The organism is Streptomyces sp. NPDC026092, assembly GCF_040638605.1.
Taxonomy (GTDB): domain Bacteria; phylum Actinomycetota; class Actinomycetes; order Streptomycetales; family Streptomycetaceae; genus Streptomyces.
In genome coordinates this window covers 55,379-112,514 of the sequence record NZ_JBEZYN010000024.1, presented here as the reverse complement: position 1 = coordinate 112,514, position 57,136 = coordinate 55,379, and the positions used below count along the sequence as shown (strand labels likewise).

45 protein-coding genes, 8 tRNA genes and 1 riboswitch (2 of these 54 cut by a window edge) are annotated in these 57,136 nt (G+C 72.0%); of the genes, 23 read left to right on the top strand and 30 right to left on the bottom strand.

Going from position 1 to position 57,136, the window contains the following annotated elements; translation table 11 throughout:
• Positions 1-4, top strand: partial view of a helix-turn-helix domain-containing protein gene (locus AB0F56_RS30955; protein WP_362015605.1) — the 3' end only. It extends 854 nt beyond the left edge of the window; the window shows 4 of its 858 coding nt (coding positions 855-858); its start codon lies beyond the left edge, outside the window; the stop codon is at positions 2-4.
• 252 nt (positions 5-256) lie between these two features.
• Positions 257-2,254: a sigma-70 family RNA polymerase sigma factor gene (locus AB0F56_RS30950; protein WP_362015603.1), complete on the top strand. Its 1,998-nt coding sequence runs from the start codon at positions 257-259 to the stop codon at positions 2,252-2,254.
• Positions 2,255-2,346: 92 nt separating this feature from the next.
• Here the strand turns inward: AB0F56_RS30950 and AB0F56_RS30945 are convergent, their stop codons facing one another.
• The 3 genes from AB0F56_RS30945 to AB0F56_RS30935 form a co-directional block, all read right to left on the bottom strand.
• A complete protein-coding gene (locus tag AB0F56_RS30945) occupies positions 2,347-5,604 on the bottom strand; it encodes a BTAD domain-containing putative transcriptional regulator (RefSeq protein ID WP_362015600.1) in 3,258 nt (1,085 codons plus the stop codon).
• Between the two features lie 157 nt (positions 5,605-5,761).
• The gene (locus tag AB0F56_RS30940; RefSeq protein WP_362015597.1) at positions 5,762-6,034 is read right to left on the bottom strand and encodes a Uma2 family endonuclease; all 273 of its coding nucleotides are present in this window, start codon (positions 6,032-6,034) and stop codon (positions 5,762-5,764) included.
• Positions 6,035-6,052: 18 nt separating this feature from the next.
• Positions 6,053-8,194, bottom strand: coding sequence for an asparagine synthase-related protein (locus AB0F56_RS30935; RefSeq protein ID WP_362015594.1), 2,142 nt, complete (start codon positions 8,192-8,194; stop codon positions 6,053-6,055).
• A gap of 646 nt (positions 8,195-8,840) precedes the next feature.
• Between AB0F56_RS30935 and AB0F56_RS30930 the strand changes: the two genes are divergently transcribed.
• From AB0F56_RS30930 to AB0F56_RS30915, 4 genes are all read left to right on the top strand, one after another.
• Positions 8,841-10,289, top strand: a complete 1,449-nt coding sequence (locus AB0F56_RS30930; protein WP_362015591.1) for an MFS transporter — start codon at positions 8,841-8,843, stop codon at positions 10,287-10,289.
• Between the two features lie 102 nt (positions 10,290-10,391).
• Positions 10,392-11,588 carry an L-2-hydroxyglutarate oxidase gene (lhgO, locus tag AB0F56_RS30925; RefSeq protein ID WP_362015589.1) on the top strand — a complete coding sequence of 399 codons (1,197 nt, stop codon included), beginning with the start codon at positions 10,392-10,394 and terminating at the stop codon, positions 11,586-11,588.
• A 134-nt stretch (positions 11,589-11,722) separates the two neighbouring features.
• The gene (trmB, locus tag AB0F56_RS30920; RefSeq protein ID WP_362015586.1) at positions 11,723-12,514 is read left to right on the top strand and encodes a tRNA (guanosine(46)-N7)-methyltransferase TrmB; all 792 of its coding nucleotides are present in this window, start codon (positions 11,723-11,725) and stop codon (positions 12,512-12,514) included.
• A 122-nt stretch (positions 12,515-12,636) separates the two neighbouring features.
• Positions 12,637-13,953 (top strand): PrsW family intramembrane metalloprotease, encoded by a 1,317-nt coding sequence (locus AB0F56_RS30915; protein WP_362015583.1) that lies wholly within the window; start codon positions 12,637-12,639, stop codon positions 13,951-13,953.
• A 12-nt stretch (positions 13,954-13,965) separates the two neighbouring features.
• Here the strand turns inward: AB0F56_RS30915 and AB0F56_RS30910 are convergent, their stop codons facing one another.
• The 6 genes from AB0F56_RS30910 to AB0F56_RS30885 form a co-directional block, all read right to left on the bottom strand.
• Positions 13,966-14,922 (bottom strand): aldo/keto reductase, encoded by a 957-nt coding sequence (locus AB0F56_RS30910; RefSeq protein ID WP_362015580.1) that lies wholly within the window; start codon positions 14,920-14,922, stop codon positions 13,966-13,968.
• A 180-nt stretch (positions 14,923-15,102) separates the two neighbouring features.
• A complete protein-coding gene (locus tag AB0F56_RS30905; RefSeq protein ID WP_362015577.1) occupies positions 15,103-16,191 on the bottom strand; it encodes a M23 family metallopeptidase in 1,089 nt (362 codons plus the stop codon).
• Between the two features lie 11 nt (positions 16,192-16,202).
• Positions 16,203-16,350: riboswitch (cyclic di-AMP (ydaO/yuaA leader) on the bottom strand.
• 236 nt (positions 16,351-16,586) lie between these two features.
• Entirely contained in the window at positions 16,587-17,744 is a 1,158-nt protein-coding gene (locus AB0F56_RS30900) for a PP2C family protein-serine/threonine phosphatase (RefSeq protein ID WP_362015574.1), read from the bottom strand.
• Positions 17,745-18,099: 355 nt separating this feature from the next.
• Positions 18,100-18,840 (bottom strand): TipAS antibiotic-recognition domain-containing protein, encoded by a 741-nt coding sequence (locus tag AB0F56_RS30895; protein ID WP_362015572.1) that lies wholly within the window; start codon positions 18,838-18,840, stop codon positions 18,100-18,102.
• A 146-nt stretch (positions 18,841-18,986) separates the two neighbouring features.
• Positions 18,987-19,060: transfer RNA gene (locus AB0F56_RS30890), tRNA-Met, on the bottom strand.
• A 62-nt stretch (positions 19,061-19,122) separates the two neighbouring features.
• Positions 19,123-19,602, bottom strand: coding sequence for a rhodanese-like domain-containing protein (locus AB0F56_RS30885; RefSeq protein ID WP_362015569.1), 480 nt, complete (start codon positions 19,600-19,602; stop codon positions 19,123-19,125).
• A gap of 324 nt (positions 19,603-19,926) precedes the next feature.
• Here AB0F56_RS30885 and sigJ point away from each other — a divergent pair, with 324 nt between their 5' ends.
• Positions 19,927-20,805 carry an RNA polymerase sigma factor SigJ gene (sigJ, locus tag AB0F56_RS30880; protein WP_362015566.1) on the top strand — a complete coding sequence of 293 codons (879 nt, stop codon included), beginning with the start codon at positions 19,927-19,929 and terminating at the stop codon, positions 20,803-20,805.
• A 16-nt stretch (positions 20,806-20,821) separates the two neighbouring features.
• On the opposite strand, the gene AB0F56_RS30875 is transcribed toward sigJ, so the two are convergent.
• Entirely contained in the window at positions 20,822-23,839 is a 3,018-nt protein-coding gene (locus AB0F56_RS30875; protein ID WP_362015563.1) for a LuxR C-terminal-related transcriptional regulator, read from the bottom strand.
• Positions 23,840-23,955: 116 nt separating this feature from the next.
• On the opposite strand from AB0F56_RS30875, the gene AB0F56_RS30870 reads away from it, so the two are divergent.
• The gene (locus AB0F56_RS30870) at positions 23,956-24,438 is read left to right on the top strand and encodes a pyridoxamine 5'-phosphate oxidase family protein (protein WP_362015560.1); all 483 of its coding nucleotides are present in this window, start codon (positions 23,956-23,958) and stop codon (positions 24,436-24,438) included.
• On the opposite strand, the gene AB0F56_RS30865 is transcribed toward AB0F56_RS30870, so the two are convergent.
• The 6 genes from AB0F56_RS30865 to AB0F56_RS30840 all read right to left on the bottom strand — a co-directional run bounded on the left by AB0F56_RS30865 (position 24,435) and on the right by AB0F56_RS30840 (position 33,401).
• Positions 24,435-25,922 carry a DUF2079 domain-containing protein gene (locus AB0F56_RS30865; protein ID WP_362015558.1) on the bottom strand — a complete coding sequence of 496 codons (1,488 nt, stop codon included), beginning with the start codon at positions 25,920-25,922 and terminating at the stop codon, positions 24,435-24,437. The genes AB0F56_RS30870 and AB0F56_RS30865 overlap by 4 nt on opposite strands.
• Before the next feature lie 267 nt (positions 25,923-26,189).
• Positions 26,190-26,262, bottom strand: a tRNA-Lys gene (locus tag AB0F56_RS30860).
• Between the two features lie 119 nt (positions 26,263-26,381).
• Positions 26,382-29,564, bottom strand: coding sequence for an FG-GAP-like repeat-containing protein (locus AB0F56_RS30855; protein ID WP_362015555.1), 3,183 nt, complete (start codon positions 29,562-29,564; stop codon positions 26,382-26,384).
• A 249-nt stretch (positions 29,565-29,813) separates the two neighbouring features.
• A complete protein-coding gene (locus tag AB0F56_RS30850) occupies positions 29,814-32,093 on the bottom strand; it encodes a DEAD/DEAH box helicase (RefSeq protein ID WP_362015552.1) in 2,280 nt (759 codons plus the stop codon).
• A gap of 212 nt (positions 32,094-32,305) precedes the next feature.
• A complete protein-coding gene (locus AB0F56_RS30845) occupies positions 32,306-32,833 on the bottom strand; it encodes a hypothetical protein (protein WP_362015550.1) in 528 nt (175 codons plus the stop codon).
• A gap of 217 nt (positions 32,834-33,050) precedes the next feature.
• Positions 33,051-33,401 carry a metallopeptidase family protein gene (locus tag AB0F56_RS30840; protein ID WP_329422512.1) on the bottom strand — a complete coding sequence of 117 codons (351 nt, stop codon included), beginning with the start codon at positions 33,399-33,401 and terminating at the stop codon, positions 33,051-33,053.
• A gap of 104 nt (positions 33,402-33,505) precedes the next feature.
• Between AB0F56_RS30840 and AB0F56_RS30835 the strand changes: the two genes are divergently transcribed.
• From AB0F56_RS30835 to AB0F56_RS30825, 3 genes are all read left to right on the top strand, one after another.
• Positions 33,506-33,578: transfer RNA gene (locus tag AB0F56_RS30835), tRNA-Glu, on the top strand.
• 40 nt (positions 33,579-33,618) lie between these two features.
• A tRNA-Asp gene (locus AB0F56_RS30830) sits at positions 33,619-33,692 on the top strand.
• 22 nt (positions 33,693-33,714) lie between these two features.
• A tRNA-Phe gene (locus AB0F56_RS30825) sits at positions 33,715-33,788 on the top strand.
• A 96-nt stretch (positions 33,789-33,884) separates the two neighbouring features.
• Here the strand turns inward: AB0F56_RS30825 and AB0F56_RS30820 are convergent.
• From AB0F56_RS30820 to AB0F56_RS30810, 3 genes are all read right to left on the bottom strand, one after another.
• Complete coding sequence (locus tag AB0F56_RS30820) at positions 33,885-34,718, bottom strand: cytochrome c biogenesis CcdA family protein (protein ID WP_362015547.1); 834 nt, start codon at positions 34,716-34,718, stop codon at positions 33,885-33,887.
• Positions 34,715-35,443: a thioredoxin domain-containing protein gene (locus AB0F56_RS30815; RefSeq protein WP_362015545.1), complete on the bottom strand. Its 729-nt coding sequence runs from the start codon at positions 35,441-35,443 to the stop codon at positions 34,715-34,717. Before AB0F56_RS30815 ends, AB0F56_RS30820 begins: the two co-directional genes overlap by 4 nt.
• Positions 35,444-35,509: 66 nt before the next feature.
• Positions 35,510-35,875 (bottom strand): hypothetical protein, encoded by a 366-nt coding sequence (locus tag AB0F56_RS30810; protein WP_362015543.1) that lies wholly within the window; start codon positions 35,873-35,875, stop codon positions 35,510-35,512.
• 145 nt (positions 35,876-36,020) lie between these two features.
• Between AB0F56_RS30810 and hrpA the strand changes: the two genes are divergently transcribed.
• From hrpA to AB0F56_RS30795, 3 genes are all read left to right on the top strand, one after another.
• Positions 36,021-39,971, top strand: a complete 3,951-nt coding sequence (gene hrpA / locus AB0F56_RS30805) for an ATP-dependent RNA helicase HrpA (RefSeq protein WP_362015540.1) — start codon at positions 36,021-36,023, stop codon at positions 39,969-39,971.
• Between the two features lie 103 nt (positions 39,972-40,074).
• Positions 40,075-40,148 (top strand) — tRNA-Asp (locus tag AB0F56_RS30800).
• A 129-nt stretch (positions 40,149-40,277) separates the two neighbouring features.
• Positions 40,278-40,460 (top strand): DUF6274 family protein, encoded by a 183-nt coding sequence (locus tag AB0F56_RS30795; RefSeq protein ID WP_362015538.1) that lies wholly within the window; start codon positions 40,278-40,280, stop codon positions 40,458-40,460.
• Positions 40,461-40,782: 322 nt separating this feature from the next.
• Here the strand turns inward: AB0F56_RS30795 and bldC are convergent, their stop codons facing one another.
• Together bldC and AB0F56_RS30785 are read right to left on the bottom strand one after the other, a co-directional pair.
• Positions 40,783-40,989, bottom strand: coding sequence for a developmental transcriptional regulator BldC (bldC, locus tag AB0F56_RS30790; protein ID WP_003949541.1), 207 nt, complete (start codon positions 40,987-40,989; stop codon positions 40,783-40,785).
• 548 nt (positions 40,990-41,537) lie between these two features.
• On the bottom strand, positions 41,538-42,413 hold the full coding sequence (locus tag AB0F56_RS30785) for a hypothetical protein (RefSeq protein ID WP_362015535.1): 876 nt from the start codon (positions 42,411-42,413) through the stop codon (positions 41,538-41,540).
• Positions 42,414-42,570: 157 nt separating this feature from the next.
• Here AB0F56_RS30785 and AB0F56_RS30780 point away from each other — a divergent pair, with 157 nt between their 5' ends.
• Both AB0F56_RS30780 and AB0F56_RS30775 read left to right on the top strand, forming a co-directional pair.
• The gene (locus AB0F56_RS30780) at positions 42,571-43,665 is read left to right on the top strand and encodes a Glu/Leu/Phe/Val dehydrogenase dimerization domain-containing protein (protein ID WP_362015533.1); all 1,095 of its coding nucleotides are present in this window, start codon (positions 42,571-42,573) and stop codon (positions 43,663-43,665) included.
• A gap of 364 nt (positions 43,666-44,029) precedes the next feature.
• On the top strand, positions 44,030-44,287 hold the full coding sequence (locus AB0F56_RS30775) for a DUF3073 domain-containing protein (protein WP_352189724.1): 258 nt from the start codon (positions 44,030-44,032) through the stop codon (positions 44,285-44,287).
• A 130-nt stretch (positions 44,288-44,417) separates the two neighbouring features.
• On the opposite strand, the gene purM is transcribed toward AB0F56_RS30775, so the two are convergent.
• Together purM and purF are read right to left on the bottom strand one after the other, a co-directional pair.
• Entirely contained in the window at positions 44,418-45,485 is a 1,068-nt protein-coding gene (gene purM / locus AB0F56_RS30770; RefSeq protein ID WP_362015530.1) for a phosphoribosylformylglycinamidine cyclo-ligase, read from the bottom strand.
• Between the two features lie 44 nt (positions 45,486-45,529).
• Positions 45,530-47,056, bottom strand: a complete 1,527-nt coding sequence (gene purF / locus AB0F56_RS30765; RefSeq protein WP_362015527.1) for an amidophosphoribosyltransferase — start codon at positions 47,054-47,056, stop codon at positions 45,530-45,532.
• Positions 47,057-47,392: 336 nt separating this feature from the next.
• Between purF and AB0F56_RS30760 the strand changes: the two genes are divergently transcribed.
• Positions 47,393-47,485 carry a putative leader peptide gene (locus tag AB0F56_RS30760; protein WP_361849886.1) on the top strand — a complete coding sequence of 31 codons (93 nt, stop codon included), beginning with the start codon at positions 47,393-47,395 and terminating at the stop codon, positions 47,483-47,485.
• 198 nt (positions 47,486-47,683) lie between these two features.
• The gene (locus AB0F56_RS30755) at positions 47,684-49,105 is read left to right on the top strand and encodes a sulfatase-like hydrolase/transferase (protein ID WP_362015524.1); all 1,422 of its coding nucleotides are present in this window, start codon (positions 47,684-47,686) and stop codon (positions 49,103-49,105) included.
• Here AB0F56_RS30755 and AB0F56_RS30750 read toward each other — a convergent pair.
• Complete coding sequence (locus AB0F56_RS30750) at positions 49,102-49,926, bottom strand: META domain-containing protein (protein ID WP_362015521.1); 825 nt, start codon at positions 49,924-49,926, stop codon at positions 49,102-49,104. The two genes, AB0F56_RS30755 and AB0F56_RS30750, sit on opposite strands and share 4 nt — an antisense overlap.
• A 50-nt stretch (positions 49,927-49,976) precedes the next feature.
• Complete coding sequence (locus AB0F56_RS30745; RefSeq protein WP_362015518.1) at positions 49,977-50,765, bottom strand: sterol carrier family protein; 789 nt, start codon at positions 50,763-50,765, stop codon at positions 49,977-49,979.
• A gap of 78 nt (positions 50,766-50,843) precedes the next feature.
• Here AB0F56_RS30745 and AB0F56_RS30740 point away from each other — a divergent pair, with 78 nt between their 5' ends.
• Entirely contained in the window at positions 50,844-51,248 is a 405-nt protein-coding gene (locus AB0F56_RS30740; protein ID WP_362015516.1) for a nuclear transport factor 2 family protein, read from the top strand.
• On the opposite strand, the gene AB0F56_RS30735 is transcribed toward AB0F56_RS30740, so the two are convergent.
• From AB0F56_RS30735 to purS, 5 genes are all read right to left on the bottom strand, one after another.
• Positions 51,236-52,063 carry a M23 family metallopeptidase gene (locus AB0F56_RS30735; RefSeq protein ID WP_362015513.1) on the bottom strand — a complete coding sequence of 276 codons (828 nt, stop codon included), beginning with the start codon at positions 52,061-52,063 and terminating at the stop codon, positions 51,236-51,238. The genes AB0F56_RS30740 and AB0F56_RS30735 overlap by 13 nt on opposite strands.
• 24 nt (positions 52,064-52,087) lie before the next feature.
• Positions 52,088-52,597 (bottom strand): helix-turn-helix domain-containing protein, encoded by a 510-nt coding sequence (locus AB0F56_RS30730; protein WP_362015510.1) that lies wholly within the window; start codon positions 52,595-52,597, stop codon positions 52,088-52,090.
• 110 nt (positions 52,598-52,707) lie between these two features.
• A complete protein-coding gene (gene purL / locus AB0F56_RS30725; protein ID WP_362015508.1) occupies positions 52,708-54,957 on the bottom strand; it encodes a phosphoribosylformylglycinamidine synthase subunit PurL in 2,250 nt (749 codons plus the stop codon).
• Entirely contained in the window at positions 54,957-55,637 is a 681-nt protein-coding gene (gene purQ / locus AB0F56_RS30720) for a phosphoribosylformylglycinamidine synthase subunit PurQ (RefSeq protein WP_362015505.1), read from the bottom strand. The genes purL and purQ overlap by 1 nt, the downstream gene beginning before the upstream one ends.
• Positions 55,634-55,903: a phosphoribosylformylglycinamidine synthase subunit PurS gene (purS, locus tag AB0F56_RS30715; protein ID WP_362015502.1), complete on the bottom strand. Its 270-nt coding sequence runs from the start codon at positions 55,901-55,903 to the stop codon at positions 55,634-55,636. Before purS ends, purQ begins: the two co-directional genes overlap by 4 nt.
• Before the next feature lie 333 nt (positions 55,904-56,236).
• Between purS and AB0F56_RS30710 the strand changes: the two genes are divergently transcribed.
• From AB0F56_RS30710 to AB0F56_RS30695, 4 genes are all read left to right on the top strand, one after another.
• A complete protein-coding gene (locus AB0F56_RS30710) occupies positions 56,237-56,590 on the top strand; it encodes an Lsr2 family protein (RefSeq protein WP_362015499.1) in 354 nt (117 codons plus the stop codon).
• 121 nt (positions 56,591-56,711) lie between these two features.
• A tRNA-Gly gene (locus AB0F56_RS30705) sits at positions 56,712-56,783 on the top strand.
• 80 nt (positions 56,784-56,863) lie between these two features.
• A tRNA-Gly gene (locus AB0F56_RS30700) sits at positions 56,864-56,936 on the top strand.
• Between the two features lie 149 nt (positions 56,937-57,085).
• Positions 57,086-57,136: the 5' portion of an ABC transporter ATP-binding protein gene (locus AB0F56_RS30695; RefSeq protein WP_362015497.1), read on the top strand. Its footprint extends 885 nt past the window's final position; the window shows 51 of its 936 coding nt (coding positions 1-51); the start codon lies at positions 57,086-57,088; its stop codon lies off the right edge, out of view.

The window sequence follows — 57,136 nt, the reverse complement described above, 5'->3', positions numbered from 1 at the left end:
TTGAGCGTGCGGAGGGTCTCCGCTCGCGTTGGCGGGCCGACAGCGAGGGCGGCGGGGCCGGTTCGGCTCCGGGGTTGTTCGGTTTCACGGGTCCGGGCGGACCGTCGAGCATGGCACGAACGAGTGATCGGTTACGCCCGGATACCGGAAGTGGCCCCGGACGAGTGGTAAGTGGACGCTGAAGTTCAGCGCGTAGGCGCTCTGTGGCACTCTTGCCCGGTGTTCGGGTCTGAGCGTGCATACGGGGGCTTCCGCGATGAGCGGTGACGGTCGGGACGAGCCGCTGGGCAACGGCGGTGGCACGGAGACCGGGGGCCTTCCCCCGCAACACGTGCCGAGTCAGGGCGGACCCGGAGGTTCCGCGGGCGGACCCAAGGCCCAGGCTCCGGGCGAGCCGAGTGTGCCGCAGCAGCGCGAGCGCGGTGCGGGGGCCTCCTCCTCGGCCGCGGCCTCCATGCGGTCGGCGGCCGCCGACGGAGCGGACGCGCCCGACACCGTCCTTCCGCCTCCGGTCGAACTGCCGCCCTCCGACGCCGATCTCATCCAGCTGATGCGGGACGGCGACGACAGCGCGTACGAAGAGCTGTTCCGTCGCCACTCCGAGGCCGTGCGCCGCTACGCCAGGACCTGCTGCCGCGACGCGCACACCGCCGACGACCTGACGGCGGAGGTGTTCGCCCGCACGCTCCAGGCGGTACGGGGCGGGGCGGGCCCCGAGCAGGCGGTGCGGGCCTATCTGCTGACCACGGTCCGGCGGGTCGCCGCGAACTGGACGCGTACGCAGAAGCGCGAGCACCTGGTCGAGGACTTCGCCGTGTTCGCGGCGCAGTCCGCCCGCTCCTCCGAGGTCTCCGACCAGACTGCATCATTTGGGGCTGGGCTCGACCTCGGCGCCGACGTCCTGGCCATGCACGAGGCCGAACAGTCGCTTGCGATGCAGGCGTTCCGGTCGCTGCCCGAACGGTGGCAGGCCGTGCTGTGGCACACCACCGTCGAGGAGGAGTCGCCCAGCGAGGTCGCCCCGCTGTTCGGGCTGACCGCCAACGCCACCGCCGTACTGGCCAGCAGGGCCCGCGAAGGCCTCAAGCAGGCCTACCTCCAGGCGCACGTGAGCACGTCCCTCACGGCGGGCGGTGACTGCGCCCGCTATGCCGACCGGCTCGGCGCGTACGCGCGCGGGGGCCTGCGGATGCGGGCCGAGCGCGGGCTGCGCAAGCACCTGGAAGAGTGCGCCAAGTGCCGGCTCGCCGCAGGTGAGCTGGAGCATGTGAACGCCGGGATCCCCGCGCTGCTGCCGATCGCCGTCATCGGCTGGTTCGCGGCGGGGTACGCGCTCAAGGCCGCGGGTGTCGTGGCGGGCGGGGTCGTGGGCGCCGCGGGCGCCGGTGCGGCCGCCGCCGCGACGGGCGCCGGCTCGTCGAGTACGGCCGGAGCGTCCTCCGCCGCCGCGGCGGAGGGGCTCGGCGCGCCCGCGAAGGCGGGCATCGCGGCAGCGGTCGCCGTGGCCGCGACCGCCGGCCTGGTCTGGGCCCTCTCCGGAGACCCTCAGCCCGTCGCGAAGCCCGAACCCACCCCGCCGGCCGTCGCCCCCGCCGTACCGCAGGAGCCCACCCCTGCGCCGAAGCCGACCCCGAAGCCCACACCACCGCCCGCCCCGCCGGCGGCGGTCGAGGAACCGGAGCCGACGCCGACCCCCACGCCAACGCCGACACCGACTCCCACCGTCGAGCCCAGCCCCACGCCGACGCCCACCCCTCCGAAGCCGACGCCCACGCCCACACCCACTCCGACGCCCACGCCGCCGCCCGCGCCGCCGGTCGTCTACCAGGTGAACCAGCTCGACTACGGCGTCTTCGGCGACGGCACGAAGCCCGAGGTCCGGCTCGGTGACAGCAGCTGGATGTGGCAGCGCCAGGGCCTGTCGATCGGCGGCACGCGGTACGGGCACGGGGTGAGCGTGCACGCGCCGTCGGAGCTCCTGATCGACCTCAACCGGCAGTGCACCAGTTACGACGCGCTCGTCGGCATCGACGACCTGACCGCGCCGATCGGCATCGGGGGCGTCCGCTTCTCCGTCTACGGAGACGGTGAACGGCTCTGGCGCTCGCAGGTCGTCGAGGCGCGCGACCCCGCGATCCCGGTCCACGTCGACATCGCGGGGCGCAAGACGCTCCGGCTGGTCGTGGAGGAGACCTCGCCGTGGGGCCGCGTCGCGGTGGCGGACTGGGCGCAGTCCCGGATCAGCTGTTCCTGACGTCGGCCGAAGGACCGTCGGGGACCAACTGGTCGAGGTTGGCCGGAGGCCGACGGGGATCCGCTGTTCCTGAGCTGCGGGACCGGCGCGGGTCAGTTGGTCCTGAGGTCCGCCACGTACGCGTCCACCAGGGCGATCACCTCGTCGAGGGTCAGGCGGGCGCCCTCGGCGTAGGCGCTCGCGGTGGCGGACTCGCCCAGTTCCGTGCTGGCCCGGGTCATCAGGCCCTCCGCCTCTCGGAGTTCGGGGACGGAACGGGGGATCGCGGCCCGCCAGGTGTCGACGGCGGCCAGGACCCGGACCGCGACCGGGAGGGCGCCGCTCAAGGCGAGCACGCTCGCCAGGCACTCCCCCAGTTGGGCCGTGACGAAGTCCGCGCACTGGGCCTGCAGGGTGAGCCGCAGGGCGTCGACGGCCTCCACCACGGCCGCCGTACCGCCGCCCTCCTGCGCGAGCACGCGCGCGGAGAGCCCGGCCACAGAGGCGGTGAAGTGCGGAGGCGGTGTTCCGGTGAGGACCAGTCGCTTCGCCGCGTCCATGTGCGCGCGGGCCTCGCGGGCGTCGCCGCGGTAGAGGGCGAGGACGGCCCTCATGAACCGTAGGAACGTCTCCGTGTCCTCGATGTGGTGGTGGGTGGCCTCCGCCTCGGCCTCGTCGAGGCCCTTCTCGGCGGCTTCCATGTCACCGGAGCGGTAGGCGAGTTCGGCGAGGCGGGCGATCAGGAACGGCGACTCGGCGTGCGCGCCGACCTCGCGGGCGAGGGCGAGAGCGTCCTCGTACGCCTCCTCCGCCTCCGCGAGCCGGCCGCGCATCATGTGCGCCTCGCCCGCCGCGCTCGCCACCTGCGCCCGCATCCAGCGGTCGCCGACGCGGCGGGAGAGGACGCGCAGTTCGGCCAGGTCCTCGTCGATGCCGTGCGTCTCGCCGGGCATGTCGATCACCAGGTGCGTACGGAACATCATGCTGACGCCGAGCTCCCACTCACCGCCGTACAGGCGGCAGGTGTCGACGGCGATGTCGAGCATCTCGCGCAGCACGTCCGGGCTCTCGGTGAGGAACGCGGTGAACGGCCACAGGAGCCCGGGGAAGCGGGCCGACTCCGGTCCGGGCCGCTCACCGAAGGCCTCGCGCACCCGCCGTACCAGCGCGCTTCCCTCGGGGTCGTCGCGCAGGTCGGCGGCGGTGCGGTTCTCCACGACAAGGAAGAAGGAGAGCATGCGCAGCCGCATGCGGGGCCAGTAGCGGGGGTCTTCGGGGTCGTCCGGGTCCTCGCCGAGCAGGAGCGCGCGCTCGGTCCACACCAGGCCCTCGGTGCGGTAGTTGCGGAGCCACCAGAACCAGCCGATGGCGAAGATCAGGCGGTGTGCGGCGGCCTCGTCGGGGGCCGTGACGGTCGTGCGGTGGAGGGCGGCGCGGATGTTGTCGAGGTCGGCCTCGATCCGCCGGATCCAGGGGAGCTGCTCGCCGGAGCGGAGGAGGGGTTCGGCGCGCTCGGCGAGGTCGGTGAAGTACACGGTGTGGGCGGCTTCGGCGGCGGCGCGGACGTCGGGGCGCTCGGCGGCGCGTTCGACGGCGTACTCGTGGATGGTCTCCAGGAGCCGGTAGCGCATCTCGCCGTCGTCGGTGGGGGCGGCGACGACGAGGGACTTGTCGACGAGGGCGCCGAGCGGGTCGGCGGCGGTCGGACCGTCCGGACGGTTCGGGCCGTTCGGGCCGTTCGGGCCGTTCGGGCCGTTCGCGACGAGGGCTTCGGCGGCGGCCAGGTCCCAGCCGCCGGCGAAGACGGAGAGCCTGCGGAGCAGGGTGCGTTCGTCGGCGTCGAGGAGGTCCCAGGACCAGTCGACGACGGCGCGGAGGGTCTGCTGGCGGGGCAGGACGGTGCGGCTGCCGGAGGTGAGGAGACGGAAGCGGTCGTCGAGCCGGTCGGCGATCTGGCGCGGGGTGAGCAGCCGCAGACGCGCGGCGGCCAGTTCGATGGCGAGGGGGAGGCCGTCGAGGCGGCGGCAGATCTCGTCCACGGCGCGGTGGCCGTCGGCACGGTCGTCGGCGGCGAACTCGGGGCGGACGGCGCGGGCGCGTTCGGCGAAGAGGCGGTGGGCCGGGGCGGGCGGCAGCGGCTCGACGGGGCGGACCGTTTCTCCGGGGACGCCGAGGGGCTCGCGGCTGGTGGCGAGGACACGCAGCCGGGGGCAGTGGGTGAGGAGGGTCTCGGCGAGGGCGGCGGCCGCGTCGATGACGTGCTCGCAGTTGTCGAGGACGAGGAGGAGGGAGCGGGGCGCGAGGTGGTCGACGAGCCGGTGGAAGGGGTCGTCCTGGGGGGTCTGGCCCTCGCGGGTGATCAGGGTGGTCTCGCGGAGGCGGAGCGCGGAGAGGACGGCGCCGGGTACGGCGGCGGGGTCGTCGAGCGGCGCGAGTTCGACGAGCCAGGCGGGGGTTCCGTCTGCGGTGGCTTCTTCAGCGAGGGCGGCTTCTTCGGCGAGGCGGGTCTTGCCGGAGCCGCCCGGTCCGGTGAGCGTGACGAGACGGGAGCGGGTGAGGTCGGCGCGGAGGGCGTCGAGGTCGGGTTCGCGGCCGACGAAGGAGGTGAGGCGGGGCCGGATGTTCCCGGTCTCGCGGGGCGGCGCCGGGGACGAGGGCGGTCCGAGCAGTTCGCGGTGGAGCGCGGTGAGTTCGGCGCCGGGATCGGTGCCGAGCCCCTCGGCGAGTGCGCGGCGGGCGTCCTCGAACGCGGCGAGGGCGTCGGCCTGCCGGCCCTCGGCCCGCAGGGCGCGCACGAGTTGGGCGCGGAAGCCCTCGTCGTAGGAGTACGCGTCCGTCAGCTCGGTCAGCTCCGGTACGAGTCCGTCGACGGCACCGCGTCCGAGGTCGGCCTCGACGCGCCGGCGCAGGGCGGCGAGCCGCTGCGCCTCGGGCCGCACGCGCGCGTGCTCGGGCAGATCGGCGAGCGCGGGGCCGCGGAAGAGGGCGAGGGCGGTACGGAAGAGGGCGGCGGCGCTCTCGGGGTCGCCGGCGTCGAGACGGGCGCCGGCGTCGCGGACCTGGCGCTCGAAGACGTACAGGTCGATGTCGTCGGGCCCGGCGGCGAGCCGGTAGCCGGACCCGGGCACGGACTCGACGGCCTCCCGCCCGAGGGCCCGGCGCAGCCGCCCGACGAGGGCCTGGAGGGCGGCGGGGGCGTCGTGCGGGGGCTCGTCCCCGTACACGTCCTCGACCAGCTCGCCCACGCTCACCGCCCGCCCACCACGCACCGCGAGCGCGGCAAGCAACGCCCGCAACCGGGCCCCGCCCAGGGGCAGGGGCGCGCCGTCCACGTCGAGCGCGAGGGTGGAACCAAGGATCAGATACCGCACGCGCGCCATTGTCGCCGGGGCCGAGCCCGGACGCCTCGGGGTTTACGCGGGCGTGGCGCCCGGGATTGCGGGGGCGGGGTGCCCGGGCTTGCGCGGGCGTGGCGCGTCGGGGTTTGCGCGGGCGTGGCGCGTCGGGGTCTTCCCCGGAGGGGCGCGCTCAGAACTCCGAGGTGTCGAGTTCGAACCCGAGAGGGTGCGGGAGCTGGACCTTGGCCCCCAACTTGTGGGTGTGCTTGAGCGCGTAGTCGTCACCCTGGGGATCGGTGCAGACGACGGCCTCACCGGCCTCGCGGTCGATCAGCAGGTAGAGGGGGATTCCTGCACGGGCATCGCCACGAACCTTCTGGATCCGGTCGCGGCTCGCGGTGGAGGCGGACGTCACCTCGGCGACCAGGAGGACCGGGTCCGACTCGAACGAGCGTGCTGTCACGCTTCGCCGCCGCCCCCCTCACGCCGGCAGCGACCGCCGAGTCGCCGGGACCAAGGGCCCCACCACCGCCTGGCGCTGGCGTGGGGCTGCTGAGCCTGTCCAGCAGGAGCCTCGGCGGGCTAGGAGGCGGCGGAGCCAGAGTTCGGTGGAGACCAGGTCGGCGAGGCCGTCCAGGGGGATCGGGTCGCCGTCGGCCGCCGCGTGGAGGGCCTTGCGGACCACGCGGGCCTCGATCAGGCCCGCGTCGGCGAGGAGCGGGGCGTCGAAGAGGGCCAGGAGGTCGGGGAGGGCCGCGCGCAGGCCCGCGCGGACGGCCGCCGCAGGGACCGCGGGGTTCGGCGCGCCCCAGCCCGGCGGGAGGTCGTGGACGCCGGCGCCCGCGAGGACCGTGCGCAGGACGGACGCCCGGGCGCCCGGCTGGACCCGGAGCGATTCGGGGAGGTCGCGGGAGGCCCGTACCACCTGGTTGTCCAGGAACGGCGCGTGCAGCCGCTGGCCGCGGATCTCGGCCGCCTGTTCCAGGACCCGGTGGTCGGCCGCCGCCCGCGCGAGCGCCGCCCGCGCGCGTGCCTCCCCCGGCCGCTGCACCGACGTCGGCAGCGTCGCCGCCCGCGTCAGGCGAACCGATACTTCAGCCAGCGCCTCCCCCGTCAGCCAGCGCGCCGCCGGCCCCGGCCGCGACCAGGTCAGGGCGGAGAGGGACGCCTCCACCGGGCCGTAGGCCCCCGGTCCCGGCCGGTTCGCGTCGAGCAGCAGCCTCGCCGCCGCCTCCAGGCCCGACCGGTACGGGGTGCGGGCGAGCCGGCGCGCCGCCCGGTAGACCGTCAGCGGGACCAGCATCGAACCCGCCGCCGCACCCGACGCCTTGGCCAGTGCCGTCACCGGCCGTACGAGAGATCTGCGCCGGCGGTCCATCAGCAGGTCCGCGAGGCGCGCCGGGTGCGCGTCCAGGACCTGGCGGGCGCCGAGGCCCGTGAAGTGGTCCGCGCTGCCGCCCGCGAGCCGCCGCCGGTGCCGGTCGGCGACGACCAGCGAAGGGCCGGGCTCGTCGGTCAGCGGCCCCTCGAGCTCCGCGTACGGCAGCGCCTCCTCGCCCGCCGCCACGACCACGTGGTGCAGCCGCGGGTTCGCCGCGATCGCCCGGGCCCGCTCGAGTTCCTCCTCCCGGTCGGAACCCCCGCCGGTCGCCAGGTCGTTGAACGTGACGGCGAGCAGCCGTTCCCCCGCACCGGTGCCGTGGCCGAGGATCGTCCCCGGCACTCCCGGAAGGCCCGCCGCGAGGAGCGCGAGCGTGCCGGACGCGCTGCCGCCGGACAGGTCCGCGCCGATGCCGGGCGCCGGGCCGCCGCCCCGGGCCGCCCGCCGCTCGGCGGGACCCATGCCCGGCACGGGCCCCGGGTCCGGCAGGGGCGCCTCCGGTGCGTGCCGGGGCGCGGTGAGCCGGGCCCGTACGGCGTCGACCAGCGCGTCCCGTACGCCCTCCACCGCCCGCCGCGGCTCGACCTCGGCCGCCGCGACGGCGAGCGAGGCCACCGCTTCGTACCCGGTGATCTCGCGCGAGCCCTCGCGCAGGATCAGCGCGTGCCCGGGCGGCACCCGCTTCACGCCTTCGTACGGGGTCGAGTCGCGCAGCGCCTCCGGGGTCTCCGGGCAGGCGAGCAGCGCCGCCAGGTGGCCGATGTCGAGCTGGGCCTCGACGAGGTCCGCGAGGGGCAGGGCGGCCGTGGCGTACGCCGTGCCGCCCGCCCACGGGGTGTGGAACACCGGCCGCGCGCCCGCCAGATCGCCGGTCACGGTGACACGGCGGCCGACCCGCACGACGGCCGTGTAGCTGCCCGCCCAGGCGGTGAGATGGCGCAGCGCGCCCCCGCGCGCGGTGAGCAGCCCGACCCGCAGCTCCTCGTCGCTCGCGGCGCAACACCCCAGGATCGCGAGGCGGGTGTGCGCGTCGATGCTGATCACGCGGACCTCGTCGGGGCGCCAGTCGCCGACCGCCCACAGCGGATCGGGGTCGCCCCACAGGAGTTGGGCGCCGACCGGTTGCACCGTGCGCCCCTCGGCCCCAGGGTCCCGCACGGCACCGGCCGCAGCGGCTGTACCGGAGGTAACCGTCGTACCGAAGCTCGCGGCGACACTGCTCCAGCCCACCAGCCATCGCATCGGCGCCTCCACGTCGGTTCAGTGGAGGAACATGCTGCCACGACAACCGCGCACGGAGGGGGCTCCGGGGTCGCGCGCGCGAATGCGAATGCGCCCCTGGCATGGGCCAGTTGGCACCGGTTCGACGACGGTCGTCATTCGGCCATTCTCAACGCGCCAGGGGTGACACGGACCCGGCGCACCGGACAACCTGAGGGCATCCGGCAGTCCGGGAGGCACAGTCCGCCTCCCGGAGCCGTCCGCCGCCCGCGGGGAATGGGGCGACGGTATCCCCCAGCCCACCGGTCCACAGCCGAGTGGGCCGACCCACGCAGGACTCATGGAAGCGCTCCCCCGCCGACCGGGCGAGAGCGCACGGCCAGGCGCACGGCCACACACCCGGAGCACGCGCCCCAAGGCGCTTCGCAGGCCCCCTGCGCACTCCCCACGCACTCCCCCGCGCGCTCCCCACGCGCGCCGGACGGCGAAGAACCCGCCGACGCCGCTACGCCATCTGTCGGCCATCCGTCTGTTCCCACAACAATCCCGCCATACGGAACTCCGCCCCTTAACGGTCGGGATGCGGCGAACTACGCTGTGTTTACGAATGCCGCACGCCTATGCCCGGCGTCGTGGCGGCCGTCTTGTGTTGTCGAGGGGTGGCGTCATGTCCAGGGAGCAACGCGGGCCGAACGAAAAGCTCGGCACGGTTCTCGCCCTCGCGGGAATCAGCAACGCCGGCCTCGCCCGGCGCGTCAACGACCTCGGGGCACAGCGCGGTCTGACGCTTCGCTACGACAAGACCTCGGTGGCCCGCTGGGTGTCGAAGGGCATGGTGCCCCAGGGCGCCGCCCCGCACCTGATCGCGGCCGCCATCGGCCAGAAGCTGGGCCGGCCCGTGCCACTGCACGAGATCGGGCTCGCGGACGCCGACCCCGCGCCCGAGGTCGGGCTCGCCTTCCCGCGCGACGTGGGCGAGGCGGTCCGCTCGGCCACCGAGCTCTACCGCCTCGACCTGGCCGGCCGCCGGGCAGGGGGCGGCGGGATCTGGCAGTCGCTCGCCGGATCCTTCGCGGTCAGCGCCTACGCGACCCCCGCCTCGCGGTGGCTGATAACGCCCGCCGACTCCTCCGTGGAGCGCCTGGTGGAGCCGGCCGAGGAACCGGCGGCCGGCGAAGGACCCGAGACCGGCCCCCACGCGCGCGTGGGCCACAGCGACGTCGCCAAGCTCCGGGAGGCCGCCGAGGACGCGCGCCGCTGGGACTCCAAGTACGGCGGCGGCGACTGGCGCTCCTCCATGGTCCCGGAGTGCTTACGCGTCGACGCGGCACCGCTGCTCCTCGGCTCGTACTCGGACGAAGTCGGCCGCGCGCTCTTCGGCGCGACCGCCGAGCTGACCCGGCTGGCCGGCTGGATGGCCTTCGACACCGGCCAGCAGGAGGCCGCCCAGCGCTACTACATCCAGGCGCTGCGCCTGGCCCGCGCCGCCGCCGACGTGCCCCTGGGCGGCTACGTCCTGGCCTCCATGTCCCTCCAGGCCACCTACCGGGGCTTCGCCGACGAAGGCGTCGACCTCGCCCAGGCCGCCCTGGAACGCAACCGGGGGCTCGCCACCGCCCGCACCATGTCCTTCTTCCGGCTCGTCGAGGCCCGCGCGCACGCGAAGGCGAGCGACGGCACCGCGGCCGCGGCCGCGCTCAAGGCCGCCGAGGGGTGGCTGGAGCGCTCGCGGGAGGGCGACGCCGACCCGTCGTGGCTGGGCTTCTACTCGTACGACCGGTTCTGCGCGGACGCCGCCGAGTGCTACCGCGACCTGAAGGCGCCCCGCCAGGTGCGCCGCTTCACCGAGCAGGCGCTGTCCCGGCCGACGGAGGAGTTCGTCCGCTCGCACGGCCTGCGGCTCGTGGTGTCGGCGGTCGCGGAGCTGGAGTCCGGCAACCTGGACGCGGCCTGCGCGGCCGGCACGCGCGCGGTGGAGGTGGCCGGCCGGATCTCGTCCGCCCGCACCACCGAGTACGTACGGGATCTGCTGCACCGGCTCGAACCGTACGGCGACGAGCCCAGGGTCATGGAGCTGCGGGAGCGGGCCAGGCCGCTCCTGATGGCCCCGGCATGAGCGCGGCATGACCCTGGGATGAGCTAGACGTGACGCGTGTCCCAGGGGGTTTAGCCGCTCTGTCAGTGGGCCAGTGCACTATCGGGGTGGGAGGTGGTGCAGGTGTACAGGCACGACGTCGACTGCGACGTGCTCGTGATCGGCGGCGGGATCGTCGGTCTGTCGACGGCGTACGCCCTGACGCGCGCCGCTCCCGGCACCCGCGTCACCGTCCTGGAGAAGGAGCACGGCCCGGCCCGCCACCAGACCGGGCGGAACAGCGGGGTGATCCACAGCGGGATCTACTACCGCCCCGGCTCCCTGAAGGCACGGTTCGCGGTCAAGGGCGCGGCCGAGATGGTCAAGTTCTGCGCCGAGTACGGACTGCCGTACGAGGTCACCGGCAAGCTGATCGTCGCCACGGGCCGCGACGAGCTGCCCCGGCTCCACGCGCTCGTGCAGCGCGGCCGGGAGAACGGCATCCCGGTGCGGGAACTGGGCCCCGCCCAGATCGCCGAGTACGAACCGAACGTGCGGGGCCTCGCCGCGATCCACGTCGGCACGACGGGGATCTGCGACTACGGCGCGGTGGCCGAGCAGCTCGCCGAGGCCTCCGGCGCCCGCATCCTGTACGGCTCCGAGGTCACCACCGTCGACCGGCGGCCCTGGGGCGTCGCCGTCCGCACGGCGGCCGGGACGGTGGTGCGTGGGCGGGTCCTGGTGAACTGCGCGGGGCTGCAGTGCGACCGGGTCGCGCGGCTCGCGGGTGACGATCCGGAAATGCGGATCGTGCCCTTCCGCGGCGAGTACTACGAGCTGGCCGACCCCTCGCTGATCCGCGGCCTGGTCTACCCGGTCCCGGACCCGGCCTTCCCCTTCCTGGGCGTCCATCTGACCCGGGGCGTCGACGGCGGCGTCCACGTCGGGCCGAACGCGGTGCCGGCCCTGGCCCGGGAGGGGTACGACTGGTCGGTCGTCCGGCCCGGAGACCTGGCGGGGACGCTGGCGTGGCCCGGGTCGTGGCAGATCGCCCGGGAGCACTGGCGGTACGGAGCCGGTGAGCTGCGCCGCTCGCTGTCGAAGCGGGCCTTCACGGAGGCGGTGCGCAGGCTGCTGCCGTCCGTGGAAGAAACGGATCTGCGCCGGGCTCCCGCGGGGGTGCGGGCGCAGGCGGTGCTCCGCGACGGGACGCTGGTGGACGACTTCCTGATCCGCGAGGCGCACCGGACGGTCCACGTCCTGAACGCACCGTCGCCGGCGGCGACGGCGTCGCTGCCGATCGGCCGCGAGGTGGCCCGCAGGGCCTTGGCCCTGCTGTAGCCGACGGCAGCGCTGTAGCCCGAGGCACCGCCGGAGTCGGCGGCAGCGCGGCGACCGACGGCAGCGGGTCGGCCGTACCCCCAGTCGGCCACACCCCACAGGGAGCGTATTCGGGATCGTAGAATTGGCGCATTGTGTCTGAGTCCCGTGAAACCGCCGCCCACCCCCAGCCCCGCCCGGAGCCCGTCTTCCAGCGGGGCAGCCAGAGGTTCGCCCCCGGGGAAGGGCCGCTGCCCGATCCCGCCGGTTCGCACCACGAGCGGCGGATCCGCAGCTTCCAGCCGCGCCGCAGCCGCGTCACCACGGGGCAGGCGGAGGCGATGCTCAAGCGCTGGCCCGACTGGGGTCTCGACATCGACGGCAAGCGGGTCCTCGACCTGAACGAGATGTTCGGCGGCCTGCCCGTGGTCCTGGAGATCGGCTTCGGCATGGGCGAGGCCACAGCCCAGATGGCCGCCGCCGACCCCGGCACCGGCATCCTCGCCGTGGACGTCCACACCCCCGGCCAGGGCAACCTCCTCGGTCTCGCCGACCGGGGCGGCCTGGAGAACGTACGGGTCGCCAACGGCGACGCGATCATCCTGCTCCGCGAGATGCTTGACCCCGACGCCCTCGACGGCTGCCGCGTCTACTTCCCGGACCCCTGGCCGAAGAAGCGCCACCACAAGCGGCGGCTGATCCAGCCCGAGTTCCTCACGCTGCTCGCGACCCGGATGAAGCCCGGCGCCGTGCTGCACTGCGCCACGGACTGGGAGGAGTACGCCGAGCAGATGCTCGAAGTCCTCTCCGCCCACCCCGACTTCGAGAACACCCAGCCCGACGGCGGCTACGCGCCCCGCCCCGACTTCCGTCCCCTCACCCGCTTCGAGGGCCAGGGCCTCGACAAGGGGCATGTGGTGCACGACCTGCTTTTCCACCGGAAGTAGCTCGGCTTTCCAGAGGAAGCAGCTCTGCCTTCCAGAGGAAACAGCTCTGGTTTTCCACAGGAAGCGGCAGTTGTCGGAGAACTCCGTCGCAGGTGTCAGTCCTCCTCGTTAGGGTCGATCACGTGTCGAACCATGTTCCCGTCCCCACCCGGGACACCGAGGAGCCGGCCTTCACGGCCGTTCCGGACCGCGCCCAGTGGCGCTACAGGCCTCGTCGCGCCTTCTGGCGCAGCAAGGTGGTCCGGGCCGTCGCCGTGATCACCGTGCTCGCGCTCTGCGCGCTCGTGATCCTCGCGATCGTCCGGGAACAGACCGGCACCGAAGGCTTCCTCGTCGGCCTCGGCCTCGCGGTCCTGCCCGTACCGCTGTTGATGGCCGCCTTCCGCTGGCTCGACCGGGTCGAGCCGGGCCCGTGGAAGAACCTGATCTTCGCCTTCGCGTGGGGCGCGTGCGCCGCGACGCTCGTCGCGATCCTCGCCAACTCCTTCGCGGTCCGCTGGATCGCGACCGCCACCGCCGACCCCGCCTCCGCCGAGTCCTGGGGCGCCACGGTCGTCGCCCCGGTCGTGGAGGAGAGCGCCAAGGCCGCGGCGATCCTGCTGATCTTCCTCTTCCGCCGACGGCACTTCACCGGTCTCGTCGACGGAGTCGTCGTCGCGGGCTTCACCGCCACCGGCTTCGCCTTCACCGAGAACATCCTCTATCTCGGCAACGCCTTCGGCGAGGACCAGGACCTCGGCTCCGGCGGCCTCGGCTCCATGACCGCGGGCACCTTCTTCGTACGGATCGTGATGTCGCCGTTCGCGCATCCGCTCTTCACGGTCTTCACCGGCCTCGGCTTCGCCTTCGCAGCCCTGGCCACCTCCCGGCGGAAGTTCCTGCGGACCCGCCGGGTCCTGCTGCCGCTCGCCGGACTGCTCCTCGCCATGCTCATGCACGCCCTGTGGAACGGCTCCGCGACGATCCTCGGGCCGCTGGGCTTCATCCTCGTCTACGGCATGTTCATGGTGCCCGCCTTCGGCCTGCTGACCTGGCTCGCGATATGGAGCAGGCAGCGTGAGCTGCGCACGATATCCGGGCAGCTCCCGGCGTACGCGGCGGCCGGCTGGCTCTCACCGGCCGAGCCGCTCGCGCTCTCTTCGATGCGGGCCCGCTCGGTCGCCCGCGACTTCGCCCGCCGTACGTACGGCGCTGCCGCGGCCACGGCCGTCGGCGAGTACGAGGCGTTCGCGACGACCCTCGCCTTCCTGCGCCACCGCGCCCAGCGGGGCGCGCAGGTCCCCGACTTCACGGCGCGCGAGCAGGAGCTGCTCCACCACCTCTGGCAGCGCAAGCCGGTCGCCTCGCCCGCGCTCACGTACGCGGCGCGGGCGACGGGCCGGGTGTGGGCGCCGCCGCAGTACCTCGACTACGGCGGCTACAACCCGTACCAGAGCTAGGAGCTCCGGTCCTCAGACGGCGTCCGGCTCCGAGGCCTCCGTCAGGAGCGTGAGCTCCGCATCGGTCAGGCGGAGGTCGGCCACCGCCACCAGGGCCGGGAGCTGTTCGACCGTGCGGGCCGAGGCGATCGGGGCGACGACGGTCGGGCGGGAGGCGAGCCAGGCCAGGGCGACGGTGGCGACCTCCGCTCCGTGCGCCTCGGCCACGGTGTCGAGCGCGGCGAGGATCCGCCGGCCCCGCTCGGTCTTCGCGTGCTCGGCGGCGCCCTCGGCGCGGACGCTCTCGACGGTCTTCCCGGCGCGGTACTTGCCCGTGAGGAAGCCGGACGCCAGCGCGAAGTACGGGACGGCGGCGAGCCCGGCGCGCTCGGTGGTGGCCAGGAGTTCGCCCTCGTACGTGTCGCGCGAGAGCAGGTTGTAGTGCGGCTGCAGGGCGACGTAACGGGCGAGGCCCTCGGTCTCGGCGAAGTCGAGGGAGGCCTGGAGCCGGTCGGGCGCGATGTTGGAGGCGGCGACGGCCCGCACCTTGCCCTCCTTCACCAGCTGGTCGAGGGCGGTGACGATCTCCTCGACCGGGACGGTCGGGTCGTCGAAGTGCGAGTAGTACAGGTCGATGTAGTCGGTCCCGAGCCGGCGGAGCGACTCCTCCACCGCGCCCTTGATCGTGGTCGCGGCGAGGCCCTTGTACCGGGGGTGCGCGCCGACCTTCGTGGCGATGACGACCTCGGAGCGATTGCCGCGCGAGGCCAGCCACTTGCCGATGACCGTCTCGGACTCGCCGCCCTGATTGCCCTCGGCCCAGGCGGAGTACATGTCCGCGGTGTCGACGAAGTTGCCGCCGGCGGCCGTGTAGGCGTCGAGGACCGCGAAGGACTGCTCCTCGCTGGAGGACCAGCCGAAGACGTTGCCGCCGAGCGCGAGGGGGAAGACGTTCAGTTCGGAAGTGCCCAGTGGGCGCAGTGAGGTCATGGGACGGTACAACGACCGCCCCGGGTACGGGTATTCCGGCAGCCCTGACGTGGGGGGGGTTACGCCAGGGCTGCCGGAGTCGTGAGGGCTCGGGAGGTCCTCGGACCGCGAGGCCGTTGGGCCGCCGGGCCCTCGGACCGAGAGGCCGTTGGGCCGCGAGGCCCTTGGACCGGGAAGCCCTTAGACCGAGAGGCCCTTGTTGCCCAGCCAGGCCGCCGGGTCGATGCCCGAGCCGCCCGCGGTGTGGACCTCCAGGTGGAGGTGCGGGCCGGTCACGTTGCCGGTCGCGCCCACGCGCCCGATCGTGTCGCCGGTGCCCACGGTCTGGCCGACGCTCGCGGTCATCGAGGACAGGTGCGCGTACCAGATCTCCGTACCGTCCTCGAGTTCGAGGACGATCCGGTAGCCGTACGAGCCGGACCAGCCGGCCGACTTGATGGTGCCGCCGTGCACGGCCTTGACCGGCGTGCCGGTCGGCGCCGCGAAGTCGAGGCCCGTGTGCTGGCCGGAGGACCACATGGAGCCGGACTGGCCGTACGTGGAGGTGATCGTGTACGAGGACGTCGGCAGCGAGTAGCTCGCGGCGAGCTTCGCGAGGCGCTCCGCCTCGGCCTTCGCCGCAGCCTCCTCCTCGGCCTTCTTCTTCGCCGCGGCCGCTTCCTTCTCGGCCTGGTCCGCCTTGGCGGCGGCCTCAAGGGCGGCCTTCTCGGCGGCGGCCTTCTCCGCAGCGGCCTTCTCGGCGGCGTCGGCGGAGGCCTGCTGCTGCTCGGCCTGCTGCAGGATGCGGGCGCGCAGCGCCTCGCCGGCGTCGGCGGTCGAGGCGGAGGCGGACTGGCCGCTTCCGGCCTTCTCGACGCCGTCGGCCGGCAGGGCGAGGGTGGCCGTGAGCGGCTGCGGGTTGGTCGTACCGGAGTCCGAACCGCCGTCGGAGATGAACTCGCCGACACCGGGCAGCTCGGAGGCGTCCGGCAGGTTGAGGTCGGGCAGCGATATCGAGACCGGGGGCTTCTCCTTGGCGGTCGCCATGCCGCCCGCGCCGACGGCCGCGATGACACCGACGCCGAGGACGGTGGAGGAGCGGGCGAAGCCGGAGCGCTGCTTCACGACGCGGTGGCGGCCGCCCGAACGGGCCTGCTGGCGCAGGGAGTCCTCGGTCGGGTTCCACTCCCCCAGCGTCGTCGCGTCGTCGTCCGTCCCGGCGGCGCCACGGGCGCCGAACGCGTTGAACCCATCGGAAAGACCGTCGGGGGCAGGGCTGTTGGACGCCACGGAGGCGTGCTCCTTTCCTTCCTTCTCGCCTACCGGGTTAGCTGACGGGTTCGGAGCAGGAAGGTCTCCTACGGGCGGTTCCGCACGGATGCGGAGGTGCCCGATTCACCCCAAGTAGTGGTTCCCCGGTTCCCTTTCAGGATTCGGCGCACGCGCACGGTGCCGTCTCTTGCGACGGCTGGGACGACCGCGCTGCGTTATCGAACGTTAATAGACACGAGGGCCGGATTCCAAGCCGTTCCGGTTGATCATTCACGAGATTGAGCTGGTACAGCCCGATTTGATCCCGCTTCAGTACGGAGTCTTACCGCCACCCCGGAACTGATGGTTCGTCAATTGTTATCGGAGCGGTACACCTCCACTACACAAGGTCACCACATGCGGAACGAGGTACGTCACGGCACCACGGGCATCGTCCGGCGCCGCTCCGGCTGCCCCGCTCCCGGCCGGCTCACGGCGAGCAGCGCCATGTCGTCGGTGGAGCCCCCGCCCGTGTACCGGCGGACGTCGTCGACGAGCGCGTCGAGCATCTCCTCCGGCCCCGGGAAGATCCTCCCGACGAGCCGCTCGGCCGGTTCGTAGAAGGCCCCCGAGGCGTCGCGCGCCTCGGAGAGCCCGTCGGTGTAGAGGAGCAGCGTGGCGCCCGGCGGGTACGGGGCCTCGTCGGCCCGGTCCGGCCAGGCAGCCAGCTCGCCCATGCCGAGCGGCAGCGCGGGCTCGGTCGGCTCCAGGTGGGTCAGGCCCCCGTCCGCGTACAGCAGCAGCGGCTCGGGGTGGCCCCGGTTCACGACCCGTACCCGCCCGCCCCCGCGCGGGATCTCCGCCAGGACGGCCGTGGTGAACCCCTCGAAGGCGTCGAGCCCGGAGCGGCGGGTGCCCTCGCGGGCCAGCGCCCGTTCGAGGCGCTGGGCGACCCCCTCCAGCGAGGCCTCCTGCTCGGCCGCCTCCCGGAAGGCGCCGATCACGACGGCGACCGCCTCGACCGCGTCGAGCCCCTTGCCGCGCACGTCCCCGACCACGAGCCGTACCCCGAACGGCGTGTCCTGGACGGCGAACAGGTCCCCGCCGATGAACGCGTCCGCCTGCGCGGCCTCGTAGCGGGCCGCGACCTGGAGCCCGCCGATCCGCTCGGCGGGCGTCGGCAGCACGGCCTTCTGCGCGGTCTCCGCGATCACCCGCGCCGAGGCGAGCCGCTCGCCGCTGCGCCGCACGACCCGGTTGATCAGCAGGGCGAGGGCGGAGACGGTGACGACGGTCAGCGTCTCGGTGAGGGCGGGGATGTCGTCGGCGGTGCCGTTGTAGACGTGCAGGCCGATGCCGGCGAGGACGGCGGCGATGCCGGTGAGCAGCGTCGTCAGCATGGAGAAGAACGGGGCGGCGATGAGCGGCGCGGCGGAGAACATCGGGGAGGCGGTGTACGCGGCGGGGGTGGCCAGGTCGAAGACGATCCCGCCGAGGATCACCAGCGGCGGCAGGGCCCGGATGAAGCGCCGGGCCCGCTCGGCCCGCCGGCGCGGGGCGCGCGGGGAGAGGCCGTTGCGCGAGCCGTCCATCGGTCCGTTCGCCCGGCCGGACGCCTGCCCGTGAGTCCGTCCGTTCGCCCGTCCCCGAGCCCGTCCCTGCCCCCGTCCCCGATCCCGTCCGTTCGCCCCGCCGTTCGCCCGCCCGTTCCCCAGGCCCTGATCGCGCAGCCCGTCCACCTGCCGTTCAGCCCGTCCCTGCCCCCGGTCCGGCCCTCGTTCCTGCCCCTGCCCCTGGCCCTGCCCCACCTGTGCTCTCCTGCCCGGTCCGTACACGGCGCGGCGACGGACGGTACCGCGCCCTCCCCAGGGTGGCGGGAGCCGCGCCGCTCTGCGACCCCCGCTCGGCCATGTGGGGGACGCGGGGTCACGGACCGCACAGCAGGCGCTACAGATTCCGCTCCGCGTAGACCCTCATCGCGTCCCGTACGAGAACGGCGGTGCCCTCGCCGTGCTGGTCGTAGTTGACGGTGAAGCGCGGGTCGTCCACGTACATCTGGCCGAGGCCGGTCACGTACTCCTTCGACGGAGTCGTCGTGATCGACAGCCACTCGACGTGGCGCCGCGCGATCGCCTGGACCTCGTCGCTGTCGGCCGCCAGGCCACGCCGCGCCGCCGCGCCGAAGTCGCGGGCGATCCCGGCCTGCCGGTCCATGAACTCCTGCTTCTCCTCGGCGCTGAGCGAGCGCCACCAGCGGTCGCCCTTCTCGTACGCGTCACGGCCCCAGCGCCGGCTGACCTCCTCCTCGTACCGCGTGTGATCGAAGCCGTCGAACACTTCCTCGGCCATGAGCTCTTCCCCTTTCTCGGTCTTGTGGAGAGTGGTCCGCACGGCCGCGATCTGCCGACCGATCCGCTCCCGCTCCTGTTCCAGCAGGAGGAGATGGGTCCGCAGCGCGGCGGACGTGTCCCGCTCGCCTTCGAGGACCTCGGCGATGGCGGGCAGCGAGAGCCCCAGCTCGCGCAGGAGCAGCACGCGCTGCAGCCGCACGAGCGCCGCCTGGTCGTAGTACCGGTAACCGTTGACGCCGATCCGGCTGGGTTCCAGCAGCCCGAGCTCTCCGTAGTGCCGGAGGGTGCGGCTGGTGGTGCCCGCCTTCTTGGCGATCTCTTGGATCGACCACTCCATACCGAGAACGCTAAATCTTGACGTTACGTAAAGGTCAAGTCGGACAGAAGGCGGAGGTGGAGGGCGGACGGCGGAAGCGGGAAGCGAGTCGGACACGACGAAGGCCCGGATCCAGTGACTGGATCCGGGCCTTCGTTGCTACTGAGTAGCGGGGACAGGATTTGAACCTGCGACCTCTGGGTTATGAGCCCAGCGAGCTACCGAGCTGCTCCACCCCGCGTCGGTGAATATGACCTTACGGCATGGTGAGCCGATCCCCTAATCCGTTTCCCGGCCGCCCTCTCAGCAGCCGCAGTCCTCGGCGTCGACCGGGGCGGTGAGCGGGTCCGCGTCCTTCTTCTCGGGCCCCTCCCACGTCTCGTACGGGAAGCCCTCCCGGACCCAGTACTCGAAACCGCCGAGCATCTCCTTCACCTGGTATCCCAGCTGGGCGAGGGCGAGCGCGGCGCGGGTGGCGCCGTTGCAGCCGGGGCCCCAGCAGTACGTGACCACGGGGACGGACTTGTCGAGCAGCTGCTCGGCCTGCTCGGCGATGAGCGCGGTCGGCAGGTGGATCGCGCCGGGGACGTGGCCCTGGTCCCAGGACGCGGTCGAGCGGGAGTCGAGGACCACGAAGCCGAGGTCGCCGCCGGCGGCGACGGCGCTCGCGACGTCGGAGACGTCGGCGTGGAAGGCGAGGCTGGCGGAGAAGTACGCGGCCGCGGCCTGGGGAGAGGCGGGCGGGGTACGAAGTACGGCGTTGACCTGCGCGGTTGTCGTCATGCGTGAAAATCTACGGTCGAAGATCACGGCGCTGAAGTGGCAAATCCCGGCGGTGCGACCGCTCCGCCGGGGAAATCCGGGCGTGGGGCGGGGGACGACAGGGGATCTCACGCAGCGGACGTTTCGGGGGCTTCCTCAGGGCCTCGTCGAGGTCTCGTCGGGGCTTCCTCAGGGCCTCTTCGGGGGCTCGTCGGGGTCCTGTCGGGGTCTCTTCAGGGCTTCTTCAGGGTCGCGAGCTGTCACATCACGGGGACGCCGACCGTCATACATAGAGAAGGCACGCGGCAATTCCAACCAGTACGGACGAACGAGGGAGACGCACCGATGGACGACGACAAGGCCCTCCTGGCCGCGCGCTTCGATGCCGACCGCACCCACCTCAAGGCGGTCGCCTACCGGATGCTCGGCTCGCTGAGCGAGGCCGAGGACGCCGTCCAGGAGGCGTGGTTCAAGCTCAGCCGCTCCGACATCAGCGACGTACGGAACCTCAGCGGCTGGCTCACCACCGTCGTCGGCCGGGTCTGCCTGGACATGCTGCGCTCGCGCGCCTCGCGCCGCGAGGACCCGCTGGAGTACTACGTGCCCGATCCGCTCGTGCGCGGAGCGGACGGCGGCGCGATCGACCCCGAGGAGGAGGCGCTGCTCACCGACTCGGTCGGCCTGGCGCTGCTCGTGGTCCTGGACACGCTGGGCCCGGCCGAGCGGCTGGCCTTCGTCCTGCACGACATGTTCGCGGTGTCCTTCGACGAGATAGCCCCGATCGTGGACCGCACACCGGCCGCGACGCGCCAGCTCGCCAGCCGGGCGCGCCGTCGGGTCCAGGGCGTGGCGCCCGGCCCGGCGCCGGACATCACGCGCCAGCGCGAGGTGGTCGACGCGTTCATGGCGGCCTCGCAGGGCGGTGACTTCGAGGGCCTGCTCGCGGTCCTGGACCCGGACGTGCTGCTGCGGGCGGACGGCGGCAAGGCGCTCGCGGGGCTCTCGAAGCTGGTGCGCGGTGCCGAGGCGGTCGTCAACCAGGCGCTCACCTTCGCGCGCTTCCGCCGCGAGTACCGGGAGGTGCTGGTCAACGGCGCGCCGGGCGTCGTCTCGTACGTGGACGGCCGGGCAGTCGGGCTCATGGCCTTCACGATCGTCGGCGACCACATCACGCAGATCGACATCATCGCGGACCCGGAGCGGCTGGAGGCGCTTGGCATCTGAGATCTGTCCGCCCGGTTCAGCCTCCGAGACCGAGGGCGGCGAGCGCGGCCGTACCGGCCACGGCGTGGTCGCCGCCCGCGAGGAGGAGGGTGCGGGCCGACTGGTAGCGGCAGCCGGCCGTCTCGAACGCGGCGGCGGCCGCGAGCTGCCGCGGTACGTCCCCGTCGAGCAGCGCCTCGGTCCGGTCGACGTGGGCGGAGGCGACCGGGTTCCCCGCGACGGTCGTACGGGCGGCGGTCACCCGGGCGCGGGCGTCCCGGTGACCGGAGAGCGCCGAGGCCTCGGCGCGGAGCGTCACGTACCAGTGCAGCCAGATCCAGGAGACCCACTTCCACACCCGCTCCGGCTCGGGCGCGACCCGTTCGAGGGCCGCGTCCGGGTCGCCCCGGTGGAGCAGGAGCTGGGCGTCGAGGACCGCGCCGTAGCCGTGGCGGTACTCGTCCCCCGTACCCGCCCGGTCGACGATCGCGAGCCACTGCGCCCGGGCGTCGTGGTCGCCGCGCAGGCCGTGGACCAGGGCGACCGACGCGGCGGCGGGGCCGAGGGAGAAGGAGCGGCGGCGACCGCTCTGCTCCCAGGCGTCCAAGAACCGCGCGCTGCCGGTGAGCACGTCGTCGCCGTGGCCGGCGAACGCGTCCGCGACCAGGAGCCAGGACGTGGCGTGATGGCCCACCTCGGCCAGGAGCGGGTGGCCGGCGAGCTGTGCGCCCCAGCGGCGGGCGGCCGGGAGGTCGCCCACGCCGAGGGCGGTGCCGGCGGCCATGGCGAGGGCGTCCATGAGTTCGTGGGTACGGGCGGGGGTTTCGTGTGTACGGGGGTTCCCGGCGAGGAGGTCGATGCGGCGCCGGGCGGCCGCGGCGGAGGCGAACGGCTCCCCGGCCCAGCACTGGGCGCCCGAGAGCGCGTCGAGGGCGGCGGACTCCGCGACAGGGTCGCCCGTGCGGCGGGCGAGCGCCACGGCCCGTTCGGCGCGCGCGACCGTCTCCGACGCCGTGTTGTCGGTGCCGCCCTGGACCGCGCCGAACGCGTCCGCGAGCACGGCCGCCTCGGCGAGCGCGACGGCCGCCTCGGCAGCCGGGTCGTCACCGGCCAGCTCGCCGGCCTCCTTGAGGAGAGCGGCCACGTCGTCGGCGGGCGGGACGAGGGTGAACTCGCTGGAGAAGCGGTACGCGACGGTGGCGGCGGCCGCCAGGTCGCGACCGGCCCCGGCGGTGTCCCCGGCGCGGCAGGCGGCCTCGGCGGCGGCGCGGTGCAGGCGGAGCATGTCGTCGCCGAGCCTGCGACACCCGGCGACGGCGGCGGCCTGCCGCAGGGCGTCGATCGCTGGCGAGGGATCGCCCGCCAGCGCGGCGGCCTGCTCGTACCGCTGCTGGGCCTCGCCGAGCAGGGTGCGGGTGAAGGCGGCCCCGGCAAGGGAGAGGGCGAGCCGGTGGGCGTCGGCGCGCCGGTCGGGGCGGTCGGCGTGGGCGAGGGCTTCGGCGTCGGCGTCGGCTTCGGCGTCGGGGTCGGCGTCGGCTTCGGCTTCGGCTTCGGCGGACCAGGTGAGGGCGGCGCGGAGGTCGTCGGCTTCGGCTTCGGCTTCGGCGTGGGCTTCGGCGTCGGCTTCGGCGTCGGCTTCGGCTTCGGCGGACCAGGTGAGGGCGGCGCGGAGGTCGTCGGCCACGGCGTCGAACCGGGCGCGCCAGTCGGCGCGGACCGCGCGCTCGCCGTCGGGTTCCACCGGCTCCACCAACTCCGCCGCGCGGGCCAGGCACCAGCGCACATGCCGGGTGCGGACGGCGTCCAGCTCGTCGGCGGCGGCGAGGCGCTCCGTACCGTACTGGCGGATCGTCTCCAGGGCCTGGTACCGCGTACCGGTCTCGGACGGGACCACCGCGAGCAGGCTCTGCTCGGCGAGCCGGCCGAGGCCGTCGGCGACATCGACGGGTGCGAGCGGGGCGAACCCGCCGACCTCGGTGGCGGCCTCGGCCGTGAACGGCACGACGAAGACCGACACGCGGCGCAGCAGCGCCCGGTCCGCGGGCTCCAGCAGGTCGTGGCTCCAGTCGAGGACCGCCCGTACCGAGCGGTGCCGGTCGGTGGCGCGGGGGCCGCCGGCGAGGAGGCGCAGCTGCTGGGAGAGGCCGGCCGTGAGGCCGTCGAGCCCGAGCGTGGCGCAGCGGGCGGCGGCGAGCTCGATCGCGAGCGCCATGCCGTCGAGCCGTTCGCAGAGGGCGACGACCCGGGCGCGTACCGCCGGATCCGTCAGCACCCCCACGACGGCGGCCGCGCCGACGGCCCCCGCACGGTCGAGGAACAGGGCCACGGCGTCCGACTCGTCGGCACCGGCACGGGACAACGGCGGTACGGGGAAGGCGCGTTCGAAGGGCACGAGCAGCCGGGCCCGGCTCGTCACGAGGACGCGCACGCGGGGGCAGGCGGTCAACAGCCGTTCCAGGAAGGGAGCGACGCCCCCGTCCCGTATCTGCTCGCAGTTGTCGAGGACGAGCAGCGCCTGCCGGTCCGCGAGGGCGGCGAGCACGGCGTCGTCGATCCCGCCGCCGGGCTGCTCGCCCACGCCGAGGGCAGCGGCGACCGCCGCCCCGACCCGCTTCTCCTCGGTGACCGGGACGAGGTCGACGAACCACACCCCGTCCGCGAACTCGTCGGCCACGTCCGCCGCGACCGCCAGCGCGAGCCGCGTCTTGCCCACACCGCCAGGGCCGACGGCGGTCACCTGCCGATGCGCCCGCACGGCCTCGGCCAACTCCCGCCGCTCACGCACCCGCCCGATGAATGCGGTCAGCGGGGCGGGAAGGGGAGCGGGCACGGTACGAGAAGCGCCTTCGCCGGCGCGGGCGTCGGCGAGGGCGATCGCGTGCCGGGCGAGCGCCCGCCGGTCCGGCACCTCCAGCTTCCGCAGCATCGAGGAGACGTGCGACTCGACGGTGCGAACGGAGAGGAACAGCCGGGCGGCGATCTCCGCGTTGCTGAGGTGCTCGCCGAGCAGCGCGAGCACGTCGGCTTCCCGGGGCGATATCTCGGGAGTGGTCACGGCGTCATTATCCGTAGCGCGTCGGTGGGCGTTGGGTGTTCAGCACGGAAGCGCACGCCAGGGGCCGGCGTGGAAGCTGTGACCACAAGGCAAGCCAACTCGATTCAGGAGCACCCATGTCCACCCCTCCCACGCCTCCCCGCTCCCGCGCCGAGCGGCGCCGCGACACCGAGTACCGCCTCACCCACGACGTGGACGTCTGGGTGGCGAGCGCCTCGGCGGACGGCGCGCCCTACCTGGTGCCGCTCTCCTTCGACTGGGACGGCGAGGCCCTGCTCGTGGCCACCCCGGCGGACAGCCCGACGGGCCGGAACCTGGCCGCGACCCGGGCCGCCCGACTGGCACTCGGCGGCACCCGCGACGTCACGATGATCGACGGCGAGGTCGAGGTCTTCGCGATGGACGCGCTCTCCCAGGAGCGGGGCGACCGGTTCGCGGATCGCACGGGCTTCGACCCGCGCCGTGACCTGGAAACCCCGTACCGCTGGTTCCGCATCACGCCGCACCGCGTCCAGGCGTGGTGCGAGGCGAACGAGATCCGGGGGCGCGACCTGATGCGCGACGGCACCTGGCTGACCGACTCCCCGCACACCGCCTAGCGCAGGAAGGGATTACGCCCCACGTCGGACGGCACCTGCTCCCGCACGGGCGTACTGTCCGGGCCGGGTACGCGCATGCCGGGGATCGGGACGTTCCGGACGCGGTGCAGGAGGACGGCGCCGTCCTCGTTCCGTACCTGCTCGTACCCGTGGTCGAGCAGCAGGTCGATCCGCCGGCGCTGCTCGTCGAGCGAGGCGAAGGGGAAAGTGCGGTCGTTGACGCGGAGGAGGACCCAGTCGGCACCGCGTGGCGTGGCGTCGACGAGGACGACGTGTGTACGGGACGTCAGGCGCGGGGCCACGGTGTTGTCGGCCTCCACGGTCGCGCCGTCCGGGATGAGTTCGGCCGCACGGGCGAGCGCGCGCTTGTCGGGGCGGGGCTGCCAGGAACCCGGGTTGAAGGGCAGGCCGAGGCCGGCGACGAGGGCGGCGGCGGTACTCAACGTGACAGCGCCGACGGACAGCCGGACGCCCCACTTCCGCCCGTGCAACCGCCCAAGGGTTTCCAAGGCTGCCGTGAGCAGAATCGGCCAGAGGAAGGCGTCGTAGTGATTGACCACCGGCCAGTGGTTCGGGTTGTCGGAGAGCATGCGCTCCGCGAGCAGGGGCACCGCGAGCAGCAGCGTCGGTGACCCGAGCGGCAGGAAGGCGAGCGTCCCCAGGATCCACGCGAGCATCAGCACCTTGACGGACGGCGTGAACGCGACCTCCGCCAGGACCCACGGCTCGGTCAGTACGGTCAGCAGGGCCTCGCCACCGTCGGCGCCGAGGCGGCCGTAGCTCCAGTAGTAGCCGGGCGGGCTGCCCATCGCAGGCAGAAACCAGCCGACGACCAGGCCGACGACGAGCGGCCCGCCGAGGAGCAGCGCGATCCCGACCGCCCGGCCGACCGCCCGACCGCTCGCCCGCCGGTCCCGGTGCGCCCGCACGGCAAGGACGAGCCCGAACGCCCCGACCACAAGCCCCATGTCCTCCTTCACCAGACACAGCGCCACCGCCCACAGGGCCGCACCTCCGTAGCGCCGGGCGAGGCCCCGCTCCAGCATGAGGAGCGTGATCGGTACGGCGAAGGCGACCTCGTGGAAGCCGGTGTACGAGGAGTTCAGGAGCGGCCAGCCCAGCGCGTACCCGAGCCCGCTCACGTCGGCCGCCCGGCGGGCGACGGCGGGGGCGGCGCCGGCGAAGCAGTGCCGCGCGATCCGGCGCACGACGGGCACGCCCACCGCGAACAGCAGGGCCTGGGCGAGGATCAGCGAGCGCGGGTCGTCCCAGACCCAGTAGAGCGGGGCCAGCAGGGCAAGGAGCGGGGTGAAGTGGTCACCCAGGAGCGTGAAGTCCGGCGGGAATTCATGGTGGACGCTCTTGATCGGCGACCGGGGCAGCTCGAAATGCGCGTACGCCCGCACGGCCTGATCGAAGATCCCCAGATCGAACCCGGTCACCCGCAGCGCCGTCCACGACTGCAACCCCAGCGCGAAGCACACGAGAAAACACAGAAGCGCGGTGCCACCCCCACGCACCGACCCGGAGCCGAGCGCCCGCCCGGGGCCTTCCCCGCCCCTCCGCGGCCCCGGAAGCAGGTCCGCGACCTGAGGGTCTGCGACATGCTCGGTCTCACGTATGGGCGGGGCACTCATGCCCCGAAAACTACGTGCCACCCCACCCAACTGCCAACGTCGAAGCGCCCCGACCGGCGAAAACGGTCGAGGCGCTCCCGACGGGTAGGAGGGTGTTCCCTCGCCCGCCACACGTAGGCCATGTCGGACTCGAACCGACAACCAACGGATTAAAAGTCCGCTGCTCTGCCAATTGAGCTAATGGCCCTCGGCACAACACCCCCGAGCATAGCCGTATCGCTCCCAGGAACCGATCGGGTATCCGACACGGCCCGGTCTCCCCACCCGGCGTCCCCCCGGGCCCGTGGGCCCAGGAGGTGGGATGCGTCAGTACAGGGCCTTGAAGCCGTTCCAGCCGCCGCTGCCGATCATGACGCGGCCCGCGTAGCCGCCGTTGCCCAGGTTGGTGTAGCGCCAGAGCTTGCCCGTGGTGTCCCGGGCGAGGAGCTCCCCGCGACCGTCGCCCGTGATGTCGCCGACACCCACTAGGGAGGAGTAGACCCCCCAGCCGCCGCCAACCTTCACACGGGCCGTCACACCACCGTTCGCCGTGCCGTAGTAGCGCCACAGCACACCCGCCGCGTCCACGCCGAGCAGATCGCCGCGCCCGTCACCGTTCAGGTCACCGGCGCCCACGATCTTCTTGTAGAGCTTCCAGTTCGTGCCGATCCTCACCCGAGCGCCCAGAGCGGTGCCCTCCGTACCCGGGTAGAAGTACATGTCACCGGTCGACGTCTGGCGCGCGATCAGGTCCTTCCAACCGTCACCGTTCACATCACCCGGCGACGTCAGCACGTCGTACTGACCCCAGCCCCTGCCGAGCAGCGTGTACGCCGAGGAGTCCGAGACGATCGCCCCGCAACCCGTCCGGTACCCGCGCAGCTCGTCGCCGACCCGCCCGTACGTGTCGTTGCAACCGTCACCGGTCATGTCCCCGACCGGCACCAGGAGCGCCGTGTTCGGGAGCTTGCCGCCCGTGCCGTTGGTCCGCGCGGCCAGGCCGCCCGAGCCGTTGCCCCGGTAGAGCGACACCAGACCCGCCTGGTCCATCACCAGCAGGTCGCCGAAGGCGTCGTTGCCGGCGATGTCGCGCCACGGCACCACCCTGCCGCCGGTCACGGAGACCGTCCCCGAGGCGGACAGGTCGAGGCCCTCGCCGTCGGCCGTGTTGGCGGTCAGCGTCCACGTGAACGTGCCGTTGGTGACCAGCCGGCCCGCCGCGTCCTTGCCGTCCCAGCCGACCGCGATCCGGCCGCGCGTCTCACCACCGTCGTACGTACGGACCACCGCGCCGTTCACCTTCCGGCGCAGCGTCAGCTGCCAGTACGACGCCGGCTTCGACAGCGACCAGGACGCCTTCCAGCCGTCCGTCGCCCGCGCGGCCGCCGGGACGTTCGTCGCCGTCGCCGTCAGGTCGGAGGTGGTGACGCTCGTCCAGACCGCGTGGATCCGGTTCTCCGCGTCCTTGTACGCCACGGCCCCGCCGAAGCGGTCCACCGCCCACGCCTCCCGGCGCGCGCCCTGGACGGGCGCGGAGTCCACGAGCGTGCGCGCCGCGGCGGCCGTGCCCGTGTGGAAGTCGATCAGCCGGAGGTACGAGCCCGAGCCCTGGTCCACGACGAAGCCGTCTCCCAGCAGACCGCCGTTGTACGAGCCCTTCGGCAGCGCGACCTTCGTGCCCTTCTGAAGGTCGACCACGCCCTGCTTGGAGAACCCGGCGCAGGACCAGTACAGCCAACGCCCCGCCGTCTGAAGCTCCGTCGGCGCGCAGTCGGCGCCGGTCGCGACCGTGCCGAGGTCCTTGCCCGTGACCAGGTCCGTACGGGACACCTGGCCCACCGTGGCCGTACCGGCGAACAGCGTGTCGCCACGCAGGGCCGCCGCAGTCTGCGCCTGCCGGCGGACGACCGGCTGCGCGCCGGGCGCGGCGTCCAGGTCGACGACGAGGGTCTCCCCGTCCGCGACGAGGTTGCCGGGGATGCTCGGCCGTCCGCTCTGGAAGACCGCCCAGCGGCCGGAGGCGTCGGCGAGCCAGCCGGTGTTCTTGCCGGTGGCGGCGCGGGTGGACTCCTTGGCGGAGCGCCGCCCGACGACCTCCATGCCGTCGAAGCCGCGGGCCAGGTGGACCGTACGGCCGTCACCGGAGTCGAACAGCGGGGTCGTGTTCTCCAGCCGCTCCTCGGACCCGACCGAAACGGGCTCCGACTGGCCGGTGTGCATCGGGCCGACCGGCAGGGTCCGCGCGAAGAAGCCCCGGCCCCGCTGACCGTCCTGCTCCAGGGTCGAGAGCCGGCCCGCACCGAGGGCGAGCGACTGCACCGCCGTCGCCAGCGGCTCGACACGGCGAAGCTTCTCGAGGACCGGAGCACCGCCACCCTTGCCGGGGACGACCTTCAGCAGGAACCAGTCGGCGGCGGAAGACCCACCGACAACCGCGGCACCCGCCCCACCGACGATCTGATGGAGCTCGGGCTCGGCCTTCTCCAGGAGCGTCTGCGCCTGCAGCCCGTCGGGGGAGAGCGCGACCAGGCGCCGCTGCAGCGCGGCGTCCGTGCCGGAGGCCTCGCCGACGGCGAGGACCCAATCCCCGACCAGACCGATACGGGCGGTGCTCAGCCCCTCGGGCAGCGCGAACGTCCGCTCGGCACCGTTCAGGGCGGATCGCTCCCGGATGTGCACCTGGCGGTCCCGGTCGACCCACGCGATCCGGTCGGCGCTCAGGGCCACCGGCGCGACGAGGATGCTCTCCCCGGCGGAGGTGGGCGCGGCGATCACCGTCATCTGCCCGGTCCGCAGGTCGACGACGCCGAGGTCGGTGAGGTCGTACGCGTCGGCGGTCCTGCTGAAGCGGATCACGGCGGCGCTGTCGTCACCCGCGACGAGCCGCGCCATGTGCACGTTGGCGCCCTCGGGGAACCCGGTGACGGGGATCTTGGTCCCGGTCGCGTCCCCGACACGGCGCAGGTAGTAGCCCGTGGTCGTCTGCGTCTCGTTCTCCGACGCGTACTGCTGGAAGAGCAGGGTGTCGCCGAGCAGCCCCCGCAGACTCGCGTCGCGCGGCAGGTCCAGCGGCTGCTCGGTGCCCGCGACCAGATCGCGGAGGTAGTGAATGCCCGCCCCACGCTGGACGTACGCGTACCGCCCACCGACACCGGTCTCGGCGAACGCCGGGTTGCCGGAGCCGTACCCGAGGGACACGGTCTGCCCGGTCGAGAAGTCGGTCCAGGAAAGCTCGCCGCCGAAGCTCTCGTCGGAGTCCTCGGTCTCGTGCACATAGCCGTTGCCGCTGACCGCCTTGACAATCGCGTGCCGCGGGACGGTCCGCCAGTTGGGCGTGATGTCCAGCTGGTCGCCGGGCGGAACGGCGGCGGGCAGAGCCGCCGGTACGGCGTTCGGCGCGGCGTTCGGTACGGCGCCGGCCGGCATCGCGCCGACCACCGAGGCGACGAGCGCGGCGGCCACGACGGCCGTACGCGCGCGACGATCACGCGCGCGTGAAGAGCGTGCCAAGAGGGTCCCTCCCCGGGAAACCTGAAGATGAGGAAACAGGGCGGAACACCACTTCGCCGGGCCCCCTGGCCGACGCTTCCCACCCATGTCGACAGCGCCGACAGTAACAGCCGCGACCGACACCGAGCAGCCGGGATTCCCACCCGACCACCACCACTTTCGAACCCGTTCAACGAAGCAGGGCCCGTACGTCACCGAAGTGTCGTACGGGCCCTGCTCAGTGTTCAGCGGTCAGCGGGTGACGCCAGGTCAGCCGTTGCGCTTCCAGCGCGGCTTCTCGTCGCGGCGGCCGAAGGAGCCGCCCGTCGAGCCGGTGCCGCGGTGGTCGCCGCCGCGGTGGTCGTCGCGGCGGCCGTACGGGCGGTCGCCGCCCGAGCGGAAGCCGCCCGAGGGGCGGTCGTCGCGGCGGTCGCGGTTGAACGGACGGTCGCTGCCGCGGTGGCCGCCGGTCGGGCGGTCGTCGCGGCGGAAGCCGCCACCACGGTTGTCGTCACGACGGTCGTTGTCCCGGCGGAAGCCACCCGACGAACGGTCGTCGCGGTTGAAGCCGCCGGACGGACGGTCGTCACGGTTGAAGCCACCCGACGGACGGTCGTCGCGGCGGAAGCCACTGCCACGGTTGTCGTCACGACGGTCGTCGCGGCGGAAGCCGCCCGACGGACGGTCGTTGTCACGACGGAAGCCACCGCCACGGTTGTCGTCGCGGTTGAAGCCGCCCGACGGACGGTCGTCGCGGCGGAAGCCGCCACCACGGTTGTCGTCACGACGGTCGTCGCGGCGGAAGCCACCCGACGGACGGTCGTTGTCACGACGGAAGCCACCACCACGGTTGTCGTCGCGGCGGAAGCCGCCACGGTCGCCACCACGGTTGTCGTCACGGCGGAAGCCGCCACGATCGCCGCCGCGGTCACGGCGCTCGTAGTTGCCCCGCTCGTCGCGGAACGCCGGGGTGCGCTCCTCGCGGCGCTCCTGGGCCGGCTCGGCGGCGACGACGGCCGCGGCGACCTCGGCCTCGGCGGCCTCCGTCACCTCGGCGACCGCGGCCTCCGGGTCCTCGCCACGCTCGCGCGCGGAACGGGCGACCAGACGGTCGGCCTCCTCGCGGAGCTCGGCGGCGCGGCGCGTCAGACGCTCCAGCTGCTTGGTGAGGTCGGCGACCTCGCGCTCGGCCTGCTTGGCCGCGTTGTTCGCGGAGTCGGCCTGGACCTCGGTGAGCGAACGCGCACCGGTGATCTCGGCGACCTCCGGGTCGAACGCCCCGGCCCCGCCCACGATGTGGCGCGAGGCGTCGACGCCCGCGTCCTCCATCAGGCGGAAGATCTGACGGCGCTGGTGCGGCAGCGCGAGGGAGACCACGACACCGGAGCGGCCGGCACGGGCGGTACGGCCCGAGCGGTGCAGGTAGTCCTTGTGGTCACCGGCCGGGTCCACGTTCAGGACCAGGTCGATGCCGTCGACGTGGATACCGCGGGCGGCGACGTCGGTGGCGACCAGCGCGTTGACGTAACCGTCCTTGAAGTCGGCGAGGACGCGGGTACGGGCACCCTGCGTCATGCCGCCGTGCAGCGCGTCGGCCTTCACGCCGGCCTCGACGAGCTGCTCGGCGATGCGGTCGGCGCCCAGCTGGGTGCGGACGAAGATGATCGTGCGGCCCTTGCGGGCGGCGATGGCGGCCGTGACCGGCGCCTTGTCCTTCGGCTTCACGACGAGGACGTGGTGGGACATGGTCGTGACGTTGCCCTGGGCGCTGTCGACCTCGTGGCTGACCGGGTTGTTCAGGTAGCGCTTGACCAGCGTGCCGATCTCGTTCTCCATGGTGGCGGAGAAGAGCATGCGCTGGCCGCCCTCGGGAACCTGGTCGAGCAGCTCGGTGACCTCGGGCAGGAAGCCCAGGTCGGACATCTGGTCGGCCTCGTCGAGGACGGCGACCTGGACGTTCTCCAGGGAGCAGGCGCCACGGTTGATGATGTCGCGCAGTCGGCCCGGGGTGGCGACGAGGATGTCGACGCCGCGCTCCAGGGCGTAGATCTGGTTGCCCATCGACGTACCGCCGCAGACGACCTTGATCTTCAGGCCGAGCACGTCGCCGTACGGCTGAAGGGCGTCCGCGACCTGCATCGCGAGCTCACGGGTCGGGGTGAGGATGACCGCGCGGGGCTTCTTCTTCTCGGTGTGGCCGCCGGCCAGCTGCGCCAGGGTCGGCAGACCGAAGGAGAGGGTCTTGCCGGAGCCGGTACGGCCGCGGCCGAGGATGTCCTTGCCGGCCAGGGCGTCCGGGATGGTCGCCGCCTGGATCGGGAAGGGGGTGGTCACACCGTTCTGCGCGAGCTTGCGCACGACGCCCTCGGGCAGGCCCAGGTCGGCGAAGGTGATGGTGGGCTCGGTGGGCTCCGAGGCCTCGTCGGCCTCGGTGGTGCCGTCCGCCTCGACGGTCTCGACGATCTCGGTGGCCTCTACGGCCTCGACGATCTCGTCGTTGATCTCGTCGTTCTCGGGCATGACGGCGTGGTCAGGACTGAAAATGGACATGCGAAATGCGAAACCTTCCGGAGTCTCGGCACGCGCCCGTCAACTCCGTGAAATTCGCAATTCGACCGCCTCAATGCGGTCCAGCCACGGCTAGGGAGAGTACGCGCCACGCGGCGCTCTTCTGTGTCGGCGCCGGGCAATGGGATCAAACGATCTACCACCATACGCACCCTCCCCCACCTATGGCAAACCGGACTGCGTCACACCGGCCCTCACGCCGGTCCGACCTGCGGTGATGCCTCCGGCTCCACCGGCGCCCCGGGGCCGTCGGCGGCCCGCATGGCACCCATGTGGGTGTCCGCGCCAGGCGTCGCGGTCGGCGAGTCGGTCGGGTCGGGCGTCGGCTGCGGAGTGGGGCTCGGGCTCGGCTCCACGGTCGGCTCGGGCGTCGGCTCCGGCGGGTCCACCGGTGGCGTGACCTCGCCACCCGGCGCGGTCGGCTCGCCCGCGCCGCCGCCCGGCCCGCCGGGCTCCTGCCCGCCCGGCTTCGGCCTGCCGCCCGAGACCCCGCCCGTCGGCGCCTCCACGGGGGGCTGCCCCGAGGCCGTCGGCGAGCCGCTCGGCACCGGCGACTCCGTCCCCGCGCCGGCCGCGTCGGGGCCGCTCTTCCCGGACGCGTCCCGGCCGGTTCCGCCGTACCGGCCCGAGACCCCGGCGCTCCCGCCGGACTCGGCCGCCTCGCCCTGCTTTCCCGCGGACTTGCTGGGCGCCGGCTTCGCGCCCTCGTCACTCACGCTCATGCAGCCGCTCAGACCGGCACAGGCCGCCACCGCCAACGCGGTCGCGGCCCATCTCACACGGGTGGGCAAATGGCGCACGGAGGGCACCTCCAGGACACAAAGGGCGGGAACAGCGGGCGGAAGACCGCGTTTCGCTACCCAACTCCCTTTGCACCACAAGGGACACGCCCCCATGGCGACCACCTGCCCGCGACCGGCCCCGGGTCGGGGCCTCCCGTCAGCCGTAGCCCAGTGCGTGCAGCCGCTCGTCGTCGATGCCGAAGTGGTGGGCGATCTCGTGGACGACGGTGATCTCGGTCTCGGCGACCACGTCCTCCCGCGACTCGCACATCCGCAGCGTCGGCCCCCGGTAGATCGTGATCCGGTCCGGCAGCACCCCCGCGTACCACTCGCCCCGGTCCGTCAGCGGAGTCCCCTCGTACAGCCCGAGCAGCTCCGGGTCGTCCGACGCGGGTTCGTCCTCCACGAACACCGCGACGTTGTCCATCAGTCGCGTCAGCTCCGGCGGAATCCGGTCCAGGGCCTCGGCGACAAGCTCCTCGAACTCCTCGCGCGTCATCTCCAGCACCCGGCCATTGTCCCCCCAGGTGAAACCGTTTTGGCGATAGCGGCCGCCATCCCATATGCTTCTCACGTCCCCGACGCGCTGCGAAGCGCGCAGGTGAGCCTCTAGCCCTCATCGTCTAGTGGCCCAGGACGCCGCCCTTTCAAGGCGGTAGCACGGGTTCGAATCCCGTTGGGGGCACGCAGTACCGTGTGCGAGACTAGTGATCGCGCACAAGCTTGGCTCTGTGGAGCAGTTGGTTAGCTCGCCACCCTGTCAAGGTGGAGGTCGCGGGTTCAAGTCCCGTCAGAGTCGCTGAAGCTGGAAACGGCTTCGTGGCTGGGTAGCTCAGTTGGTACGAGCGATCGCCTGAAAAGCGATAGGTCGCCGGTTCGACCCCGGCCCCAGCCACAAAGAGAAGGCCCCGTTCGAAAGAACGGGGCCTTCTTCGTGTACGCGCGGACGTACGACGACGGGGGTACGAGCCTCATCCCGTACCCCCGCCCCTCAGGCCTCCCGGCCCCGCCGCCCGCGCCACCCGCGCACCGCCAGCACCACCGCGACCACGGCCACCACCGCCACGAGCAGCGCCCAGTCCGGCACCGAACGGCCCACCGAGGCCACCCGCTCCTCCACCGCGAACGAGTCGTCCACCGACAGCAGCCCGGGCAGGGCCGTCGTGCCGTCGAAGGCCAGGAAGAGCGCGCCCAGCGCCACGAAGAAAAGGCCCGACAGCAGCGACGTCGTGTGCAGCTCGAACCGGCCGAACCGGACCGTACGGCCCCGCAGCCAGCGGCGCCGGCCCAGCTCGTACCGCTCCCAGAGCAGCGCGAGCAGGAACAGCGGCACCGCCATGCCCAGCGCGTACACGGCCAGCAGCAGGCCGCCGTACGCCGGGCTGCCGCTCAGCGCCGCCACCGTCAGGACACTGCCGAGGATCGGGCCCGCGCAGAAGCCGGCGAGGCCGTAGACCAGGCCGAGGGCGTAGACGGAGACCGCCGTCGTGGGCCGGATCCGGCCGCTGACCTCGGCGATCCGGCGCGAGGCGAAGCCCATCCCGAGGATCTGGAGCACACCGAGCGCGATGATCGTCCAGCCGCCCAGGGCCACCAGCAGGTCCCGGTGGCCGTAGAAGAGCCGCCCGGCGAACGAACCGGCCGCGCCGAGCGGGACGAGGGTGGTCGCGAGGCCGGCGTAGAAGATGCCGGTACGGGCGAGCAGCCGGCTCTTCGAGTCGATCGAGTACGCGAAGAAGGCCGGGAGCAGCAGGGCGCTGCACGGGCTGAGGAGCGCGAGGAGGCCGCCCAGGAACGCGGCCAGATAGCCGATGTCCGAGGTCATCGGCCGGCCTTGGACGGCTTCGCCGTCTTCGCCGCCGCCTCGATCGCCTCCGTGAAGGCCTCCATCGGCTGCGCACCCGCGATCGGCCGCCCGTTGACCAGGAACGACGGGGTGGAGGTGGCGCCGAGCGAGTACGCCTGCTCCTGGTCCTTGCTCACCGCCGCGCGGGCCGCCGCGCCGTCCGTGTCCTTCGCGAACCGCGCGAGGTCGGGGACCCCGGCCTCCTCGGCGAGGGCGTTCAGGCGGTCCTTGCCGAAGCCCTTCTCCTTGGCGCCGTCCGCGTACGCGGCCTTGTGGAACTCCCAGAACCGGCCCTGCTGCCCCGCCGCCCACGACGCCCGGGCCGCCGCCTCCGACTCCTCGCCGAAGATCGGGAAGTTCCGCCACTCGATGCGCAGGGTGCCGTTGTCGACGTACTTCTTCACCAGCTCGGGCTCGGTGTCCCGGGCGAACTTCCCGCAGTAGCCGCACTTGAAGTCGGCGTACTCGATGAGCACCACGGGCGCGTCGGCCCGCCCCATGGCCAGCTTGTCGGCGGCGTCGCGGCGGGCGTAGGCCTCCAGCTCGGGGTAGACGGGGCCGCCGGGCTCGGCGGAGACCTCGGCGGCCGAGGAACCGGACGAGCCGCCGGAGTCGGGCGCGCCCGCGGTGAACGAGACGACCCCGGCGAGGACGGCGGCCAGGGCGACCCCGGAGATGATCATGATCGGCTTGGACTTGGACATGCTGAAGCGCTCCTGAACAGGGATGAAGAAGAGGACGGACGACACGACGGACGGTCGGTCGGCCCTCTAGACGCGCAGGATCGAGAGCTCCACAGGCGAGGGGGGTACGAGCTCCGGCGGCTCAGGACCCGGAAGCAGCGCGCGTATGGCCTGGTCACAGCCCCAGGACCCGGCCCCGGCGGTCCGCTCCGCCGCCAGTGTGGGCAGCAGCTCGCCGAAGCCGTTCGGACGCGGCGGGGTGGCGGGCCGGGCGGCGCCGTCGACCGCGTGGCTCTGGCCGCAGCCCGGCGCGTCGCCCGACCCCACGACCGCGACGACGGCCTCGGAGGCCGGCGGCGCCGCCACCGCCGTCCCCGCCCCGCACACCAGCACCCCGAGCACCACGGACACCAGCGCGGCGAGCGCCGCGAGCGCGCGGGCGGTGCGGGACATAAAGGGGTACCTCTCGGATCTTCAGCTCGACGTGCCCGAAATATTACGGGTCGCCCCCGGGTCGCCCCACGGGCCGCCCCACGGGTCGGACCCCACGGAAATCGGTTCGCCCGTTCTCCGCCCGGGGTGCGATCCTGGATTCCGTATGTCTACTTCCTTCGCCGCCCTCCAGACCGTCCTGGCCGAGGTCTCGCTGCGGGACGCCCACCGGCTCGGCCGCCGCCTCGAGGGCGCCCGCCGCATCCGCAAGCCCGAGGCCCGTGAGGCCGTCCTGGACGAGATCGCCGCCGAGGCCGGCAAGGCCAAGGAGCGCGTCGACGCGCGGGCCGCCCGCGTGCCCGCGGTCACGTACCCCGAGCAGCTGCCCGTCTCGCAGAAGAAGGACGAGATCCTGGAGGCGATACGTGACCACCAGGTCGTGATCGTCGCCGGTGAGACGGGTTCCGGAAAGACCACGCAGATCCCCAAGATCTGCATGGAGCTCGGCCGGGGCGTCCGAGGCATGATCGGCCACACCCAGCCCCGCCGGATCGCCGCCCGCACGGTCGCCGAGCGCGTGGCCGAGGAGCTGAAGACCCCGCTGGGCGAGGCCGTCGGCTGGAAGGTCCGCTTCACCGACCAGGTGAACCCCGACGCGACCTTCGTGAAGCTGATGACGGACGGCATCCTGCTCGCCGAGATCCAGACGGACCGCGAGCTGCGCGCCTACGACACGATCATCATCGACGAGGCCCACGAGCGGTCCCTCAACATCGACTTCCTGCTCGGCTATCTGGCCCAGCTGCTGCCCAAGCGCCCCGACCTCAAGGTCGTCATCACCTCCGCGACCATCGACCCCGAGCGCTTCTCCCGCCACTTCGGCGAGGCGCCGATCGTCGAGGTCAGCGGACGGACGTACCCGGTGGAGGTCCGCTACCGGCCCCTCCTCGAAGAAGACTCGGAGGAGAGCGACCGGGACCAGATCACCGCGATCTGCGACGCCGTCGACGAGCTGCAGGCCGAGGGCCCCGGCGACGTCCTGGTCTTCCTCTCCGGCGAGCGGGAGATCCGCGACACCGCGGACGCACTGCTGAAGAAGCAGCTCCGCAACACCGAGGTCCTGCCCCTCTACGCCCGGCTCTCCCACGCCGAGCAGCACCGCGTCTTCCAGGCCCACTCCGGCCGCCGGATCGTCCTCGCGACGAACGTGGCCGAGACCTCGCTGACCGTCCCGGGCATCAAGTACGTCATCGATCCGGGCACCGCCCGCATCTCCCGCTACTCCCACCGGACCAAGGTCCAGCGGCTGCCGATCGAGGCGGTCAGCCAGGCCAGCGCCAACCAGCGCAAGGGCCGCTGCGGCCGTACGTCCGACGGCATCTGCATCCGGCTGTACTCCGAGGACGACTTCCTCTCCCGTCCGGAGTTCACGGACGCCGAGATCCTCCGTACGAACCTGGCGTCCGTCATCCTCCAGATGACCGCGGCTGGCCTCGGCGAGATCGAGAAGTTCCCCTTCATCGACCCGCCGGACCACCGCAACATCCGCGACGGCGTGCAGCTCCTCCAGGAGCTCGGCGCGATCGACCCGGCGGAGAAGGATCCGAAGAAGCGGCTGACCCCACAGGGCCGCAAGCTCTCCCAGCTGCCCGTCGACCCCCGCCTGGCCCGCATGGTCCTGGAGGCCGACAAGAACGGCTGTGTACGCGAGGTCATGGTGATCGCGGCCGCGCTCTCCATCCAGGACCCGCGCGAGCGGCCCGCCGAGAAGCAGGCCCAGGCGGACCAGCAGCACGCCCGCTTCAAGGACGAGACGAGTGACTTCCTCGCCTTCCTCAACCTCTGGCGCTACATCCGCGAGCAGCAGAAGGAGCGCGGTTCCAGCTCCTTCCGCCGGATGTGCAAGTCGGAGTACCTGAACTTCCTGCGCATCCGCGAGTGGCAGGACATCTACGCGCAGCTGCGCACGGTCGCCAAGCAGATGGGGATGCATCTCGAGGAGCCCTCGGCGGACTTCTCCGCGCCCGAGCAGTCGGTGCACACCTCGCTCCTCGCCGGTCTGCTCTCGCACATCGGTATGAAGGACGTGAAGGAGGGCGCGAAGAACGAGTACCTGGGCGCCCGCAGCGCCAAGTTCGCGGTCTTCCCGGGTTCGGCGCTCTTCAAGAAGCCCCCGCGCTTCATCATGTCCGCGGAGCTGGTGGAGACCTCGCGGCTGTGGGCCCGGGTCAACGCGAAGATCGAGCCCGAGTGGATCGAGCCGCTCGCCCAGCACCTGATCAAGAAGACGTACAGCGAGCCGCACTGGGAGAAGGACCAGGCGGCCGTGATGGCGATCGAGAAGGTCACCCTGTACGGCGTGCCGATCGTCACCGACCGCAAGGTGAACTACGGGCGGATCGACCCCGAGGCGAGCCGCGACCTGTTCATCCGCAACGCGCTCGTCGAGGGCGACTGGCGCACGCACCACAAGTTCTTCGCGGACAACCGCAAGCTCCTCACCGAGGTCGAGGAGCTGGAGCACCGCGCCCGCCGCCGGGACATCCTCGTCGACGACGAGACGCTCTTCGACTTCTACGACAAGCGCGTCCCCGAACACGTGGTGTCCGGTGCGCACTTCGACTCGTGGTGGAAGCGCAAGCGGCACGAGGAACCGGAGTTCCTCGACTTCGAGCGCGAGATGCTCATCAACGAGAAGGCCGCCGGGGTCACCAAGGCCGACTATCCCGACTCCTGGCGGCAGGGCCCGCTGAAGTTCCGGGTGACGTACCAGTTCGAGCCGGGCGCGGACGCCGACGGTGTGACCGTCCACATCCCGCTCCAGGTCCTCAACCAGGTAACGGACGAGGGCTTCGACTGGCAGATCCCGGGTCTGCGGGAGGAGATCGTGACGGAGCTGATCCGTTCGCTCCCGAAGCCGATCCGCCGCAACTACGTGCCGGCGCCGAACTTCGCGGCCCGCTTCCTCGACAGCGCGGTGCCGCTGCAGGAGCCGCTGACGGTGACGCTCGCGCGCGAGCTGCACCGGATGGTCGGCGTCCCGGTCTCCCCGGACGACTTCGACCTGTCCCGGATCGCCGACCACCTGAAGATCTCCTTCCGGATCGTCGACGAGCGGCGCCGCAAGCTGGCCGAGGACAAGGACCTGGAGGCGCTGAAGCTCCAGCTGCGCCCCAAGGCCCGCCAGGCCCTCTCCCAGGCCGCCGCGGCCGCCACGAGCGGCCCTGACGGCTCCGGGCAGTCCCTGGAGCGCACGGGGCTCACCGACTGGACGATCGGCACGCTCACGAAGGTCTTCGAGACCCGGCGGGCCGGCCAGCCGGTCAAGGCGTACCCGGCGCTCGTGGACGCCGGCGACACCGTCTCCGTACGCCTCTTCGACACGGAGGCCGAGCAGGCGCAGGCCATGTGGCAGGGGACGCGGAAGCTGATCCTGCTGAACATCCCGGTGAACCCGGCGAAGTTCGCCTCGGACAAGCTGACCAACCAGCAGAAGCTCGCCCTCTCCCGGAACCCGCACGGCTCGATCCAGGCGCTCTTCGACGACTGCGCGACCGCCGCGGCGGACAAGCTGATCGCCGACCACGGCGGCCCGGTCTGGGACGAGGAGTCGTTCCGGAAGCTGTACGACAAGGTCCGCGCCGACCTCGTGGACACGACGGTACGGACGGTGGATCAGGTCCAGCAGATCCTGGCCGCCTGGCAGGCCTGCGAGCGCCGCCTGAAGGCCACGAACAGCCTGGCCCTCATCGACAACCTGGCGGACGTGCGCACGCAGCTCGCCTGGCTGATGCCCGCGGGCTTCGTCACGAAGACGGGGCTGAGGCGGCTGCCGGACCTGATGCGCTACCTGGTGGCCGTGGACCGCCGGCTCCAGCAGATGCCGACCGGCGTCCAGCGGGACAGCACCCGCATGGAGAAGGTCCACGAGATGCTCGACGAGTACGCCTGGCTGCTCGAACAGCTCCCGAAGGGACGGCCGGTACCGAAGGAGGTCACCGACATCCGCTGGATGATCGAGGAGCTCCGGGTCAGCTACTTCGCCCACGCCCTCGGCACAGCTCACGCGGTCTCCGACAAGCGGATCGTGAAGGCGATCGACGCCGCCGCGCCGTAACCGGGACAGGCCCCCAGGGGGTGTCGCCTTGCGCCGGTTCGACCAGACCCTCTGACCTGCTGTACAGTCTTGTTCGCAGCCCCCGCTGAGGGCTGCGAATCAAGGTCCTGTGGAGCAGTTGGTTAGCTCGCCACCCTGTCAAGGTGGAGGTCGCGGGTTCAAGTCCCGTCAGGATCGCTCTTCGAGAAGGCCCGCACCGATCGGTGCGGGTCTTCTTCGTTGCCTCCCGGTGTATTGACGGCGTCGGGCGGACCCCGGTACCCCAGACATCAGGGAATCGGGGGCCCGGACCGGAGGTGGTCACGCATGGCCGCGGCATCGGCAGCGAGACACGAGATACGGGCGCTGCTGCGCGCCCATCTGGCGGCCGCGTCCCGCCACGGACACCTCACACGCCACTGCTCGGTCTGCCACCGCCTCCAGCGGCTCGCCATGGAGCTGGACCGGGCCACGGAGGAGACCGAGGACGAAAGTCCCACCGGCCCATGACCAACGCCTCGTTGGCGACCGCGCCGGCAGTGGCAGGCTGGTCTTTGGCAAGCCCTCGCCGGTGTGACGGGAGTCACCGAAAGAGTTTTACAAACCCCCGCACTTACACCCTCCCTACACCGGCCCCATTTAATATGTGCAATTGCACCGCACATCGGGGCCTCGGAGCCGGCACAAAAAAGATCGCGCTGGACCCGGCGGAGTCCAGCGCGATCGATGACGAAGAGCCTGTTGGGGCAGGCGCCTGGTCGGCAGAGCTTGGGTGGGCGGTCCAGGTTGGGGGACCCGGAATTGCCCGGCACTACAGGGTGTTGCGCGTACCTCAGGCCTCGCTGCGCTGCTGCGGAATGCCCGCGAGCAGGGCGCGGACCTCAGCCTCGCGGTAGCGGCGGTGTCCACCCAGCGTGCGGATGGACGTGAGCTTCCCTGCCTTGGCCCAACGGGTCACCGTCTTCGGGTCCACGCGGAACATCGTGGCAACCTCGGCGGGGGTCAGCAGCGGCTCGGCATCAGGGGTGCGAGCGGTCATGAGCGGCCTCCTCGGGAGAACCGAACCATCTCGGTTCTTTCCTCTAAATTCTGCACCTTGGCCCGCGTTGCCCGAAATGGCAGAAGCGGGCCGAGTCGGTTATAGGACGAACGGCTTGTCCTCGGCACTACAACTACACCATCCGTCCAGCCACGTCGGCCAAACCGATGGAATTGCCCTCGCAGGTGTTCATCAGCGGCGGAAGTCGATGGACCATGCCATAACGGACAGTCACGCCACTGTGACGATCAGTCACAGAGCGATCAGGAGTCCTCAGACCCCCCATAGAGTGCAATGCTGAGCGTTCCGCCCATAGTTGGACGGAAGGAACCCTCCCCGGACTCCTTGTCCTATTTTGGCACGAGGGAGGGTGAAGGACGCAAGGGCGCAGTAAGTGCTATCCGTCACGCTTGAGCCAAAGGCCCGGATCGGGACCTACGTCCCGGCACACTCCCCACCTACGTCCCGGCGCCCACACACCAACGTCCCGCCGGACACACAAGCCGCTTAATGATCATTTACATCAGGGAGACATGTCCTGTCGATGGTCAGTTGGCGAACTGCAGGTTGCGGATGTCCCGCCATCGCTCCGCGAGCCGCCCGTACGCCTCGCTCGCGGCCTCCCCGTCGCCGTCCCGCAGCGCCGCGATCCCCGCGGCCGCGTCCGCCGCCGAACGGTCCGCCGCGAGCCGCTCCGCCGACACCGCGTGCACCAGACCGCCGTAGTCCAGCTCCACGAGCGCCCGCGGATGGAACTCCTCCAGCCACCGGCCCACCTCGACCAGGCCCTCGGTCATCGGCCCCTCGTCGATCGCCTCCCGCAGCGTCCGCAGCGCCCGCGCGAGCCGCCGCCGCGCCTCCACCATCGGCGTCCGGTAGCGGAGCACCGGCGCCACGCCCTCCGCCTTGTCCCCGGGCACGTACTCCCGCTCCTCGTCCGAGAAGAGCGTGAACCAGCGCACCGGCACCTGCCAGACCGCCGTACGGATCCACGGCCGGGCGTCCGGGTTCCGCTCCCGCCAGCGCTCGTGGTCCGCCGCCACCTGGGCGCGCACCACCGGCGGCAGCATCGCGTCGAGCACCGACGCCGGCAGCGGCGGCCGCCCCGGCTCGGCCTCCCGCGGCCGCCCCAGCTCCTCCACGGCCAGCAGGGCCCGCATCCGGGTCCGCCACGGGCAGATGACGACCACCCCGTCGAGCTGCGCCACGAAGGCGTCCCCGCTCTCCTGGACCGGCACCGGGACCGGCGGGGTGGGCAGCAAGTCCGCCAGCGAGCGGCGCAGTTCGTCCTGGGCCGTCGGCGTCCCCTCTCTTCGCGCGTACCGCGCCCAGTGGCCGCGCTCCGGCTCGGGGAAGGCCCCCAGAGGTTCGTAGATGCGCAGATAGGAGGCGTACGGGACGAGGACCGAAGAGGCGACCGACATGTCGCGATCCTTCCACGGCAGTACTCCGGGAGGGGGTGATCCTGCGCACTGCGGCGGATCTACGCCCAGGTAGGACTTACCCTTCTGCCGAACCGGTCCGCCACCACCCGCATGGAGGGCCGGAGTAACCGCCGCTTCGTACTTGGGAGTCACCACCGTGACCGATGTGACCGGCGTTCCTGCTGCTGACGTACTGCACACTCTGTTCCACTCGGAGCAGGGTGGCCACGAGCAAGTCGTGCTCTGCCAGGACCGCGCCTCCGGCCTCAAGGCCGTCATCGCCCTCCACTCCACCGCCCTGGGCCCCGCCCTCGGCGGCACCCGGTTCTACCCGTACGCCTCCGAGGCAGAGGCCGTCGCCGACGCGCTGAACCTCTCCCGGGGCATGTCGTACAAGAACGCCATGGCCGGCCTCGACCACGGCGGCGGCAAGGCCGTGATCATCGGCGACCCCGAGAAGATCAAGACCGAAGAGCTGCTGCTCGCCTACGGCCGCATGGTCGCCTCCCTCGGCGGCCGCTACGTGACGGCCTGCGACGTCGGCACCTACGTCGCCGACATGGACGTCGTCGCCCGGACGAACACCTGGACCACCGGCCGCTCCCCCGAGAACGGCGGCGCCGGCGACTCCTCCGTCCTCACCGCCTTCGGCGTCTTCCAGGGCATGCGCGCCTCCGCCCAGACCCTCTGGGGCGACCCCACGCTCCGCGACCGCAAGGTCGGCGTCGCGGGCGTCGGCAAGGTCGGCCACTACCTGGTCGAGCACCTCCTGGCCGACGGCGCCGAGGTCTACATCACCGATGTGCGCGAGGAGTCGGTGCTCCGGATCACCGACAAGCACCCGCAGGTCAAGGTCGTCGCGGACACCGACGCCCTGATCCGCGTCGAGGGCCTGGAGATCTACGCCCCGTGCGCGCTGGGCGGCGCCCTGAACGACGAGACCGTGCCGGTCCTGACGGCGAAGATCGTCTGCGGCGCGGCCAACAACCAGCTCGCCCACCCCGGCGTCGAGAAGGACCTCGCGGACCGCGGGATCCTCTACGCGCCCGACTACGTGGTCAACGCCGGTGGCGTGATCCAGGTCGCCGACGAGCTGCACGGCTTCGACTTCGACCGGTGCAAGGCGAAGGCCACGAAGATCTTCGACACCACCCTCGAGATCTTCGCTCGTGCGAAGGCGGACGGCATCCCGCCGGCCGCGGCCGCCGACCGGATCGCCGAGCAGCGGATGGCGGACGCCCGTCGCGGCTGAGCATGGCCGATTCTTGACGGGCCGGTCCACCGGGACGCCACCAGGACGCCACCGGGAGGCAGCCGGGGCCGGGTCGGGGCTCGGAGGGGTGAACTTTGTAGGTTCACCCCAATCGAGAGATGACTCACCCCGGTCGGCGGGTCGGCCCTCAAGAAGAGGTTAAAATCGCGATTGACCAGCGAGGACGGGGCTCCTCGAAGGTTCTGTACCGAGGCATGTGATGCGTGCGGCGTACCGTATGGCCACGGAAGCAGGTACCGTTGAAGCCCTACGGACCGGTCTCTCCTCCGAGAGCCCGTTCCGACTCATGAACGCGTGTCAAGACTCTGGGGCCGCCGAGCCCCGTCACCGAGGGGGTCGAGCCATGGGGCGCGGCCGGGCAAAGGCCAAGCAGACCAAGGTCGCCCGCCAGCTGAAGTACAGCAGCGGCGGGACTGACCTGTCGCGTCTGGCCAACGAGCTGGGCGCTTCGACTTCGAGCCAGCCGCCGAATGGCGAGCCGTTCGAGGACGACGACGAGGAAGACGACCCGTACGCGCAGTACGCGGATCTCTACAACACGGACGACGAGGACGAGGACGACGAGTCCGGTCCCGACGCGTCGTCCCAGCGTCGCGCTTGACCTCTTAAAGAGCGCTGCTCAACACCGAACCCGGTCCGGATACCCGGACCGGGTTTCTGTGCGTCTCCGTGCGGATCCGCGAGGTGTCCACGGGACGGTGGGTGGGGCGGCGCCCACCCACCGTGCCGGATCAGACCGCGTAGTCGCCGATGAGCTCCGCGCCCGTCGTGTGCTCGCCGCGCTCGGTGATCTCGCCCGCGACCCAGGCCTCGACGCCCCGGTCCTCCAGGGTGGCCAGGGCCACCTCCACGGACTCGGCCGGGACGACGGCCATCATGCCGACGCCCATGTTCAGGGTCTTCTCCAGCTCGAGCCGCTCGACCTGTCCGGCCTTGCCGACCAGGTCGAAGATCGCGCCCGGGGCCCAGGTCGAACGGTCGACCACGGCGTGCAGCCCGTCCGGGATCACCCGCGCCAGGTTGGCGGCCAGGCCGCCGCCCGTGATGTGGCTGAAAGCGTGCACCTCGGTGGTCCGGGTGAGCGCCAGGCAGTCGAGCGAGTAGATCTTCGTCGGCTCCAGGAGCTCCTCTCCCAGGGTCCGGCCGAGCTCCTCGACGCGCTGGTCGAGGCTCATGCCGGCCCGGTCGAAGAGGACGTGGCGGACGAGCGAGTACCCGTTGGAGTGAAGGCCGGAGGACTCCATCGCGATGACGGCGTCACCCGTACGGATGCGATCGGGGCCGAGGAGGCGGTCCGCCTCCACCACGCCCGTACCGGCGCCGGCGACGTCGAAGTCGTCCGGGCCGAGCAGGCCGGGGTGCTCGGCGGTCTCGCCGCCGACGAGGGCGGTGCCGGCGAGGACGCAGCCCTCGGCGATGCCCTTGACGATCGAGGCGACCCGCTCGGGGTGGACCTTGCCGACGCAGATGTAGTCGGTCATGAAGAGCGGCTCGGCGCCGCAGACGACGATGTCGTCCATGACCATCGCGACCAGGTCGTGGCCGATGGTGTCGTAGACGCCCATCTGGCGGGCGATGTCGACCTTCGTGCCGACGCCGTCGGTGGCGGAGGCGAGCAGCGGACGCTCGTAGCGCTTGAGCGCGGAGGCGTCGAAGAGGCCGGCGAAGCCGCCGAGGCCACCGAGGACCTCGGGGCGCTGGGTCTTCTTGACCCACTGCTTCATCAGCTCGACGGCGCGGTCACCCGCCTCGATGTCGACGCCCGCGGAAGCGTAGGAGGCACCGGTGGTCTCAGGCATGGCTGGGAACTTTCGTGTCGTACTGCGGGGTGTGCAACGGGGTCTTACGGGCGGCGCAGCGCGTCGGCGGCCGCGGTCGCGGCGGGGCCGGCGGCGAGTTCGGTCTCCAGGAGCTGCTTGCCGAGCAGCTCGGGGTCCGGCAGCTCCATCGGGTACTCGCCGTCGAAGCAGGCCCGGCAGAGGTTCGGCTTGTCGATGGTGGTCGCCTCGATCATCCCGTCGATGGAGATGTACGAGAGCGAGTCGGCGCCGAGCGACTTGCCGATCTCCTCGATCGACATGCCGTTGGCGATCAGCTCCGCGCGGGTCGCGAAGTCGATGCCGAAGAAGCAGGGCCACTTCACCGGCGGCGAGGAGATCCGGATGTGGATCTCGGCCGCGCCGGCCTCGCGGAGCATCTTGACCAGGGCGCGCTGGGTGTTGCCGCGGACGATCGAGTCGTCCACGACCACCAGGCGCTTGCCCTTGATGACGTCCTTGAGCGGGTTCAGCTTCAGCCGGATGCCCAGCTGGCGGATGGTCTGCGAGGGCTGGATGAAGGTGCGGCCGACGTAGGCGTTCTTCACCAGACCGGTGCCGAAGGGGATGCCTGAGGCCTCGGCGTATCCGATCGCGGCCGGCGTGCCGGACTCCGGCGTCGCTATGACCAGATCGGCCTCGACGGGGGCCTCCTTGGCGAGGCGACGGCCCATCTCGACGCGGGAGAGGTAGACGTTGCGACCGGCGATGTCGGTGTCCGGGCGGGCCAGGTACACGTACTCGAAGACACAGCCCTTGGGCTTCGCTTCCGCGAATCGCGACGTGCGGATGCCGTTCTCGTCGATCGCGATCAGCTCGCCCGGCTCGACCTCGCGGACGTAGCTGGCGCCGCAGATGTCGAGGGCGGCGGACTCGGAGGCGACGACCCAGCCGCGCTCGAGACGGCCGAGGACCAGCGGACGGATGCCCTGCGGGTCACGGGCCGCGTAGAGGGTGTGCTCGTCCATGAAGACGAGGGAGAAGGCGCCCCGGACCTCGGGGAGGATCTTCGCGGCGCCCTGCTCGATGGTGAGCGGCTTGCCGTCCTCGTCGACCTGGGCGGCGAGGAGCGCCGTGAGCAGGTCGGTGTCGTTGGTGGCCGCGACGCGGGTGGTCCGGCCCTCCTGCTTGGGGAGGTCGGCGACCATCTCGGCGAGCCGGGCCGTGTTCACCAGGTTGCCGTTGTGGCCGAGCGCGATGGAGCCGTGGGCGGTCGCCCTGAACGTCGGCTGCGCGTTCTCCCACACGGAGGCACCGGTGGTCGAGTAGCGGGCGTGACCGACCGCGATATGACCTTGGAGCGAACCGAGAGAGGTCTCGTCGAAGACCTGGGACACCAGGCCCATGTCCTTGAAGACGAGGATCTGGGAGCCGTTGCTGACCGCGATACCCGCGGATTCCTGGCCCCGATGCTGGAGGGCGTAGAGCCCGAAGTACGTGAGCTTTGCGACCTCTTCACCCGGAGCCCAGACACCGAAGACGCCGCAAGCGTCCTGGGGGCCCTTCTCGCCGGGAAGCAGATCGTGATTGAGTCGACCGTCACCACGTGGCACGTTCCCGAGTGTAGGGGAGGTCGACCACTGGTCCGAATTGGGGAATTGAGCGGGGTCCCGGTTTGGTGTGATCGTACGAGCTGATCGACAAGCCTGGTGGGGCCGTCCGCGAGGCCCCCGGGGGCCAAGGGGCAGAAGGGCTCCGAGGGGTCGGGACCGAGAGCCGAAATGCCTGCTACCGATGGGTAGGAGCGGGCTCGGGAGGCTCCGGGTGTGACGGAGTTCGCACGACACGGCGGCCGTTCGGCGCGTGAGGCACGCGTCCGTGAGACGGCCGTCCCAGGGAGCGGGACGGGCGTTGACAGGGGTACGGCGGTTCGGCCAGGCTCCAGCCCCATGCAGCCTCTGCGTGACCGCTCGGTCACCCTCGTGGCGCGCCGACACGTCGACCTGGTCCGTGTCGCCGGCGCGCTCTGTCGCTGCGCCTAGGGGCGAGCAGCCCCAGCGCCCCCGCCCCGCTGAGGGGCACCTCTTCGCCCTCACTCTTCGAGGGCACCCCCTCCTGAGCACGCCAGCTCTGTAGCTCCGCGCCGAGCCACGGCCCCCGTCCGGGTCAGGGCCGCGCCGCCGCGCGCCCTCGTGCGCCCGCACCCCTTCACGCGTACCCGCACCTTCCAAGGAGCCTCCATGCCCACGCCCAAGACACCCCTGTCCCGACGCGCTCTCGGCGGGGCCGCCGTCGGAGCCGCCGCCGTCGGCGCGCTCGGCGCCGGAGCCGGGACCGCCGAGGCCGGGACCGTGCAGGCCGCGAGCCCGCGGGAGCGGGAGTTCCGGGCCGCGACCGGGCGGCGCTCGCGGCGGCCGAACATCCTGTTCATCCTCGGCGACGACCTCGGCTGGGCCGACCTCTCCTCGTACGGCTCGACCCACATCCGTACGCCGCACCTCGACCGGCTCGCCCGCCAGGGAGTCCGCTTCACCAACGCCTACTCCGGCTCCGCGACCTGCTCCCCGACCCGGTTCTCCCTGTATACGGGCCGCTTCCCCGGCCGTACGAAGGGCGGGCTGGCCGAGCCGATCGCCGACAGGTCCGTCGGCCTGGAGCCGACCCACCCCACGCTCGCCTCGCGGCTGCGCGAGACCGGCTACGCCACCGCGCTGATCGGCAAGTGGCACTGCGGCTACCTGCCCGACTACTCCCCCACCCGCTCCGGCTGGGACGAGTTCTTCGGCAACTTCGGCGGCGCCCTGGAGTACTACTCCAAGCTCGGTCTCGGCGGCGAGTACGACCTCTACGAGGGCGACGCGCAGTACAAGGACCTGCGCTACTACACCCGGATCCTGACCGAGCGGGCGAGCGAGTACGTCTCCCGGGACCACGACCGGCCCTGGCTGCTCAACCTGAACTTCACCACCCCGCACTGGCCCTGGATCGCCGACGGCGACGAGGAGGCGAGCGCCGAGATCGTCCGGCGGATCAAGGCCGGCGACCGGAGCGCGCTCTGGCACCAGGACGGCGGCTCCATAGCCAAGTACAAGGAGATGGTCGAGGACCTCGACCGCTCGATCGGCGAGGTCCTCACCGCCCTGAAGCGGTCCGGGCAGGAGGAGGACACGCTCGTCTTCTTCGCCAGCGACAACGGCGGCGAGCGTTTCTCCTACAACTGGCCGCTGGCCGGCAACAAGGGCTCGCTCCAGGAGGGCGGCATCCGCGTCCCGTCGATCCTGCGCTGGCCCGCCCGGATCGACGGCGGCCAGGTCAGCCACCTGCCCGTCTACAGCCCCGACTGGACGGCGACCCTCCTCGAACTGGGCGGCGCCCGCCCCCACCCGGCGTACCCGCTGGACGGGACGAGCCTCGCCGGGCACCTGCTGCGGGGCGAGCGGGTCCGCGAGCGGGACCTCTTCTGGCGGGTGCGGGGCGAGCGGGCGTTGCGCCGCGGCGACTGGAAGTACTACCGCGGCAAGAGCGGCCGTGACCAGCTGTTCCACCTCGCCGAGGACGTCCGCGAGCAGGCGGACAAGGCGCCGTTCGAGCAGGCGCGCCTCGCCGAGCTGCGGGCGGCCTGGGAGCGGACGGACGCGGGGCTGCTCCCGTACCCGAGCTAGCTCTTGGGGGCGGGCGTCGTCGCGGAGAAGCCCTCGCCGTCGGCGCCCGTGAGGGTCAGCGTGCGGTGACCGAGCTTGTACGAGAGCGGTCCGTCGAGGAGCTCGTACAGCTTGGTCTCCAGCTGCATCTGCGGGCCCGAGCAGATCATCCGGGTGGTCGCGACCGGTCCGGTGACCGTGAGCGTGGTGGGGGTGACCTCGGCGGTGGCCGTGAACCGGTTGCAGCCCAGGTTGCCCCGGACCTTGCCGTCCTTGTCGATGACGAACGTGGCCTTGCCCTCGCTGCCCTGCGGCACGGAGGAGGCCGTCTCGCCGGAGAGCAGGGAGTCGACGGTCCAGGTGGTGCCGTTGAGCGGGGCCGGCGGTTCGGAGGTCAGGGCGACGACGTTCTTGCCGTCGAGCGAGGTGAGGGTGAGCCGGTCGCCCTCGACCCGGGCCTTCATCGAGCCGTCGAAGACCTTCTGGAGCACCGCCTCGAAGGCGCCCCGCTCACCGGGGCACGCCATCTCGGTGCCCTGGCCCTGCTTCACGGTGACCGTGTCCCCCTGGACCGACACCTCGGCCCCGAAACCGTTGCAGCCGCTGTTCCCCGACGCCTTGCCGTCCGCGGCGATCTGGAGGTGGGCGCCGTCGGGCGCCCGGTTCTCCTTGCCCTCCGTCGTCACGGTCTCGAAGTTCCAGTGGACACCGGTGACGGGCACGTCGGGGGCGACGGTTCCGGCACCGGGATCGGAACCGGACTTCTGGGTGCCGCACGCCGAGAGCACGACGAGCGAGGCGGCCAGGACGGCGGTGGCTGCGGTGGTGCGTGTCTTCAGCATGGGGATGGGACGGGCGAACGGTACGGACGGTTCCGTACGGCTCCGGGGAGTCACCCCATCAGTGGCAGCAGCGCGGCGAGGTCCGCCCGCTCCCCGCTCGCGCCGACCCGCGCCGCGTCCAGCTCCTCGGCCCACCGCGCCCGGCCGGTCGCGAGCCGGATCCAGGTGAGCGGGTCGGTCTCGACGACGTTGGGCGGGGTGCCCCGGGTGTGGCGCGGGCCCTCCACGCACTGGACGACCGCGAAGGGCGGGATCCGCACCTCGACCGCCCCGCCGGGCGCCTTGATCGCGAGCGCGTCGGCGAGCAGCCGGGTGCAGGCGGCCAGGGCCTGCCGGTCGTACGGGATCTCCAGGCCGGTCGCCGCGTTCAGGTCGTCGGTGTGGACGACGAGTTCGACGACCCGGGTCACCAGGAAGTCGGCGAGCCGCATCGCGCCGAAGCGCATCCGGACGAGCCGCTCGTCGGAGACGCCCTCGATCCGCTCCTGGTACAGCGCGGCCGTCGCCGCGAACAGGCCGGCCAGGTCGGCCGAGTCGATCGCGCGGGTGTCCTCGTCGATCCGCGCGGCGGCCGTCGCCGTCACCGCGGGCCAGTCGAGCAGACCGAGCGCCCGCTCGGCCGGCTCGGGTTCGCCGAGCGCGCGGGCGACGGCGCCGACCGCCATCGTCAGGTGCGCCGCCAGGTCCCGTACGGTCCACTCCCCCAGCCGCGTCGGCCCGTCGAGCTGCTCGGGCGTGAGCCCCTCCACGGCCTTCGTCACGTTCTCGAACTGGGCGAGCACGGCGGCCCTGGTCTTCGCGGAGTCGTAGCTGCGGGTGCGCTTCTTGGCCGGTGGCATGGGGGCGAGGGTAGTCGGAGACTGGAAGGGGAGGGCTTCCAGCACAGCGCCAATTCGCCTGAGAGGGGTCGATCAGCGATGGCTGAGCACCCTGACACCGCCGTGGTCCGCCGGGGCTACGAAGCGTTCGGCAAGGGAGACATGGACACCATCCGGTCCCTGATGACCTCGGACTGCACGCACCACGCGCCGGGCGACAACCGGATATCCGGGCACCACAAGGGCGTGGACAACTGCATCGCCTACTACGAGCAGCTCGGCGCTCTCACCCACGGCACCATGCGGGTCGACCTCGACAGCATCACCGTCGACGGCCGTGGGCACGCCATAGCGGCCCACAAGTTCCACGCCGACCGCGGCGACCGCGGCATCGAGATGCACGGCGCGCTCTTCTTCACCATCGTCGGCGGCAAGATCACCGACGTCGACGAGTGTGTCGAGGACATGGACGAGAACGACGCCTTTTGGGGTCAGGCCGAGTAGGCCGGGCGTCCCACGAGGAACGTCTCGCCGTTCTTCGGCACGCCCACTCCGCGCCAGGTGAACGGCAGCCCGCGGGCCGTGGCCAGGTCCGGGCCGTCCATCAGCTGGAAGTGCACGTGCGGCTCGGTGGAGTTGCCGGAGTTGCCGCACCGGGCGAGTTCCTGGCCCGCCACGACCCGGTCGCCCGCGCGGACGGCGAGCGAGCCGCGCTTGAGGTGCGCGTACATCGCGTACGTACCGTCGCCGAGGTCGAGGACCAGGTGGTTGCCGGTGACGCGGCGCGCGCCCGCGAGGACGCGGACGGCCGACTCGACCAGCATCAGATAGGCCACGGCGGGCAGCGAGTTGCGGCTCAGGTGATCGCGCTGGCGGTCCTCGGCGTGCACGACGGTCGCGTCGGCGACCGCGAGCAGCGGGGCCCCGAAGGCGGGGAAGTCCTCGCTCGGCCGTGCCACCGGCCAGAGGCGGGCGAAGGCCGGGCGGGGCCGCCGCTCGTCCTCCTCGACGATGTCGATGGCGTAGGTCTGGCCGTACTGGTGGGTGCCGTGGCTGGGCGTGCGGTCCGCCGGGCTGTTCAGGGCCGACCAGCGCCCTGTGACGGGCGGGTCCACCTCGATCGCGGCGCGCGGGGCCGCGGCGGCCGCCCGGCGGGCGGTCCCGGAGAGCGTGACGCCGACCGCCATCGCGGCGAGCGCGGGCAGCCAGCCCATCCAGTACGGATACGGCGGTTCGACGAAGACCGAGGCGAGCGCCTGCACGACGAAGAGCAGCCAGAGCGAGCGGTGGACGACCGTCGCGATCTTGCGCGTGGACATGAGCGTTCCCCCTGAACGACGTGATTACGGACGGGCGGCGGTGAGGACCACCAGGAGCGGGACGACCCGGGCTCCCGGCACCTCGTAGCGGCCCCGTCCCGTGGTGTGGAGCCAGCCCGCGCCGGTCAGTTGGCGCAGGTGGTGGTAGATCTGGCCGGTCGTGCCGAGTTCCTCCACGTCCGCCAGCTCGGCCGCCGTGCGCCGGCCGCCGAGGATCTCCCGCAGCAGCCGGAGCCGTACGGGATGGCCGAGAGCTGCGAAGGAGTCGGCGGTCTCGGCCCAGTCCTCGTCGAGCAGCCGCTCGGTGAAGGCGCCGAACTGCCACTCGTACCGCTCCTCGGTCGGCAGCCGGACCGTGCCGGTGAACAGCACCGCGCCGTCCTCGCCGCGCGGGCCCGCCCCGGCGATCTCCGCCTTGAGCCCTTCCAGCGCCCAGAACGTCCCGTCGGCGATCTCGGGCGCGGGGCGGTCCGCCCGCCCCTCCAGCTCGGCCATGCGCCGTTCCAGCGCGGCGACCCGCTCCTCAAGCTCCATGTTCGTAGATTACGTAATTACGTAATCACACGCAAGGATGCCACGAGAAAGCCCCCGCCCGGACCCGAAGGTCCGAACGGGGGCTCCCGTGATGCTCCGTACCAGGCGTATCAGGCCAGCAGGCCCGGGATCGTCGCCTCGTGCGCCGTGCGCAGCTCGCTCAGCGCGATGCTGAACTCGCCCTGCACATCGATCTCTTCGCCGTCCACGACACCGATCCGCGCCGCCGGCAGACCCCGCGCGCCGCACATGTCGGTGAAGCGGAGCTCCTCGCTGCGCGGGACGGCCACGACCGCGCGGCCGGCCGACTCGCTGAAGAGGAACGTGAAGGCGTCCAGGCCCTCCGGGACGACCAGGCGCGCGCCGGTGCCGCCGCGCAGGCAGGACTCGACGACCGCCTGGACCAGTCCGCCGTCGGACAGGTCGTGCGCCGCGTCGATCATGCCGTCGCGGGAGGCCGAGATCAGGATCTCGCCGAGCAGCTTCTCCCGGTCGAGGTCCACGGCCGGCGGCAGACCGCCGAGGTGCTGGTGGATCACCTCGGACCAGGCCGAGCCGCCGAACTCCTCACGCGTGTCGCCGAGCAGGTAGAGGAGCTGGCCCTCTTCCGCGAAGGCGATCGGCGTACGGCGGTTGACGTCGTCGATCACACCGAGCACGGCCACGACCGGCGTCGGGTGGATGGCGACCTCGCCCGTCTGGTTGTACAGCGAGACGTTGCCGCCGGTCACCGGGGTGCCCAGCTGCAGGCAGCCGTCCGCGAGACCACGGGTGGCCTCGGCGAACTGCCACATCACGGCCGGGTCCTCGGGCGAACCGAAGTTGAGGCAGTTGGAGATCGCCAGCGGCTTGGCGCCGGAGGCGGCCACGTTGCGGTACGACTCCGCGAGCGCGAGCTGCGCGCCCGCGTACGGGTCGAGCTTCGCATACCGGCCGTTGCCGTCGGTCGCCATGGCCACGCCGAGGTTGGTCTCCTCGTCGATCCGGACCATGCCCGCGTCCTCGGGCTGCGCCAGGACGGTGTTGCCCTGCACGAACCGGTCGTACTGGTCCGTGATCCAGGACTTCGACGCCTGGTTCGGGGAGGAGACCAGCTTCAGGACCTGGTCCTTCAGCTCCTCGCCGTTCTGCGGCCGGGGCAGCTTGTTCGCGTCGTCGGCCTGGAGCGCGTCCTGCCACTCGGGGCGGGCGAAGGGACGGTGGTAGACCGGGCCCTCGTGCGCGACCGTGCGCGGCGGGACGTCGACGATCTGCTCGCCGTGCCAGAAGATCTCCAGGCGCTCGCCGTCGGTGACCTCACCGATGACGACCGCGATGACGTCCCACTTCTCGCAGATCTCGAGGAAGCGGTCGACGTACTGCGGCTCGACGATCGCGCACATGCGCTCCTGCGACTCGCTCATGAGGATCTCCTCGGGCGAGAGCGTCGCGTCGCGCAGGTGGACCCGGTCGAGGTCGACCCGCATACCGCCGGAGCCGGCCGAGGCCAGCTCGGAGGTCGCGCAGGAGAGTCCGGCGCCACCCAGGTCCTGGATGCCCGCGACCAGCTTCTCCTTGAAGATCTCCAGGGTGCACTCGATGAGGAGCTTCTCCTGGAACGGGTCGCCGACCTGGACCGCGGGGCGCTTGGTGGGCTTGGTGTCGTCGAAGGTCTCGGACGCGAGGACCGAGACGCCGCCGATGCCGTCGCCACCGGTACGGGCGCCGTAGAGGATCACCTTGTTGCCGGGGCCCGAGGCCTTCGCCAGGTGGATGTCCTCGTGCTTCATCACGCCGATGCAGCCGGCGTTGACCAGCGGGTTGCCCTGGTAGCACTCGTCGAAGACGACCTCGCCGCCGATGTTCGCCAGGCCCAGGCAGTTGCCGTAGCCGCCGATGCCCGCGACGACGCCCGGCAGGACGCGCTTGGTGTCGGGGTGGTCGGCCGCGCCGAAGCGCAGCGGGTCCACGACCGCGACCGGGCGGGCGCCCATGGCGAGGATGTCGCGGACGATGCCGCCCACGCCGGTGGCCGCGCCCTGGTAGGGCTCGATGTACGAGGGGTGGTTGTGCGACTCGACCTTGAAGGTGACCGCGTAGCCCTGGCCGACGTCCACGACGCCCGCGTTCTCGCCGATGCCGACGAGCATGGCGTCGTTCTCGGGGACCTTCTCGCCGAACTGCTTCAGGTGGACCTTGCTGCTCTTGTACGAGCAGTGCTCGGACCACATGACGGAGTACATGGCGAGCTCGGCACCCGTGGGACGGCGGCCGAGGATCTCGCGGATGCGCGCGTACTCGTCCTCCTTGAGGCCGAGCTCCTTCCAGGGCTGCTCGCTGTCCGGGGTCTCGGTGGCGTGCTTGACGGTGTCGAGGCTCATCAGGCGTTGACCAGCTTCTTGAGGATCGAGGTGAAGAAACCGAGGCCGTCGGTACGGCCCGTACCGATCAGCGGCTCGACGGCGTGCTCGGGGTGCGGCATGAGGCCGACCACGTTGCCCGCGGCGTTGGTGATGCCCGCGATGTCGCGGAGCGAGCCGTTGGGGTTCACGTCCAGGTAGCGGAAGGCCACCCGCCCCTCGGCCTCCAGCTCGTCGAGCACCCGCTCGTCGGCGACGTACCGGCCGTCCATGTTCTTGAGCGGGACCTGGATCTCCTGGCCCTGCTCGTAGTCGGCGGTCCAGGCGGTCTCCGCGTTCTCCACCCGCAGCTTCTGGTCGCGGCAGATGAAGTGCAGGTGGTTGTTGCGCAGCATCGCGCCCGGCAGCAGATGGGCCTCGGTGAGGATCTGGAAGCCGTTGCAGATGCCGAGGACGGGCATGCCCGCCTTCGCCTGCTCGATGAGCGGCTCCATGACCGGCGAGAAGCGGGAGATGGCTCCGGCCCGCAGGTAGTCGCCGTAGGAGAAGCCTCCGGCCAGGACCACGGCGTCGACCTGCTTGAGGTCCTTGTCGCGGTGCCAGAGCGAGACGGGCTCGGCGCCCGCGAGGCGGACGGCGCGCAGCGCGTCCTGGTCGTCGAGCGTTCCGGGGAACGTGACGACGCCGATGCGTGAGGTCACGACGGGGCCCCGGCGGTCTCCGTGGACTCGACCTTGACGGTGAAGTCCTCGATCACGGTGTTGGCGAGGAAGGTTTCGGCCATCTCATGGATGCGGGCGAGGGCGGCCTCGTCGACCGGACCCTCCACCTCCAGCTCGAAGCGCTTTCCCTGGCGGACGTCGGCGATTCCCTCGAATCCGAGGCGGGGCAGTGCACGCTGCACGGCCTGGCCCTGGGGGTCGAGGATCTCCGGCTTGAGCATGACGTCGACTACGACGCGTGCCACTGGCACTCCCGGTGGTGTGTTGCGTGGGCGGTTCCCTCAGCGTACCTGCCTCCAAATTCTACGCGGGTAGAGGACTGGAGGACCCTACAAAGCCTCCCGAAGATCTCCGAAGATCCCCACGGAAAATTCAAGTGAAATATTGCGCGGGCCATTGCGGGGAGACACGCTGATGCAATTGGCTGGGCTTCACAATGCGACGCCTACCGCTGTACAAAGGAATACAGAGGAAAGCAGCATTGGCCCGGGGCAGCCGTAAAGTCGGTGTCGCCGCACGTCAGAGGCGCCACACCCGCCAAGACGATCACGGCGCGCCGCAGGAAAGGACCGATATCCGTGGCTCAGCGAGTAGTGGTCACTCTCTCCGACGACATCGACGGCGGAGATGCGGCGGAAACGGTTGCGTTCGGCCTGGACGGGAAGTCGTACGAGATCGACCTGAATCCCGCCAATGCAAAGAAACTGCGCAAGGCGCTGGCCCCCTACCTCGCGGCCGGCCGGAAGCTGACCGGCAGGGCCGCCACCGCACGCGCCGGCGGAGCCTCCCCCTCCGTGGCTTCGTACAAGCACACCGCCCTCGCCCCCGACCCGGCGGCGGTCCGCGCCTGGGCCCAGTCCAACAAGATGGACGTGCCCGCCCGCGGCCGCATCCCGAAGCGGGTCTACGAAGCGTTCCGCGAGGCCAGTTGAGCCCGCGACCCGGTCCGCCCGGCCGCGTGCCGGGAACCGAGTTGCGCTCCACCCCCGCTGATCGGCTAGAGTCTGGATCACGCCGAAGGGCAAGGCCGCAGGGCCGAACCTCACGCAGCGTGCGGGTGTAGTTCAGTAGTAGAACATCCCCCTTCCAGGGGGAAGGCGCAGTGTGCAATTCCTGTCACCCGCTCTGCATCGCATTACCGAGCACTCCGGTGCATCAGGTACAGTGGTGCTCGCACCGCCCGGTGAAAGCCGAGCGGCAGCAATGCGGACGTGGCTCAGTTGGTAGAGCATCACCTTGCCAAGGTGAGGGTCGCGAGTTCGAATCTCGTCGTCCGCTCGTTGATCGAAGGCCCGGTTCTCAGGAACCGGGCCTTCGTCGTGTCCGCCCCCTTTCGCGCGTCTCACATCTGCCCTTCTGACATTTGTCATGCGCAGTGATGACAGCGCGCACTGCCGAGCCGCCCGCCGCGCCGCGAGCCTTGAACCATGACCGATGTGATCGTGGCGGAGGGCCTCCGCCGGACCTACTCCGGCGGC

Bases quoted from the DNA above. Each gene is read 5' to 3' on its own strand.
- AB0F56_RS30950 (WP_362015603.1), top strand. From the start codon at position 257: ATGAGCGGTGACGGTCGGGACGAGCCGCTGGGCAACGGCGGTGGCACG.
- AB0F56_RS30935 (WP_362015594.1), bottom strand. From the start codon at position 8,194: ATGCGATGGCTGGTGGGCTGGAGCAGTGTCGCCGCGAGCTTCGGTACG.
- AB0F56_RS30930 (WP_362015591.1), top strand. From the start codon at position 8,841: ATGTCCAGGGAGCAACGCGGGCCGAACGAAAAGCTCGGCACGGTTCTC.
- AB0F56_RS30910 (WP_362015580.1), bottom strand. From the start codon at position 14,922: ATGACCTCACTGCGCCCACTGGGCACTTCCGAACTGAACGTCTTCCCC.
- AB0F56_RS30900 (WP_362015574.1), bottom strand. From the start codon at position 17,744: ATGGACGGCTCGCGCAACGGCCTCTCCCCGCGCGCCCCGCGCCGGCGG.
- AB0F56_RS30895 (WP_362015572.1), bottom strand. From the start codon at position 18,840: ATGGAGTGGTCGATCCAAGAGATCGCCAAGAAGGCGGGCACCACCAGC.
- AB0F56_RS30885 (WP_362015569.1), bottom strand. From the start codon at position 19,602: ATGACGACAACCGCGCAGGTCAACGCCGTACTTCGTACCCCGCCCGCC.
- sigJ (WP_362015566.1), top strand. From the start codon at position 19,927: ATGGACGACGACAAGGCCCTCCTGGCCGCGCGCTTCGATGCCGACCGC.
- AB0F56_RS30870 (WP_362015560.1), top strand. From the start codon at position 23,956: ATGTCCACCCCTCCCACGCCTCCCCGCTCCCGCGCCGAGCGGCGCCGC.
- AB0F56_RS30850 (WP_362015552.1), bottom strand. From the start codon at position 32,093: ATGTCCATTTTCAGTCCTGACCACGCCGTCATGCCCGAGAACGACGAG.
- AB0F56_RS30845 (WP_362015550.1), bottom strand. From the start codon at position 32,833: ATGAGCGTGAGTGACGAGGGCGCGAAGCCGGCGCCCAGCAAGTCCGCG.
- AB0F56_RS30820 (WP_362015547.1), bottom strand. From the start codon at position 34,718: ATGACCTCGGACATCGGCTATCTGGCCGCGTTCCTGGGCGGCCTCCTC.
- AB0F56_RS30815 (WP_362015545.1), bottom strand. From the start codon at position 35,443: ATGTCCAAGTCCAAGCCGATCATGATCATCTCCGGGGTCGCCCTGGCC.
- AB0F56_RS30810 (WP_362015543.1), bottom strand. From the start codon at position 35,875: ATGTCCCGCACCGCCCGCGCGCTCGCGGCGCTCGCCGCGCTGGTGTCC.
- hrpA (WP_362015540.1), top strand. From the start codon at position 36,021: ATGTCTACTTCCTTCGCCGCCCTCCAGACCGTCCTGGCCGAGGTCTCG.
- AB0F56_RS30795 (WP_362015538.1), top strand. From the start codon at position 40,278: ATGGCCGCGGCATCGGCAGCGAGACACGAGATACGGGCGCTGCTGCGC.
- bldC (WP_003949541.1), bottom strand. From the start codon at position 40,989: ATGACCGCTCGCACCCCTGATGCCGAGCCGCTGCTGACCCCCGCCGAG.
- AB0F56_RS30785 (WP_362015535.1), bottom strand. From the start codon at position 42,413: ATGTCGGTCGCCTCTTCGGTCCTCGTCCCGTACGCCTCCTATCTGCGC.
- AB0F56_RS30775 (WP_352189724.1), top strand. From the start codon at position 44,030: ATGGGGCGCGGCCGGGCAAAGGCCAAGCAGACCAAGGTCGCCCGCCAG.
- purM (WP_362015530.1), bottom strand. From the start codon at position 45,485: ATGCCTGAGACCACCGGTGCCTCCTACGCTTCCGCGGGCGTCGACATC.
- AB0F56_RS30760 (WP_361849886.1), top strand. From the start codon at position 47,393: ATGCAGCCTCTGCGTGACCGCTCGGTCACCCTCGTGGCGCGCCGACAC.
- AB0F56_RS30755 (WP_362015524.1), top strand. From the start codon at position 47,684: ATGCCCACGCCCAAGACACCCCTGTCCCGACGCGCTCTCGGCGGGGCC.
- AB0F56_RS30750 (WP_362015521.1), bottom strand. From the start codon at position 49,926: ATGCTGAAGACACGCACCACCGCAGCCACCGCCGTCCTGGCCGCCTCG.
- AB0F56_RS30745 (WP_362015518.1), bottom strand. From the start codon at position 50,765: ATGCCACCGGCCAAGAAGCGCACCCGCAGCTACGACTCCGCGAAGACC.
- AB0F56_RS30740 (WP_362015516.1), top strand. From the start codon at position 50,844: ATGGCTGAGCACCCTGACACCGCCGTGGTCCGCCGGGGCTACGAAGCG.
- AB0F56_RS30735 (WP_362015513.1), bottom strand. From the start codon at position 52,063: ATGTCCACGCGCAAGATCGCGACGGTCGTCCACCGCTCGCTCTGGCTG.
- AB0F56_RS30730 (WP_362015510.1), bottom strand. From the start codon at position 52,597: ATGGAGCTTGAGGAGCGGGTCGCCGCGCTGGAACGGCGCATGGCCGAG.
- purL (WP_362015508.1), bottom strand. From the start codon at position 54,957: ATGAGCCTCGACACCGTCAAGCACGCCACCGAGACCCCGGACAGCGAG.